Genomic DNA, 55,748 nt, shown 5'->3' with positions numbered 1-55,748 from the left:
GAAGGTGTAGGCATCACGGTCGAACTTGCCGTCGACCCCCCGAAAGGCAGCGATGCCCTGCAACTGCTTGGCCAGCGTTTCATCCCCGACAGACAGGCCGATCCGGGCGGCCTCGTTGTCGATGGCGGCGTCGGAGATCAACCGGCTCAGCACCTGCCGGTCCAGACCGAGTGCCTCCGCCTGTTCAAAGGAGATCGACTGACCGGATTGGGCCTCCAGCGCGCGCAGCTCGTTCTGCAGGGCGCGGCCGTATTCCGCGGTGGTAATGTCCTGGTCCCCGACAGAACCGACGCTGCGAACGGAGCTGGAGAAACTGGTGGCACCGAAGCCGCCCAGCCCGAGGATGAGCAGACCCATCAGGATCCAGACTGCGGTCCTTGCCCCGGTTTTTTTCTTTGCCATGACTGCACCGTCTCCTTCATCCGCGCAGAGCGCGGGTAATGTGTCGGCCCTGTCTAGTGTGCCGCGGGATAGGGGGCAAGGGGCCGCGCTACTCCGCGACCCGTGCCAGCCGGTCGATCAGGGTGCCGATCCCCGCAGTGTCCAGATTGGCAAAGGCGATGCGCATCTGGCGCTGGCCCTCCGCATCTCCCTCGGGCGTGAACATCGTGCCCGGCAGCATCAGCACACCCGCCTCCGACACCAGCCGCCGCGCGATCACATCCGAGGGCGCCGCGAAGGGATGATCGACATAGGCGAAATAGGCACCGGCCCCGCGCAGCCGCCAGCCCCGCGCCTCCAGCGGCGCGAAGCCTGACCGAACCGCCGCCCCCCGCGCCAGTATCTCCGCCCGCTCGCCCGCCAGCCACTGGCCCAGGTTGCGCATCCCCCAAAGCGCCGCAAACTGGCCCAGTTGCGCCGGGCAGATCGTCACGGTGTCGAGGTATTTCTCCACCTCCGCCAGTCGCGCGGCAGAGGTGACCATGGCGCCGACCCGGTGCCCGGTCAGCCGGTAGGCCTTTGAAAAGGAATAGAGCTGGACCAAAGTCCGTCCCCAATCCGGGCGCGCGAACAGATCATGCGGCGCGGCGGAGGAGGAATGGAAATCGCGGTAGGTCTCATCCAGGATCAGCACCAGACCATGCGCCTCGCAGAGGTCATAGAAGGCCCCGATCAGCTCCGGCGGATACTCCACCCCCGCCGGGTTGTTCGGGCTGACCAGCGCAATCGCCCGGGTCCGCTCAGTGATCAGAGCCTTCGCCGCCTCGATCTGCGGCAGCAGCGCCGCATCCGTGGGCAGCGGAATGGCCCGCGCCCCCGCCATATCCAGCGCCATCTTGTGGTTGAAGTACCAGGGCACCGGCAGCAGAACTTCGTCCCCCTCGGCCAGCAGCGTGGCGATGGTGGCGCAGAAAGCCTCGTTACATCCGGAGGTTATGGCAACCTGATCCGCAGCGGTCTCGCCGCCATACGCCGTAAGCCACTGCTGCGCGACCTCCTCCCGCAGCGCGGGCAGGCCAAGGACGGGGCCGTAAAGATGCGCCTGCGGTTCCTCCAACGCGAGGCGGGCAATTTCCCGGCGCATGGCTTCGGGCGGCGGATCGACCGGCGCGGCCTGGCTGACGTTGATCAGCGGCAGGTCGGCGGGCATCTCTGCCTCCGCCAGCCAGCGGCGCGCCTCCATCACCGGGGGCGAAAACGTCGTGGCGGTGCGGGGCAGGGCCATGGTCAGCGTTCCGGGATCAGGCCGCGCGGCGAGAAGCGCAGCACCACCAGCATCAGAACCCCCATTGTAAACAGGCGCATATAGGCCGCGCTGTCCACCAGATGGTCCTTGAAATTGCCCTCTGGGAGGCCGGAGGTGAGGATCCCGATGGCCCATTGCCCGACTGGTTCGACCTGCACCCAGAGGAACCAGATCAGGAAGCCGCCCAGCACCGCGCCAAAGTTGTTGCCGGACCCGCCGACAATCACCATCACCCAGATCAGGAAGGTAAAGCGCAGCGGCTGATAGGTGCCCGGCACCAGCTGCCCGTCCAGCGTCGTCATCATCGCGCCCGCAATCCCGCAGATTGCCGAGCCAAGGACGAAGATCTGCAGATGCCGCCGCGTGACGTCCTTGCCCATGGCCGCCGCCGCCGTTTCGTTATCCCGGATCGCCCGCATCATCCGCCCCCAGGGGGAGTTCAGCGCAAGCTGCATCAGCAGCAGGATCAGGACGAGGACAATGGTGAACAGGACCGCATAGCCCAGTTTGACCGTGATCGTCGAGGCCGTCACCGGATCGGCAAAACGTGAGGCGAATTCAGCACTTTGCTGGAGCTCGAAAGCCGTCGGAAGCGGCGAGGGGACGCCAATGACGTTCTTCACGCCGCGCGCCATCCAGTCCTCGTTCTTCATCACCGCCAGGATGATCTCGGCAATTCCGAGCGTGGCAATCGCCAGATAGTCGGACCGCAGGCCAAGTGCCGTCTTGCCGATCGCCCAGGCGGCCCCGGCGGCCAGCAGCCCCCCGACCGGCCAGGCCAGCAGCACGGGCAGACCCAGCCCGCCCAGGTTGCCCTGAAGCGCGGGGTTGACGCTTTCCACCGCGTCACGCGCGGGATCGAACAGCATGCGGAAGAGGATGAATCCGATGGTCAGCATCGCCGCCACGATCCAGCCCCGCCGCGGCAGTTTCGCGGTCCAGGCATAGACCGCCGCCGCCGCCGTCGCGGCCCCCACGGCCAGCGCCAGCAGGATGCGCCAACCGCCCACGGCCCAGGCCTCTGCCACCGGCGGCATCGCGGTCAGCGCCACCGCCAGCCCGCCAAGTGCGACAAAGCCCATGACACCGACGTTGAAGAGCCCGGCAAAGCCCCATTGCAGGTTCACGCCCAGGGCCATGATCGCGGAAATCAGCCCCATATTAAGAACTTGCAGGGCGAGGTTCCAGCTCTGCATAAATCCCGTTAGCAGGATGAGGGCCCCCACGAGGGCGAAGAGAGAGGCGTCGCGCAGGGTCATACGGATTTCCCCTTGAACAGGCCCGTAGGCCGGAAGAGCAGAACCACGATCAGGATCACGAAGGAGACCGCGAACTTGTAGTCGGTCGACAGAAGCTGAACCAATCCGTCAGGCGCCCAGGTCTCCGGTACGACATAGGTCAGCACCTTTTTCCAGGCGTAGGTGATGATCACCTCGGAAAAGGCGATGACGAAACCGCCGACGATCGCGCCGATCGGACTGCCCAGCCCGCCGACGATAGCCGCCGCGAAGAACGGCAGGAGCAGCTGGAAATAGGTGAAGGGTTTGAATGACTTGTCCAAACCGTAAAGCGTGCCTGCCAGGGTGGCGAGCGCCGCCACGATCAGCCAGGTCACGGTCACCACACGCTCCGGGTTGATGCCCGAGAGCAGGGCCAGGTCCTCGTTGTCGGAATAGGCGCGCATGGATTTGCCCGTGCGTGTCCGGTTGAGGAACCAGAAGAGCCAGACCACCGCGATCACCGCGATCACCACGGTCAGCGCCTGCCCGGTCTTGATGGCGAGGCCTTCTTCAAGCCCTGTCATCTCCTTGAAATCACGTGCGGAAATCAGAAACCGCTCGCCATCGGCAAAGCGTTGGTCGTCCGGCCCGATGATGAACCGGACCAGCCCGTTGGTCACGAACATCACCCCCATGGAGACGATGACCAAAACCACCGGTTTCACCTTCTGCGCGCGGTAGAAGCGATAGACCACCCGGTCCGTGCCCAGGACCAGCGCCATGCAGAGCAGGATCCCGAAAGGCAGCGCCAACAGGGCCGTGGGCAAGGGCCCCAGGCTGAGGCCCCAGGATTGAAAGGCCCAGGTCACCAGCACCACGCACATGGTGCCAAAGGCCATGGTATCGCCATGGGCAAAGTTGGAGAACCGGAGGATCCCGTAGATCAATGTCACCCCAAGCGCGCCGAGCGCCAGTTGCGCGCCATAGGCGAGCGCCGGGACAAACACGAAATTTGACAGGGCAACCAGTGCGTTGAGCCAATCCATCATCCGACCTTTTCGCAGAGACCGAGGTAAGTAAGCGACTGCGGACCGTCGGTGATATGCACCGTCAATCGCGCCGCGCGAGGTCCTGCAGACAGCAGGTAGACCGCCCCGTCCGTGCGAACGAAGACCGTCAGAATGCTCTCCGTATCCCGCTTTGCGAGGATCGGAAAGGTGCCGAAATCGGTGACGAACTTGTCCTCCCCACCCCTCACGGCGACGGTGAAGTTGCTTTCAGCACAGGCTTCGGACTCATAGCATTCAGTTTTGAAATTGCAGGAATAATCCGAGGCCTGGGCCAGACCGGGCAGGGCAGACAAAACCACAGCAACCAGATAGCGGATCATGGCGTCACCCCGCGCGCCAGGGGCATCCCCCCGACATACGCCGTAAGGCGTGGCGACATCAGCAAGTCAAGTGCGAACCAGCCCATCCCTTACCCTCCAAGGAAGCTGGCCCGGACCTCCGGGTCGGCCAGCAGGTCCTTGCCCGTTCCGGTATGGGCATTGGCTCCCTGCACAAGGACATAGCCCCGATCCGCGATCTCCAGCGCCTGCCGCGCGTTCTGCTCTACCATGAGCACCGGCAGACCGGTCCGCGCGATCTCGATGATCCGGTCAAACAGCTCGTCCATGACAATCGGGCTGACCCCGGCCGTCGGCTCGTCCAGCATCAGAACCTTCGGCTTCGTCATCAGCGCGCGGCCCACGGCCACCTGTTGCCTCTGCCCGCCGGAGAGTTCCCCCGCCGCCTGATGCCGCTTGTCCTTCAGGATTGGGAACAGATCGTAAACCGTTGCCATCGTTCCGGAAATGTCATCGTCCCGGATAAAGGCGCCCATCTCCAGGTTCTCTTCCACAGTCATCGAGGGAAAGATATTGTTCACCTGCGGGACAAATCCCATGCCCTGACGCACCCGGTCCTGCGGGCTCAGCCCGGTGATGTCCTGACCTTCCAGCAAGACCTGACCCGACCGCACGTCCAGCATGCCGAACAGCGCCTTCATTGCGGTGGATTTGCCCGCGCCATTGGGCCCGACAATCACCGCGATCTCCCCGGGGTTCACCGCGATCGTGCAGCCGTGCAGGATATCCGGCCCGCGGCCATAGCCGCCGGTCATGGCCTCGCCGATCAGGAAGGGGCGCGTGTCGTCTGCGAGGCTCACTGCGCCATCTCCTTGTTTTTGAGACCGGTGCCCAGATAGGCCTCGATCACATGTTCATTCGCCTTGATCTCGGCCAGCGTGCCCTCGGCCAGCACCTTGCCTTCGGCCATGCAGATCACGGGATCGCAAAGTTTCTCAATGAAATCCATGTCATGCTCGATCACGACAAAGGTATAGCCGCGCTCGCGGTTCAGCCGCAGGATCGCATCCGCGATGGTCATCAGCAGTGTCCGGTTCACCCCGGCGCCGACCTCGTCCAGGAAGACGATCTTGGCGTCGACCATCATCGTGCGGCCCAGCTCCAGCAGCTTTTTCTGCCCGCCCGAGAGGTTCCCGGCCTTTTCATCCGCGAGGTGGGAAATCGTGAGGAACTCCAGAACTTCGTCCGCCTTACGTTGTAAGTCCCGCTCCTCCGCCGCGATCTGACCGCGACCGAACCAGGCATTCCACAGCGTCTCGCCGGATTGGCCGCCGGGCACCATCATCAGGTTTTCCCGCACGGTCATCGAATGGAACTCATGCGCGATCTGGAACGTCCGCAAGAGCCCCTTGTGAAACAGGTCATGCGGCGGCAGGCCGGTGATATCCTCCCCGCCCATGGTCACCCGACCGGAGGTGGGCGGGAGAAGCCCTGCGATCACATTGAAAAGCGTGGTCTTTCCTGCGCCGTTCGGCCCGATCAGCCCGGTGATCGACCCGTCCCGGATCGTCAGGCTGGCGCCGTCCACGGCGTGGAAGCCGCCGAAATGTTTGTGGATGTCCTCGACGACGATCATCTCTGTCCCCTGTGGCGCGGGCGTTTGCCGCCTCTTGCCTGAATATGCGAAGCGGCCCGGTTCTGGGCCGGGCCGCTTCAAAGGTCAACCTAGTCTTAGCGGTAGCCGACCGTGGTCATCTTGCCGTCTTCGAACTTGATCTCGCGGTAGGAGCCGGAAGCCTCGCCGGGGCCGATCAGTTCGACCGCCGTCGCGCCGACATAGTCGATGTCGGTGCCAGCTGCGAGCAGCTCCAACGCCTTGCCCAGCTCGCCCGGATAGATCGGCTCGCCCGGGGCATTGGCGACTTCCATGATCTTGCCCTTGTACTCGTTCGGATCAGTGGACCCGGCGGCCTGCATGGCCAGCATGATGAGCGCGGCCGCGTCATAGCTTTCCCCGGTGTACGGGCCGGAGACGTCGAAGGCATCGCCCACAACTTCGGCGAACTTGGCCGCACCCGGGCTGTCGGTGCCCGGAACCTGACCGGTGGAGCCGTCCAGTTCGGTGCCGAAGTTCTCTTCCAGCGCGGAGCCGATCATGCCGTCCGGCAGGTGGAACTTGTCAAACGCGCCGGTGTCGAGCGCGCCGCGGATGATGCCCGCGCCACCCTGATCGACATAGCCCGCGACGACCAGCAGATCACCACCGGCGGAGGCCAGGGCCGCAACTTCGGAGGAATAGTCCGCCTTGCCGTCTTCGTGTGCGGCGGAGATCGTCACCGAGCCGCCCGCGGCTTCGAAGGCCTGCTGGAAGCTGTCCGCCAGACCCTTGCCGTAGTCGTTGTTGGTGTAGGTCAGCGCGACCGATTTGACGCCCATGTCCATCAGCGCCTCGGTCATCACGACACCCTGACGTGCATCGGAGGGCGAGGTGCGGAAGAAGAGGCCGTTGTCCTCGGTCTCCGACAGGCCCGGCGAGGTTGCGGAGGGCGAAATCATCACCATGCCGTTCGGCACGGCCACGTTGGTCAGAACCGCGCCGGTCACGCCGGAACAGTCAGCCCCCATGATGCCCTTCACCCCGTCAGAGGTGATCAGGCGTTCGGCCGCGGCCGTTGCGGCGCCCGCGTCGACACAGGTCGAATCCGCACGCACCGGCGTGACGGAGGACCCGTCCATGAACTTGCCACTGTCGGTGACTTCCTTCATGGCGAATTCCGCACCGGCGGCCATGGCCGGCGTCAGCGATTCAATGGGTCCCGTAAAGCCGAGGATCACCCCCAGCTTGACGTCTTCGGCATGTGCCGCTGCGGTCATTGCCGTGATTGCGGCACCTGCGAGCAGAAGCTTTTTCATCGTTCATCTCCCTATTGGAACAATGGTCCGGGGATGATGCTATGCGCGCCAAAGCAAAAAGAAAAGCTCTCGTGATGTCAGGTTGTTTCTACGTCAACTTGGCCTAGCTCTGGGCCAAAGGAGATATCTCATGCTCAGATTCATTGCCGCCGCCTTCGGAGCCGTGCTTTTTGCCTTGCCCGCGAATGCTCTCGACACCTCCGCCGGATCGCTGCGCATCGAAGAGGTCGCCCGCGGCTTCGACACCCCCTGGGCGATCGGGTTTCTGCCGGACGGCGGGCTGCTGATCACCGAAAAGGCCGGGCGCCTGACCCTACTGCGCGATGGAGAGGCCCGGCGGGTCTCCGGTGTTCCGCCCGTGGTCGATGCCGGGCAGGGTGGCCTGCTGGACGTGATGATACCCCGCGATTTCGCGCAAAGCCGCGAGATTTTCCTGACCCATGCCACGAGCCAGGGCAGCGGCAGCGGCACCGCGCTGACCCGGGGCGTGTTGTCTGAGGATGGCACGCAGCTGACCGGGGTGAAGACCCTCTTCGAAATGGAGCGGGGCAGCACCGGCGGTCGCCATTTCGGCTCACGCGTGGTCGAGGGGCCGCAGGGCCGCCTCTTCATGACCATCGGCGAACGGGGGGATCGCCCGTCGGCGCAGGATCTGTCGCGTCACAATGGCTCGGTCATCCGGCTGAACCGCGATGGATCGGTGCCGGACGACAACCCCTTTGTCGGGGTTGAGGGCGCGCAGCCGGAGATCTGGTCCTACGGCCATCGCAACCCGCAGGGCGCGGCCCTGGACGCGAACGGTCAGCTCTGGGTGAGTGAGCACGGCGCACGCGGCGGGGACGAGGTCAACCGGATCAAGAAGGGCGCCAACTTCGGCTGGCCGGTCATTTCCTATGGTCGGCATTATTCCGGCATGAAGATCGGCGAGGGCACGCAGAAACCGGGGATGGAACAGCCTGTAAGCTACTGGGACCCGTCTATCGCCCCCTCCGGCATGACCTTCTATGACGGATCGATTCGCGAATGGCGCGGCGATGCTTTTGTCGGTTCGCTGAAGTTCGACTATATCGCCCGGCTCTCGGGCTCTCCCCTGCGCGAGGTGGAAAAGATCGAAGCGCCAGAGACCACCCGTGTCCGCGATGTTCGCACCGGACCGGATGGCGCGCTGTGGTTCCTGTCCGAGGGGAATGGGGCGGTGTATCGGATAGTAAAAGAATAGAGTCAGTGTGTTATGGGCGGATGCTAATGTGATCTATGAGCGGGTGTAACTCTATCAAGAGCAACTTGCGCTGTAAGTTAAAGTAGCGCGGAAACACCCCCTCCACCAGACGGGGCTCATGGCCCCGCCGCACCCGCCACCTCAGGCGAAAACCAAGCTTACACTATCAGCCGCGACGCCGCCGACCACCCCGGCTACGACCCGGCCCGGTGTCGTCGCCCGTGCCGTCCGAGGCCGACGAAAAGCCGCCCAGCTTTGCCGCGATCTGCTCCAGCGTCGGGCGTTCGCCGCGCGGACGGGTGCTCAGCGCCTCAAGCATCTTTTCCAGATGTTCCGGCATCGTCCCGCAGCAGCCGCCGATGATCGTGGCACCGCAATCCCGCGCCATCGCCGCGTAATCGGCCATCAGGTCGGGCGTGCCATCGTAATGGATATGCCCGTCGTGATATTTGGGAATCCCCGCATTGCCCTTGGCGATGATCGGCCGTTCGGCCCCCTGCGCGGCAAAGCCCAGCACCGTCCGCAACAGGTCCGACGCACCGACCCCGCAATTCGCCCCATAGGCAATCGGGGGATTCGGCAGTTTCTCGACCATGGCGACCATGGCTTCGGAGGTCACGCCCATCATGGTGCGCCCGGCAGTGTCAAAGCTCATCGTGCCGCACCAGGGCATGTCGGCCAGGGCAAAGGCCTCCGCCGCGGCCTTGTATTCTTCGGGGGCGGAGATCGTCTCCAGCCACAGCACATCCGCGCCGCCGGCCTTCAGCCCCTCGGCCTGTTCGTGGAACATCTCCACCGCCAGCTCGTGCGTCAGCGATCCCATGGGGGCCATGATCTCGCCCGTCGGCCCGACCGACCCCGCGACGATCACCTGACGCCCGGAGGCATCCGCCACCTCGCGCCCCAGCTCCGCCGCCAGCCGGTTCAGCTCCGCCACCCGGCCCTCGGCCCCGTGCAGTTTCAACCGCGAGGCATTGCCGCCGAAGGAATTGGTCAGGAAGATATCGCTGCCCGCGTTCACCGCCCCGGAATAGAGGGCGCGGATCTTCTCCGGTTCGTCCACATTCCACAGCTCCGGCGGCTCGCCCGAGGCCAGCCCCATGTTGAACAGGTTCGTGCCCGTCGCGCCATCGGCCATCAGCCAGTCGCGGGTTTCAAGCAGCTTGGTCAGGGCGTCGGTCATCGAATCCTCCGGTCAGGTCGGGGCGCGTTCCGTCCCACATAGCGCGCGTGCCGACCGCTGGAAAGCCCGGCTAGCAACGCTTTTCCCAGATGGTCCGGGCAATATCCGCCGCCGAAAGGGCCAGTGTCACCATATCCGGGGCGGCCATGTAGAGCGGCTGTCGCCTCGGGCCGAAGCTTTCCTTAAACCGCGTGAGGCCAGCCCCGCCCGTGCCATCCGCGATCCGGTGGCGCAGGGCGGCCAGCATCCTGTGTTCGCAACCCGGGCGGGCGGGCATGGCGGCCAGTGTCATCCGGGTCCGACCCTCCTCCCGTGCGCTCCGGATGGCGGTGGCGATCAGCAGATGCATCGTGCCGTCGGGCGGCTGCGCGGCATGGCGGACCAGATCCAGCGCCAGGTCATGCCGCGTTTCATGCAGGGTGACAAAGGCGATGGCCCGCCCCTCCTGCCGCGCGACAAAGATCTGCTGCGGGTCCAGATAGTCGCGACAGAACCGCCCCATAGAAAACCCGCGCGCTCCCCGATGGTCCGAGACCCACTGCCGGTCGATCTCCGCCAGCTCATCCAGCATCGCCGGGGCAGGGCGCTCGCGCGTCACCTGCACCCCCGCCTTATCCGCCTGCCGCAACTTCCGGCGCAGTTGCCGAAACTGCGGCCCGTCGGTGTCAAAGCCCGCCGGGTCGATCACCGCATCATCGGCAATCCGCAGAACCGCCCAACCGGCCCGACGCGCCCGCGCCGCCAGCCGCCCGGTGCATTTGTAAACCACCGGGATCAGCATCCTGTCCCGTGCCGCGGCGGAGAGCGCGCTCAGCACGCCGCCGGGACGGCCGGAGATCGGATCGAACAGCAGCGTCAGCGTCTGCCCGGTTTCCGCAACCACCGCCGTGCCCTGTTCTGTGGACAGCACCCGCCCGCCGTTCTGCCGGGCGACCCCGCATTCCGCCCGCGTGGCCTGGGGCAACAGGCCGGAGCTGACCGGGCAAGGCAGCGGCGCGGCCTCTCGGATGCGGAACGGCACGGCCAGCGGGATCAAGGCGATCATCGCGGGAACGGCGTAATAGATCACCCGCCAGGCCAGCACGGCGCCAAGCAGCGGCGCCTCCGCCACATGCGGCAGCAGGGCCAGCAGCGTCAGCTCGAACGGTCCCGCCCCGCCGGGGGTGGAGCTGAACAGCCCCGCCCCAAGCGCCAGCGCAAAGACCGGAAGCAGGACCTCGAAGGTCAGCGCCATATCGGCGGGCATCAGCACAAACAGCGCCGCCGCCGCCGCCACGATGTCCAGCCCCGTCAGCAGGACCATCGCCGCAAGGGCGCGCAGGCTGGGCAGGCGCAGCGTCAGCGGGCCAAGGCGGAGGACCGGACAGAGGAAGGCCAGCGTCACCGCCGCTAGGGTCACGCCCCCAGTACCCAGAACGATCCAGCCCGGCACCGTCACCCCCGGCAGCAACCAGGCCATCAGCACCGCGATCAAGGCCCAGGCGGCCATGAAGCTCAGCGCCACGGTACCTGTGACCGCCGCAGCCATCCCGGGCTGGGCCCCTGACAGCATCCGCCAACGCGCCAGCGCCCCGGTCACCATCCCCATTCCCAGCACCTGCGCCAGCGCGATGGACCCCGCCCCGGAGACCTGCGCCACCCGCGATGGCACCCCGGTGCGCAGATGTCGGTGCATGACCAGATCGTAGCTGCCGATGGCCCAGAAGGAGACCGCCGTCGCCCCCGCCGCCGCGATCCACTGCCCCAGGGAGGTCGCTTCGACCACCGCCGCAACTGCCTGAAAATCCAGCCCCTCCAGCCGGTCGCGCAGCAGCCACAGACAGGCCGCCCCGATCAGCAGCGGCAGGCCGGAACGCAACAGGATCCGAGAGGCGGCCGCGCGTGCCACGGCAGCCCGCTGGCGGGCGTTTTGGGTCATAGGTCTCTCCACTCACTCCGCGGTGAGGCATAGGCAGGAAGTCCTACCGAGGTCTTAACCCATGCCATCATCTGGCCGTCTGTCTCGAAGGACTGCTCGATCCGGTCTGCGCCGGTTTTCAAGGCGATTAGCGGTGTGGCGAGGGGATGAAAACCGACAATCTGAAGCAGATCGCTCAGCTTTAACCTGTGTGTGGCCGCGATGCCGCACGTTTAACGAGAAAGGGGCGCTGACCCGTCCGGCCGCGCCCCTTCTTGCGACCCGAAGGTCGGCTTATTCTTCCAGCAGCTGGCTCTTGGCGACCTTCAGCAGCTGATCCATCTTGGCGCGCACCTCGTCGGCGCTGGCCTTGTCGCCCAGATCGCCCGCGACCTTGCGCACAACGTCCTCATGTCCGGCTTCCTCGAAATCGGACTTGATGACTTCGCGGGCATAGGCATTTGCGTCCTCGCCGGTTTTGCCCAGCAACTCGGCCGCCCAGAGCCCCAGAAGCTTGTTCCGGCGCGATTCAGCGCGGAACTGCATTTCCTGGTCGTGGGCGTATTTGTTTTCGAATGCGTTTTCGCGATCGTCGAAGGTGCTCATGGCCGCTCCCCTGCGTGAAATTCCCTCAGCCCCGATATGCCCCCCTGCGCGAAGGCGTGCAAGCCCCGTGGGGCGCTTGCGACAAAGCCGCCCATGATCTAAGAGGGCGCAACACTCGACAGGGCCATCCGGAGGCCCGAACGAAAGGTCATCCATGGCACGTCGCAAGAAAATCTACGAAGGCAAGGCAAAGATCCTCTACGAAGGTCCCGAACCGGGCACCATCGTGCAGTATTTCAAGGACGATGCCACCGCCTTCAACGCGGAAAAGAAGGCCACGATCGACGGCAAGGGCGTGCTGAACAACCGGCTGAGCGAGTTCTTCATGACCGGGCTGAACAATATCGGCGTGCCGACTCATTTCCTGAAACGGCTGAACATGCGCGAACAGCTGGTGCGCAGCTGTGAAATCATTCCGCTGGAAATCATCGTGCGCAACTTTGCCGCCGGATCGCTCTCCAAGCGTCTCGGCATCGAGGAGGGCACCCCGATGCCCCGCCCGATCGTCGAATACTGCTACAAGGACGACAAGCTGGGTGATCCGCTGGTGACCGAGGAACATATCGCCGCCTTTGGCTGGGCCAGCCAGCAGGACATGGACGACATCCTCAGCCTCGCGCTGCGCGTCAACGACTATCTCTCGGGCGTGATGTATGCGGTCGGGATCAAGCTGGTCGATTTCAAGATCGAGATCGGCCGCGTCTACGACGGCGACTTCCAGCGCCTGATCGTGGCGGATGAGATCAGCCCCGACAGCTGCCGCCTCTGGGACATGGAAACCGGTCAGAAGCTCGACAAGGACGTGTTCCGGCGCGATCTAGGCAACCTCACCGACGCCTATACCGAGGTCGCCCGCCGCCTGGGCGTCATGCCCAAAACCAACGGCCACACCAAGCCGACGCTGATCAACTGAGAAAGGTTCACCGATGAAAGCCCGCGTTCATGTCATGCTGAAAAACGGTGTTCTGGACCCCCAGGGCGAGGCGGTACGCCACGCGCTCGGGTCGCTCGGGTTCGACGGCGTCACCGGGGTGCGTCAGGGCAAGGTGATCGACCTCGATCTGGCCGACGGCACGACCGAGGACACCGTGCGCGAGATGTGCGAAAAGCTGCTCGCCAACACGGTGATCGAAAGCTACTCCGTCGAAATGGTCTGACCCGTGGCGGCCGGCCCGATCCGCGTGGACTGGCCGACGTTCTGGGGCGCGGTCTTCTTCCTCTTGATCGGAGGCGGCTTCGCCATCTTCGGCGGCTACCAGGTCGTCACCACCTATGCCTTCATGGGCACGGCGGAGGAACGGCCCGCCACCGTTCTGGAAAACCCCGACAGATGCGACGACGACGGCTGCACCTGGTGGCCAACGCTCCAGGTGCAGGAGGCCGACGGGACGGAACGCGTCACCCGCACCCGGTTCGGCGCTTCGAACTATGGCTGGGGCGAGGGGGCGGAGATCACCGTACTCAGCAATCGCGCCTATGACTACGTCCGCATCCCGGGGGCGGATAACCTCTATCTGCTTGGCGGGGCGTTCTTCTGTATTGGCATGCTGCCCGTCGTGATCGCCTTCTGGCTGCTGGCGAAGTTGGTGTTCACGCGGGCGAAAGTCGACTAGCGGGCCCAGTCCCGACAGGCGCGGGGCAGGGTATAATCCTTTGCGATCATAGGTTGTTTCAGCACCGGGTCAGCCTTACCCAGGCCACTATGGCCTAAGTCAAGGGAGTCAACGCAGACTCTTGTGAAGACGGACGTCTCTCGGTCTGATTTTCGAAGTCTTTCATAGAACATCTATGAATGTCCCGCCCGGCGGAACCGCCGGGCAGCGCCGACCCGCCCCCCAGGGCGGCGCTATTGCGCCCCCCTCGGGTCGGCGCTGCCCTCTGCAGGGACCTGATCCCGTCAAGAACGAAGCGACACAGAATGGCTGGCCAGCCGTCCCCAGGACCCCGGCGCCAAATGCACCTCCGCACATCGCGCCAGATGCCAGGCCAGCACCTGGTTTGACGACAGCACCGGCAGGCCGGTCCGCGCCTCCAGCTCCTCGATCAGATCCAGCGTCCGCAGGTTGGTGCAGGAGAGGAACAGCGCCTCGATCCCGCCCTCCTGCGCCAGGCTGACCGCCGCGTCCCGGATCGAGGCCGGGGCGATCCGCACCACCCGGGCCTCCTCCGCCACGTTGAAACTGCCGAAAACCGGTGTCGCGATCCCCGCCTCCGCCAGCACAGTCCTGATCCTGTCCGACACCTCCGCCACATAGGGCGACAACAGGCCAAGCCGTGTCACCCCAAGCGCGGAACAGGCGGCGGTCAGCGCTGACACAGGATCGGTGATCTGCGCCACCCCGGTCTCCGCCCTCAGGATCTCTGCCACCCGGGCCGGGCCGATCTGCGCCGCGCCGGAGGTGCAGGCGTAGGCCAGGGCTGAAAACCGCGCCCCGCCCGGCAGCAGTGAGGCCGACTGGCCCAGGTGCGTCTCCATCGCCGCCAGCGTCTCCGGCGTGACCTCCTCGCCCGAGGCGATGCGGGTGACCAGCACCTCCGCCTCGCGCCCGAAGAGGCGCCGCATGTCCGGCTCGATCGTCTCATCCGCCTGCAGCACCACAAGGCCTAATTGCACGGGTTGGTCGGCGGAGAGGCTATGGGGAAACAGATGCGCGCTCATCCGATCACCCGGATCTCAGGCCCCTGCGGGGCAGAGAGCCATTCGGCCCCGCCCTCCCGCAGGACGATGTTTTCCTCATGCACCATGATCCGACCATCCCCCAGGTCGATCCCCGGCTCCAGCGTCAGCACCATGCCCGGCTCCAGCACCGTGTCATCCGCCGGGATCAGCGAGGGCGGCTCGGTCAACTGCATGCCCAGCCCATGCCCCAGACGCCCCGCGTCGCCGCCCCCTGTGCCGCCGCTGACGATCCTGTCCATGGCGTGAAAGACCTCCGCCGCCGTCGCACCGACCCGGGCACAGTTGAACCCGGCCCACGTCGCCTCGATCAGCCGGGCATGCGCCTCGGCCACCTCGGGCGAGGGCGGGCCGATGGACCAGTTGCGGTCGAAGTCGCAGAAATAGCCATCCCGCACCAACCCGGTGTCCAGCATCATCACGTCACCCGCCGCCAAAGGTCGGTCATCGGCGGGCGAGATCACGTCGCCGTAGCCCCCCGGCGCCGCGCCCCCGGCCAGATAGGGCACCCAATCCGCGCCCTCCTCCAGACACAGGATCTGGAACCGGCGAAAGACTGTCGACAGCGGCGTGCCCTCCGCCGCGATCTCCGGCACGCGGTCAAAGGCGCGGTAGGCGATCTCGCAGGCGCGGCGGATCAGGGCGATCTCCGCCTCGGATTTCACCATGCGCAGGCGGCGCATGATCCCCGCATCCGGGCCAAACACCCGGTCCGGCAGCTGATCCTGCAGCGTCTGCCAGTCTGACAGGGGCATCCGCAGATGTGTTTCACCACCGCTTGGCAGCCCGATCCGGCCCCCCGACGGCACAAGATCCCTCAGAACCCCGGCCAGCAGGCTCACCCCGTCATCCGCATAATCCGGCGACCGCCAGGTCCGGATATCCGTGATCCAGCCCCGGGCCATCAGGTGCGCCCCGATGGAGGGGATGACCGCCACCGGGTCGCCATGTGCTGGCAGGACCAGGAACCAGGGCCGCGTCGGGCTTTCCCAGAACCGCGTCAGGAAGCCGGTGAAATAGAAAATCTCCGGCGCCGTGGTCAGCAGCAGCGCATCCAGCCCCGCCGTGTGCATCGCGGATTGCGCCCGCGCGACCCGGGCGCGGAATTCGTCGGTCGGAAAGAGCGGGGCATGGGTCATGGGCGATCCTTCGGGCTCCGGGTCAGGCTGCACGGGCAGGGGCGCGGGATCAATGGGGTCTTTGCGCCGCGCCTTGCTCGGAATGGCCCAGCCTCACCAACAGGCCCCTTGGCCCCGACACCCTGGCCGCCTAGGGTGACGCCAACAGGAGGCAGCGATGATCACACTGGCATTCTACAAGGGACGCGGCAGCAGCTTCTGGAACCGGGTGCAGGACTGGGCGATCCGCTTTGCCACCCGCTCGCCCTACAGCCATGTCGAACTGATCCAGGGCTCCGCCGACCTGGGGCGGGAGGCCACCTGCCTGTCCTCCTCAGGCCGCGACGGCGGTGTGCGAGAAACCACGATACTGCTCAAGCCCACCCATTGGGATCTAGTCGACCTGCCCGATCAACCCGAAGAGATCGGGACCTTCATCCGCGACCGCATCGGCGCACGCTATGACTACGTCGGCATCATCTTCAGCCAGATCCTGTCGCTCGGTCGGCACAACCCCGACAAATGGTTCTGTTCCGAGATCTGCGCCGCCGCCCTCGGCATGCCCAATGCGCAACGGATGAGCCCACAATCGCTCTATGACGTGGTCACCTGGGCACAGTTGCAACGGCTGACCGACCCGGCACCCGCGCTGCACGAACCGCTCGCGCCGCAAGGGATCGCAGGCGCAGGCCCCAAGCGCCCTTGAGATTCGCCGACACCCGGCGTAACAGCGGCAAAAGAACCCCAGATCGGAGTGCCCGCCCATGAAGGCCGCCATCCTCGTCTTTCCCGGATCGAACTGTGACCGCGACCTGAAGGTCGCCTTCGAACAGGCCGGGGCCGATGTCACCATGGTCTGGCACAAGGACGACGCGCTGCCCGAGGGCACCGATATCGTCGGCGTTCCGGGCGGCTTCTCCTACGGCGATTACCTGCGCTGCGGGGCCATCGCGGCCAACTCTCCGATCACCCGCTCGCTAAAGACGCACGTCGACCGGGGCGGCTATGCCCTGGGCATCTGCAACGGCTTCCAGATCCTGACGGAAACCCGCATCCTGCCCGGCGCGCTGCTGCGCAATGCCGGTCTGAAATACATCTGCCGCACCGTGCCGCTGACCGTGCGCACCTCCGACAGCGACTTCACCCGCGCCTGGAACGCGGGGACCGAGTTGCAGATCCCGATCGCCCACCATGATGGCAACTATCAGGCGGACGAGGCACTGCTGCATCAGCTGCAGGCAGAGGACCGCATTGCCTTCACCTACACCGACAATCCGAACGGCTCCGCCGGGGATGTCGCCGGCGTGCTGAGCGAGAACCGCCGCGTGCTGGGCATGATGCCGCATCCCGAACGCGCCGCGGACGAGGCGCTTGGCGGCAGTGACGGCCGGGCCATGTTCCAGACGCTGATGAGCGCGCTGGTTTCCGCCTGATCCCGGAGGCCCTCACGCGCCCGTGCTTGAGCGGCACCCCGTGCTGACGTATCGTATGGCATGACCGACCGGCCGCAATTTTTCGAAACATCGCGGGCCCGCTTCAGCGGGGGGCGGACCTTTTCATGGCAAAGCCGCGTGGCCCTGGGCCTCTTCATCGCCATTGCCATCCTGACGGTCTGGATCACCAACTCCGCCCTGACCGACCGTTTCACCCAGAACACCCGCAACCGGGCCGAACTGCGCCTGGCGCTCTACGGCGGCAACCTGGTGTCGGAACTGCGCCGGAATTCCATCGTGCCGCAGTTGCTGTCGCGCGACCCGACACTGATCGGCGCGCTCAACTCCGCCGATTATTCGCAGTCCACGCAGCGCCTGATCTCCTTCGTCGATGAAATCGGGGCGGCCTCGCTCATGCTGCTGGACAAGGACGGGCGCACGGTGGCGGCGACCGACCGCAACCGCCTGGGCGAACTGCATGCGGGAACGCAGCATTTCGTCGGCGCGCAGGAAAGCTCCGGCACGATCTTCACCGTGGCCGAACGCGAAGGCGTCGGATACCGCTTCACCTATTCCCGCAGGATGGAGAGCACCGGCTCCGTCATCGGCGTCATCGTGGTGGAGGTCGACCTGCAGAAATTCGAACGCGCCTGGGCCGGGATCTCCGACGCCGTTCTGGTTACTGACAGCACCGGAAAGATCATCCTAGCGACCGAACCGCGCTGGCGCAGCCTGACCGAAGGCGTCGCCCTGCAACGCGAACCGCCCGAAACCGCCATCCAGCGCGCCATTCAGGCGACCACCGACTGGTCCGCCCTGCCGCCCGATGCCTATGTGAAGGGCGAGGCGGTGATGCGCGTCTCCTCCCGGCTACCGTTCCGGGGCTGGCAGATCGCCAGCTTCACCACCTATGCCTCGGTGCGCGAAAAAGTGAACGGAGTTCTGGCGTTGGAAATCATGGGCTTCGCGATCCTGCTCGCGCTTGCCTTCTATGCGCTGTCCCGCAAGAACGCGGTGCGCATGGCCTTCTTCCAGAATGAATCGGCGGACCTCCGCGCGTTAAACGCAAGGCTCCAGCGGGAAATCGCCGAGAGGGAAAGGATGCAGAAGTCGCTCCGCGTCGCCGAACAGACCCTCGCGCAGTCCTCGAAACTCGCCGCCCTGGGCGAGATGTCGGCGGCTGTCAGCCACGAATTGAACCAGCCCCTGGCGGCGATGAAGACCTACCTTGCCGGCGCCGCCCTACTGCTGCGCCGCAACCGCCCGGACGAGGCCCTGGCCAGCTTTCAACGCATCGACGATCTGATCGGCCGCATGGGCGCGATCACCCGTCAGCTGAAATCCTACGCCCGCAAGGGAGGGGAGCAGTTTGCCCCTGTAAACGTTGGCGATGCGTTCAATTCCGCCCTCTCCATGATGGAGCCGCAACTGCGCCAGCGCCACATCCGGATCACACGGGCGATCCCCGAAAAACCGGTCATGGTCATGGCCGATCGGGTGCGGCTGGAACAGGTGCTGATCAACCTGCTGCGCAACGCCGTGGACGCGACTTCCGCTGTCGACCAGCCCGCCATCGACGTCATCCTGTCGGCCGGGGAAACCGCCACGATCACCGTGCGCGACAACGGCTCCGGGATCGAAAATCTCAAGGATCTGTTCGAGCCGTTCTACACCACAAAACAACCTGGTGATGGCGTCGGTCTGGGTCTTGCCATCTCCTCTGGTATCGTGAACGACCTTGGCGGACGCCTCACCGCACGGAACGCCGAGGGGGGTGGGGCTGTTTTCGAGATACAACTGCCTATCTTGTCCGATACGGCCGAGATTGAAGCCGCAGAATAGCGCGCCTGTGTAACCACCGGAGTACGAATATGCAGAAGGCCATGAAAATCGCGATCGTCGATGACGAGACGGATATGCGTCAGTCGATCAGCCAGTGGCTTGCCCTGTCGGGCTATGACACCGAAACCTTCGCCAGCGCCGAGGATGCGCTGAAGAAGCTGGGGCCGGATTATCCCGGCATCGTGATTTCCGACATCAAGATGCCCGGCATGGACGGGATGCAGTTCCTGCGCAAGCTCATGGGGTCCGACAGCGCCCTCCCGGTCATCATGATCACTGGCCATGGCGACGTGCCCATGGCGGTGGAGGCCATGCGCATCGGAGCCTTCGATTTCCTCGAAAAGCCCTTTGATCCTGACCGGATGAACCAGCTGGCCAAGAAGGCCGCCAATGCCCGCCGCCTGGTGATGGATAACCGCCAGCTGCGGCGCGAGCTTTCCGACGGCGGCGAGATCATGAAGAAACTGATCGGCACCTCCCCGGCGGTGGAACGACTGCGCGAGGACATTCTCGACCTGGGCCAGGCCGACGGTCACGTGCTGATCGACGGCGAAACCGGCACCGGCAAGACCCTGGTCGCCCATGCCCTGCACGCCGTCGGCGCGCGGGCGGGCAAACGGTTCGTCCTGGTCAGCTGTGCCGCCATGGATGAAGCGGCCCTGACCAAGCGCCTCTTCGGCCCGATGAAACCCGAGGACAGCCAGCTTCCCGCGATGGAAGAGGCCCGCGGCGGCACCCTGGTGCTCGAAGATATCGAGGGCATGACCGATGCGGTGCAGGGCAAGCTCTTGAACGCGATCAACGAACAGGGCACCCCGGCGGAGACCCGGATCGTCGCCATCTGCAACATGCAGGAGGCCGAGCGCACCTGCGAGGATGCCATGCGCTCCGACCTCTTCTACCGCCTGGCGGCGCTGCGCATCACCGTGCCGCCCCTGCGCCAGCGGGGCGAGGACGTGCTGACCCTCTTCACCCAGTTCTCCGAACAGTTTGCCGAGGAATACGGCTGCGACGCCCCCAAGGTCGCCGCGCAGGAGGCCGCGCAACTCTTGCAGGCCCCCTGGCCGGGCAACGTCCGCCAGTTGATCAACGTGGCCGAACGCGCGGTGCTGCAATCGCGCCGCGGCTCCGGTACCATCGCCTCGCTACTGATGACCGAACATGACGACATGCAGGCCGTGGTCACGACCGAGGGCAAGCCGCTCAAGGAATATGTCGAGGCCTTCGAGCGGATGCTGATCGACAACACCATGCGCCGCCACAAGGGTTCCATCGCCAGCGTGATGGACGAACTCTGCCTGCCGCGCCGGACCCTGAACGAGAAGATGGCGAAATACGGGTTGCAGCGGTCGGATTACCTGAACTGAAGAGCCACTCCGGACGGGCCGCCCACCAATAACGCGCCCCGTCATCCCCGGGCTTGACCCGGGGATCTCCCGCCATTCGCCGCACTGGTCGGCACAAAATCCTCGGGTCAAGCCCGAGGATGACCCGCGCCCCGCGGGTAGGTCCACCTTTGCGACGCTCATCCGGGTGGCAGCCCCTCGCCATTTTGGATTCTGTCGAAGGATTCTACGCAAGCTCTTGAGCTCTTGTGCAGGCGGACGTCTTGTCGGTTTTGTCTTCTTGGACTTACTCGGGACACCGATCAAACGCACCGCCCGGCGGCACCGCCGGGCAGCGCCGACCCGCCCCGTCGCACCGAAGGTGCGCCAGAATAGACTGGCACGCCTCTGGCGTGACGGGCGGCGCTATTGCGCCACCCGCGGGTCGGCGCAGCCCTATGCAAGGACCGGCCCCCCTTTACGACCCGCCCCCCTTTACACTGGCCATCGCCGCCGCCGCGGGTTTACCCTCGTCCCGACCACACCAGCGGAGGGACATAAGATGGACGCAGGCACCAGAACGACCACCGGTCGCGGCAAGACCTATGACAGCATCGTCGAGACCATCGGGGATACCCCGGTCATCCGGCTGAACACCCTCGCCCCCGACGGCGTCGAGGTCTATGTGAAGGCCGAATTCTTTAACCCCGCCGCCTCGGTCAAGGACCGGCTGGCGATCAACATCATCGAGGCTGCAGAACGCAGCGGCGCGCTCAAGCCCGGCATGACCGTGGTGGAGGCGACCTCCGGCAATACCGGCATCGGCCTCGCCATGGTCTGCGCCGCCAAGGGCTATCCGCTGGTCGTCACCATGGCCGAAAGCTTCTCGGTCGAGCGGCGCAAGCTGATGCGGATGCTGGGGGCCAAGGTCGTGCTGACGCCCAAGGCGCTCAAGGGCTTCGGCATGTACCAGAAGGCCACCGAGCTGGCCGAAAAGAACGGCTGGTTCCTCGCGCGTCAGTTCGAAACCGAGGCCAATGCCGACATTCACGAGGCCACCACCGCGCGCGAGATCCTGGCCGATTTCGCCGACCAGCGCCTCGACGTGATCGTCAGCGGCTATGGCACCGGCGGCACGATCACGGGCCTGTCCCGCGTGATGCGCAAGGAACGCCCCGAGACGCGCCTCGTGCTGACCGAACCCGCCAACGCCCAACTCGTCGGCTCCGGCACGGCGCAGGAGCGGACCGCCGATGGCAGCCCCGCCGCCTCCCACCCCGCGTTCGAACCCCATCCCATCCAGGGCTGGACCCCGGATTTCATCCCCTCCGTGCTGCAGGAATTCCTCGACAGCGACAGCTTTGACGAGCTGATCCCCGTTGCCGGACCCGACGGCATCGACTGGGCCCGCAAACTGGCCATGAAGGAAGGCATCCTCACCGGCATCTCCGGTGGCTCCACCCTGGCCGTGGCCATGAAGATCGCGGAAACCGCCGAACCGGGCACGGTGATCCTCGCCATGCTGCCGGACACGGGCGAACGCTACATGACAACGCCGCTTTTCGAGGGAATCGCCGAAGGCATGACGGAGGAGGAGCAGGCCATTTCCCGCTCCACCCCCGGCGCGCAGATGGAATGAGGCGACAGACCATATGCCCTTGCACAGGCGCTTTCGCCGCGCCGACCCCCAAATTGGACATTGTCTTTTCACCTGTAGGGGCTTTATGATGAAGAATGGCTCGGTGCCTCTGGTGCCGACCTTCATGAGTTTCTCTGTTCCACCCGCCTCTGGGACCGTCCGAATGACGGGTCCCGGGCAGATGGACAGACCGAATGGATCCTGCAAAGGGTCACGCAAACGCCAAGCTGTCCCGAGGGACTGACGAGGCACCGAACGGGCGGACACCGCGCAAGTCGTGGAAAAACCGCCGGAGAAGAACCGCGATGAGGCGCGACGGGACAAGTGAGAGCAGGGGCAGGGCGCAATCGCGCCGTCCCGCGCCCATTGCCCGGGACGCCCGCTCAATCGCCCTTATCAGACACGCTGTATTCCCCCTGGGCCCACCCGGCCGTCAGGGGGCGTCGTCGTGCAATTGGAAAACATGGCCAAGAAAATGCTCATCGATGCCACCCACGCGGAAGAGACCCGCGTTGTGGTGGTCGACGGAAACAAGGTCGAGGAATTCGACTTTGAATCTGAAAACAAACGCCAGCTAGCCGGAAACATCTATCTCGCCAAGGTCACGCGGGTGGAGCCCTCGCTCCAGGCCGCATTCGTGGACTATGGCGGGAACCGGCACGGCTTCCTCGCCTTTTCGGAAATCCACCCGGATTACTACCAGATCCCCGTCGCGGACCGCGAGGCCCTGATGGAGGAAGAGCGCGCCTACGCCGAGGCGATGAAGGCGCGCGAAGAGGAAGAGGAGGCGCCCAAGAAACGCACCCGCCGCCGTCGGCCCGCCAAGGCTGCCAAGGTGGAATCCGATGCCGAGGATGCGGTCCTGAAGGATCAGATCTCCGGGATGGAGACGATTGATCTGGAAACCGACGACGAGCTCGAGGGGCTGTCGCCGATGGAAACGGTCGACGAAACGCCCGTCGAGGATCCGGACGAGGCCGAGGACAACGATACCGCCGCCTCCGGTGATGACGAGGGCGACGCCCCTGACGAGGCGCAATCCGACGAGGACACCTCCGACGAGGGTGACGAGGAAGACTCCGTCCGCGACGCCACCGCCCACGATGACGAGATCGAATCCGTCGCCGACGAGGACGATCAGGAAGACCTCCGCCCGATCCGCAAGCCGCGCCCGCGCCGCTACAAGATCCAGGAGGTCGTCAAGGTCCGCCAGATCCTGCTGGTCCAGGTCGTGAAAGAGGAACGCGGCAACAAGGGCGCCGCCCTGACCACCTATCTCTCCCTCGCCGGCCGCTACTGCGTGCTGATGCCCAACACCGCCCGGGGCGGCGGCATCTCCCGCAAGATCACCAACGCCGCCGACCGAAAGAAGCTCAAGGAAACCGCGTCCGAGATCGACCTGCCGAAGGGCGCGGGCCTGATCGTCCGCACCGCGGGCGCCAAACGGACCAAGACCGAGATCAAGCGCGACTACGAATACCTCCAGCGGACCTGGGAACAGATCCGCGAACTGACGCTGAAATCCATCGCGCCGGCCAAGATCTATGAAGAAGGCGACCTGATCAAACGCTCGATCCGCGATCTCTATTCGCGCGACATCGACGAGGTTCTGGTCGAAGGCGAACGCGGCTACCGCAACGCCAAGGACTTCATGAAAATGATCATGCCGTCCCACGCCAAGAACGTGAAGCACTACGCCGACGCCATGCCGCTCTTTGCGCGCTACCAGGTAGAATCCTACCTCGGCGGCATGTTCAACCCGACCGTGCAGCTGAAATCCGGCGGCTACATCGTGATCGGCGTGACCGAGGCGCTGGTCGCCATCGACGTCAACTCCGGCCGCGCCACCAAGGAAGGCTCGATCGAGGAGACGGCGACCAAGACCAACCTGGAGGCCGCCGAAGAGGTCGCCCGCCAGTTGCGCCTGCGAGACCTTGCCGGTCTGATCGTCATCGACTTCATCGACATGGACGAGCGCAAGAACAACAACGCCGTCGAAAAGCGCCTGAAGGACAAGCTCAAGACGGACCGCGCTCGCATTCAGGTCGGCCGCATCTCCGGCTTCGGCCTGCTGGAAATGTCGCGTCAGCGTCTCCGCCCCGGCATGCTGGAGGCCACGACCCAGCCGTGCCCGTCCTGCCACGGCACCGGCCTGATCCGGTCCGACGACAGCATGGCGCTGAACATCCTGCGCCAGATCGAGGAAGAGGGCGTGCGCCGCCGCTCCCGCGAGGTATTGGTGAAATGCCCGGTCGGCATCGCCAACTACCTGATGAACCAGAAGCGCGAACATGTCGCGGACGTGGAGGCCCGCTATGGTCTCTCCGTCCGGATCGAGGGCGACCCCCATCTGGTCAGCCCCGACTTCACGCTCGAAAAGTTCAAGACGGCTACCCGCTCGGTCCCCGAACCGACCGCCTTTGTCTCCGCCAGCGCCTCGCTGATGGATGAGGTCGATGACGAGATCGTCGAGGAGCCGGTGGAGGAGGCCGCGGAAACGCCCGAGGCCGACGCGGAGGAACAGAAGCCCAAGAAGCGTCGCCGTCGTCGGCGGCGGCGTCGCGGTGGCGGCAACGGCGAGGGCGAGGACAGCGGCTCCGGCGACGATCAGTCGGCGGGCAGCGACAGCGCCGACGAGGCCGGAACCGAGGCGCCCGCTGCTCCGGAGAACGCCGAGGCACCCGCCGAAGTGGCAGCCGAGGCCGAGGCCAAATCCGACAGCCCCGAGGCTGAGGAAGAGGCCAAGCCCAAGAAGCGGACCCGCTCGCGCAGCCGCAAGAAGAAGGTCGAGGACACCCCGGCGGAGACCCCCGAAGCGGCCCCGGAAGAGGCGGCAGAGCCTGCCGCCGAAACCGCGCCAGAGCCGACCTCGGAGCCTGCACCGGAGGCCGTGGAGCCGCCCGCCGAGGAGGCCCCCGCCGCCGCCGAAACTCCGACAGCGGAGCCCGAAGCGGACCCCGTTGCCGAGGCGGAGCCCGAACCTGCCAAGGACGAGGCCCCGGAGCCTGCCGCGGAACCGGCCCCCGAGCCGGAGAAGCAACTGGAACCGGCCGAGGCCACGGATGAGCCGGACAAGCCCAAGCGCCGCGGCTGGTGGTCGCTCGGCAAAGGCTGATCAGGACGTATCGAAAAGGAAAAAGCCGCCCCGAAAGGAGCGGCTTTTTCATGCGCGACGGTCAGCTCCGCCCCATGTCCCGGCCCCCACGCCGAGCCCCCTTTGCCAATCCTATCACATCAACGTCCCGGCCCACGCGCCGGGACCTCGCCGCCGATCGCGCCATAAAGAGGCCCCGCCTCAAGTCCGGAACAAACCTCAAACCCTACGGTCTAAAGGCACCGCCTTTGCGCCACGCCGGAAACGGAACACAGGACGTCTACACCTCCAACGGCCAGCCCCGTAGGATGGGTGCTCCGCACCCATCTCTCCCCGGGCCTCACCGCGCGCCACTCCCCCGACGCACGCGAAAGAACCGCGCGCTATCCACCTCCCGCGCCTCGACCACCTCTTGCCCCACGCCGGAAACAGAACACAGGACGTCAACAACTCCAACGAACAGCCCCGTAGGATGGGTGCTCCGCACCCATCTCTTCCCCGGCCTCACCACGCGCCACTCCCCCGACGCACCCGGAAGAACCGCGCACCCTCCACCTCCCGCGCCTCGACCACCTCGTGCCCCGCTTCGGAACAGAAAAACGGCACGTCGATCACCGCCACCGGATCATCCGTCAGCATCGTCAGCTCTCCACCCTCCGCCACACCCTGCAGCCGCTTGCGCAGCCGCAGAACGGGCAGGGGGCAAAGCAACCCGCGGGCATCTATGTCGACCTCGTCCATGCTCCTCCGCTACCCGCTCCACGCCTTTGTGACAACACGCCACGTGACGCCACCGGCGGAACCGTTTAATCGGAACCCATGTTCGGGATAGACATCTTTGACGCGGGCCTGTTGCCCGCCATGTTCGTGGCGCTGCTGGCCGGGGGAATTTCCTTCCTCAGCCCCTGCGTCCTGCCCATTGTGCCGCCCTATATCGCCTATATGTCCGGCGTCACGCTCAACGACCTGGGCGAGGGGCAGCGGCGCGGGCGCGCGCTGACCACCGCCACGATGTTCGTGCTGGGCCTCTCGACCGTCTTCCTGCTGTTAGGCTTCGCGGCGTCGGTCGTTGGCACGATGTTCCTGAGATACCAGGAATATTTCAACACCATCGCCGGCATCCTCGTGATGATCTTCGGCGCGCATTTCCTCGGCATCTACCGCATCGGCTTCCTCGACCGCGAGGCGCGGCTGGATGCGGGCGACCGGGGCGGATCGGCCTTCGGCGCCTATGTCCTCGGTCTCGCCTTCGCCTTCGGCTGGACCCCCTGCATCGGCCCGCAGCTCGGCGCGATCCTGTCGCTTGCCGCCTCGGAGGCCTCCGTCACCCGGGGCACGACGCTTTTAGCGGTCTATGCGGCGGGGCTTGGCATCCCCTTCCTGCTGGTCGCGGCCTTCCTGCCGCGCCTGACCGGCACGATGAACTGGATGAAACGCAACATGGAGCGGATCGAACGCATCATGGGCCTGCTGCTCTGGACCATCGGTCTGTTGATGCTGACGGGGGGCTTCTCCTCCATGTCCTTCTGGCTGCTGGAGACTTTCCCGGGCCTCGCGACACTCGGCTAACCTCCTGTACCTGAATGTCAAATGAAGCGTCCGGACCACCGTACGCTTTATTCACACTTTCGCCCCCAACATGGTTTATATTGCCTCAAAACAAAAAAGAGGCCGATATGAGCAGCCCAACCCACATCCGCAAACGCCGGGTCTTTTACATCCCCGGTTACGACCCGATTCACCCGCGCCGCTACCGCGAGCTCTACCGCAAGGAAGGCGCCGCGCAGGCGGAAATTTCGGGCTACGACATCGCCCTGCGCCCCAAGGCGACACAGGGCCCCTACGGCTGGCATGTCAGCGCCACGCAGGACGGCACGTCGGTCGAGACGGACATAGAGGTGCTCTATTGGTCCGACATCGTGCGCAACAGCATGGATGGCTCGATCCCCGCGACCTACCTCGCGCTGATACGTACAGCGTCAGTCTACATCGGCACGGGCGCGCTCTTCCGCCTGATGCGCCTGCGCAAGGGGCCGGTCATCGCCGCCCTCTATCCGGTCCTTTTCCTTTTGGTTCAACTGCTTATCGCCGTAGCTCTCGGCATGGCCGCAGCGCACCTGACCTTCGAGATCATCAGCTTCATCCGCGGCCGCATCTTCCCGGGCGAGGCCGTCACTCCCTTGCTGTACCCGGGCATCCTGCTGTCCTGGGCGGCCGGACTGGCCCTCGGCATTGGCCTGCTGCGCTGGTTCAAGGCCAGGGACGGCAAGTTCTTCGCCTATTACCTGATGCATGACTATTCCTTCTCAGCCAGGTACTTGGGGGGCAATCCTCAACCACTGGAAGAGCGTATTTCAGACTTTGCCAACACAATTGACGACGCCCTGCACAGCGACACGGACGAGGTCCTCGTGGTCGGCCATTCCTCCGGCGCGCATCTCGCCGTCTCCATCCTCTCCGACCTGCTCCGCCAGGGACGGGTTCCGCAGGACGGCCCGACGCTCAGCTTCCTCTCGCTCGGCCAGGTGGTGCCCATGGTCTCCTTCCTGCCCCGGGCGCACAGGTTGCGCGCTGATCTGGCCTATCTCTCGCAACAACCCGGGCTGACCTGGGTCGATGTGACCGCTCCCGGCGACGGCTGCGCCTTCGCGCTGTGCGATCCCGTCAGCGTCACCGGCGTCGCGCCAGAGGGCAAACGCTGGCCGCTGGTCCTGTCGGCCGCCTTCACGCAAACTCTCAGCCCGGCGCGCTGGAAATCCCTGCGCTGGCGGTTTTTCCGATTGCATTTCCAGTACTTGTGCGCTTTCGATCAGCCCGGCCATTACGATTATTTCCGCATCACCGCAGGCCCACTTACACTGTACGACCGCTACCGCGACAAAGCCCCGTCAAATTCCCGCATCGAGACCCCGGTCAACCGGTTCCGGAGCACCGCATGACCCGCCCGCCAAAACCCGCGGCCCGGCCCGACAAGGTCTCCCTGCGCCGCTATGTTAGGCTTTTTCGGCAGGACATCCTCTCCGCCCAACCCGCGCGCCTCTACCGCGCCTGGATGGCCGAATTCCGCACGCCCTTCTTCCGATCCTACCTCGTGAACCAGCCCGACCTGGTGAAAACCGTACTCAAGGACCGTCCCGACGCCTTCCCCAAGTCCAACCGCATCTCCGAAGGGCTGCGGCCGCTGCTTGGCAATTCGGTCTTCCTGACCAATGGCGAGAGCTGGAAACGCCAGCGCCGCATCATCGACCCGGCCTTCGAGGGCGGGCGCCTCAAGGACACATTCCCGGCGATGTGGCAGGCGGCAGAGGCCACCGTCGCCCGCCTCTCGTCCAAAACCGACAGGCCGGTGGAGATCGAGGCCGAAACTTCCCACGCGGCGGCGGATGTGATCTTTCGCACGCTCTTTTCCATCCCGATCGACCATGAGATCGCCGCCCAGGTCTTCACCCGGTTCCGCGACTACCAGCGCTCCGCGCCGATCCTGAACATCGCCGCCTTCGTTCCGCTGCCGAAATGGCTGCCCCGCTTCCACAGCCGCCGCACCCGCAGCGCCGCCCGCGACATCCGTGCTCTCATCACCCGCCTGACGACGGAGCGGCAGGACCAGATACGTCAGGGCACCGCTCCGCAGGATCTGGCGACCAAGATCATGACGACCAGGGACCCCCAGACCGGCGAGGGGTTCGACACGGACGAAATGGTGGATCAGGTGGCGATCTTCTTTCTCGCCGGGCATGAAACCTCCGCCTCCGCTCTGGCCTGGACGCTCTACCTCGTCGCGACCCACCCCGACTGGCAGGAGAACCTGGCGCAGGAGGCACAGGCGCTGGACGACGGGCCCGACTTTTCCGTCATGTCCCGCCTGCGCCTCAGCCGCGATACCTTCCGCGAGGCGCTGCGCCTCTATCCGCCGGTGCCGATGATGGTGCGCGAAACCACCTGTCCGGAACGCTTCCGCGACCGCGACATCACCCCCGGCGCGCAGATCGTGCTCAGTCCCTGGCACCTGCATCGCCACGAAAGACTGTGGGAGGCGCCCGATGATTTCGACCCCGAACGCTGGCAGACCGAAAACGGCAAGACCTGCCTGCGCGACGCCTGGATCCCCTTTTCCGCCGGGCCGCGCGTCTGCACCGGGGCCGGGTTCGCCATGGTCGAGGGGCCGCTGATCCTGTCGATGATCCTGCGCCATTTCCGGGTCGAAGCGGTCGGCGAGGCCCCCGTTCCGGTCGCCCATCTCACCGTCCGCTCCCGCGACGGCATCCACCTGCGGCTCACCCGCCGCTGAGCCAGGTCCCGCAGCTTCATCTTTCCCAAAATACTCCCGCCGGAGGCCCGCGCGCAGCGCGTCACCCGGCCACGGCCCGCGCCAGGGCGCAGAACTGTTCCAACCCGACGGTCTCTGCCCGGTCGGTCGGTTTGATACCGGCGGCGATCAGGCGATCCTCGATGTCGGGTGCCAGCCCCTTGAGCGCCGAGCGCAACATCTTGCGCCGCTGGTTGAAGGCCATAGCCACCACGCGCTCCAATACCTTGGGATCGGCGGGGTAACGCGGTTCAGGCAGGGCGGTCAGGTGCACAACTGCGGAGGACACCTTGGGCGGCGGGGTGAAGGCCTCGGGCGGCAGCGACAGGACGATCCGCGCCTCCGCCCGCCAGGAGGCGAGCAGCGCCAGCCGCCCGTAGGCCTTGCTGCCGGGGCGGGCCACGATCCGTTCGGCCACCTCGCGCTGGAACATCAACGTCAGGCTCTGCCAGAAGGGCGGCCAGTCCGGCGGTGTCAGCCAGCGGACCAGCAGTTCCGTCCCCACGTTGTAAGGCAGGTTGGCGGCAACCCGGATCGGCGGGGTCAGCCGCGCGAGCGGGTCCACCTCCAGCGCATCACCGTTCATCACCTCCAGCCGGTCGGGGTAGGCGGCGGAGATTTCCTCCAGCGCGGGCAGGCAGCGGGCGTCCTTCTCGATCGCCAGAACCCGCCGCGCGCCCTCGGCCAGAAGGCCCCGGGTCAGCCCGCCGGGGCCGGGCCCGATCTCCAGCACGTCGCAGGTACTCAGATCCCCGGCCTGACGCGCGATCTTGGCGGTCAGGTTGAGATCCAGCAGAAAGTTCTGCCCGAGGGATTTCTTCGCGGCCAGCCCATGTGTCGCGATGACCTCGCGCAGGGGTGGCAGCCCGTCGATCGCGGCCATCAGTAGCGGGTGATCCGCGCCTCGGACCGAAGCTGCTGCAGATAGCCCTGCGCAAAGGAGGTGAGCCGCCGGTTCTGGATGTCCAGCGCCACGCCCTCGCGCGAGACCGCGCCCGAAAGGTCAAAGCTGCGCCCGCAAAGCATCAGGAAGACCAGCGTCTGCCCGTTGGACCGTGTCAGCGCGGTGGACACCTCTCCGGCGTCCAGCTTCTCCAGCTCCGCCGCGATATCCGAGGGGATTTCGCCAGGGGCCTTGGTGCCGCGTTCCAGCACCTCTTCGGGCTGGCCCTTGGCCACGCCATAGAGGTCGTCACAGGTGTCCACGCGGTTGCGCACTTTTTCCGCCTGGGCCAGGGCCTGGCTGCTGCGGCCGCCGGGAATGTAGTAGGCGGCATATTCGATGGCGCTGTAGTTCGACGGCGCGCGGCTGTCGGATTGTTCGATCGCGCGCAGCAGGAAGAGGGCAATCTGGCCGTTGACCTCCACCGGGGCGCTGATCTGACCGGGGCGCAGTCCCAGGATGGCCCCGCGCAGCTGCGGCGAGAGGTTGGAGGCCGGAACCCAGTTCACGCGGCCCCCCTGACCGGCAGAGGGGGCGGAGGAATATTCCCGCGCCGCCTGCGCAAAGCCCGTCGCGTTCGTCCGGCGAATCCGGTTGGCCAGGGCGCGGGTTTCATCGGGGTTCTCGGCGTTGATCGGCAGAAAGATCTCGGACATCAGCACCTGGACCGAGGCGCCGGAAGCCCCGCCGGAGGCGATGGCGCGGTCGATTTCCTGTTCCGAGACCTGCACCTTGGGGCCGAATCTGGCCTGGACCACGGTGCGCCATGCCAGACCGGCACGGACGAAATCGCGGAAGGATTCGGGCGCGACGCCGCCCTGTTGCAGTGCCTGGAGGAATTGTTCGGCGGAAAGATTGGCCCGGCCGGCGAATTCGGTCATGCCTTCGAGGATTTCCTCTTCCGACGGTGAAATGCCCAGCTGCCGCGCGGCCTGCATCCGCAGCCGGTCGTCGATCATCTGCTCCGCCGCCTGTTCGGGGATATCGCCAGGGGTGCGGAACAGACGCAGCATCCGCTCCCGCTGCTCAAGCTCGAATTCGGTCACCACCTGTTCGTTGACCTTGATCGCCGGGCTGAAGCTCTGGGCCTGCACGCTCAGGGCCGGGCCGACGACGATCAGTGTCAGGGTCAGGCAGAGGCGGATGAGGATATGCATAGTCATGTCCGTTTGCTGGTCTTGTCTCTGGGGCTCTAGCGGCAGGATCGGGACGCGCCCCCGCCCGATGTCCGGGCGGAAAAGCCGCGCAGCCCGATCGTGAAGCTGAAGTCCGTGGCTGGCGTGACGATAGTGGAAGAGGTGAAGCGGCGCGAGGCCGAAAGCGTCACATCCACGCATTCGTTTGAATAGACGAGGCCAAGCCCCGCCGAAATCGGTTCATCCGCGACGATGTCGTAGCGCCCGTAAAGCGTGCCACGCCAGTTGGGATTGAGGTCGACACTGGTGTCGAAGGCCCATTCTGAAATCGAGGTCGGTCGATCCTCCGCCAGATCCGCGGTCAGCCAGACATAGCTGGCCGAGAGGTCGTAGCGCCCCGCGACCCAGCTTGCCTTGGCCTCGGCCTTGTTCACCTTCAGCGAATGATCGAAGAGCCCCCGCGCGGTCACGGTCAGACCGGCGGCGGTGCGGATCTGTCCGGCCACCAGCAGATCGGAGGTCGTGCCGCTGAGCCCGGAGGAATTGGTGAAGGTCAGCGCCGACTGCTTGCGCAGCACCGTGCCAAGCGTCAGGCGGGAGTCCCATCCCGTGGGGTCGATGCGTGTCCAGTTGATCCCGACCGCCGCCCGCAGTCCGCGTTCCCGGCGGTCCGGCGCGGGAAAGCGCGACAGGCTCAGCAGGTTGCCCTCGTCAAACTCGACCCGGGTGCTTTCGTCATTGGCCACGGCCAGGCCGTCCCCGCCGGTCCAGGCGACCATGGCAATGGGTTCGATCACCTCGCTTACGCCGTTCAGGCTGTGCCGGACCCAGGGCCAGCGCAGGGTCAACGCGGCGGAGGGGCTGATTTCGCTGTCGCTGGCGGGCAGGGCGGCGTCCTGGGCGGTGCGGAAGCTGTCGGCCACCACCCCGATCATGCCATCGGCGCGCAGCCCGAACGGCAGGGTCCAGCCGTTGCGCAGGCTGGCCCCGACCGACAGCCGCGTGACATCGCGTCCGTCGGTGATCAGATCCGCATCCGGCCCGTCTACGTTGAGGTTGGAATAGCGCAGGTGGCTGTGCTGGTCGGCGGTCAGCCGCAACTCGCCGCCAAAGCGGGGGAAAATCCGCCGCTCATAGGTCATGTCGGCGACGATGGAGGGGATCGTCGCATTGTCCTCGGTCACGCGGAGCGAATGGAAATTGGCCAGCCCGGCGGAGAAATACTCATCCCGCCGAACGCGCGAGAGGGTCACCTCGCTTTCCAGCCGGTCGGCATCGGAATAGCCGTAGTCGGTGACATAGGCATCGTCGCTCACCGCGGCGAGGCGGAAATCCAGCTTGAAATCGCGGCGCAGATCGAAATGGCCCTCGCCCTCGACATAGGCGCGGGTGATGGCGGGCTTCAGCTCGTCCTTGCTGATCGCGCCGGAGAAGGAGATGCCGCCGTTGACGAAGGCCTGCCGGTAGCGCCATTCCAGCGTCGTGGTGCGAGTCGCGACATATGGTGTAAGGGTCAGGTCGCGGTGGTCGCCGATCCGGATGAAATAGGGCAGCTTGATCCCGGTGCCGAGCTGCGAGTTGCGGCGGATCGAGGGGATGAGGAACCCGGTCGCCCGTGTCTGGCTGGGATCGGGCAGGCGGAGCCGGGGTAACCAGAAGATCGGTGTGCCCATGACCTCCAGCCGCGCATCATCGAAATAGAGCTGCTTTTCCTCCTGGTCATGGATCACCCGCCGCGCCTTGATCTGCCACAGCGGCGGCCGGGTGCCGCAGACCTTGCAGGAGGAGACGGTCGCACGGGTCAGTTGCGAATAGCGCCCCTCCACCCGGTCCAGTCGCGCGGCGGCCAGCTGCAACTGCTGGTCCAGCACCATCCGCGCGCCCCGGATCATCCCGTTGCGCAGGTCGCGGTCCAGTTCCGCTGCATCCGCGATGACGACCTGATCTGTCCCCCGGGTCAGCACGATCGGCCCTTCGATCAACAGTTGCTCGCTCTCCCGGTCATAGCTGACCCGGGAGGCGCGCAGACGGGCGTCGCCGTGCAGCACCTCCACCGACCCCTGTGCGACGACGCGGTCGCGCCCTTCCAGCCAGACGCGGTCGGCGACCAGCATGGCCGGATCGTCACCGTCCTGCGCGCGGGCCAGGGCGGGCAGGGTCATCAGCGTCAGCATCAGCACAAGGATCAGATGTCGTATCATCCGTCCTCCTTGTGCAGCAGCAATCCGATGGCCAGGAGGAGCGAGGCGATCGGCGGTGCCCAGGCGGCGAGGGCGACGGGCACCTGGCCATTCTCGCCCATGATCTGAATGAAGTTGCGCAGATAATAGAGCGCGAAGCCCAGCATCACGGCGGTCAGCACGGCGACCCCGGTATTGCCGAACCGCACATGCCGCATGGTGAAGGCGGCGGAGACCAGCACGAGGGCGACCAGGAAGAGCGGCCGCGCCAGTTCCATCTGGAACCAGACGGCATGGCGGCGCGCGGAGAAGCCGGATTCGGTCAGCAGATGAATATAGGTCGGCAGGTCCCAGATCGGGATGGCCGAGGGTTCGCCGAAGGTGTCGCGGATACGGGCCTCCGTCAGGGTCGAAGGCACCTCGATCCGTTCCAGCTGCTCGGTCCGGGCCTGCGGGTTCAACCCCTGGTCCAGCGGCCAGGTCCGCACATCGGTCAGCTCCCACGCGCCGTCGATCAGCCGGGCCTTGCGCGCCTCGATCCGCTGTGTCGGACCGGCATTGGGCGCATATTGCACCATGGTCACGTCATAGAGTTCCGTCGCCTGCGGGTTGGAGCGTGCGGCGCGGATGACCGTCTGCCCCTCGGCCCCGCCCTGACGCAGCCAGAGCCCCTCCGCCGAGAGCGAGATCACGTCGCGCCCGCCGGAACGATAGTCCTCCAGCAGCACGGAATAGCGTTTCGATGTCGCAGCCACGATCGGGTTCATCACCGCCACCGCCAGCACCCCGACCAGAAAGGCCGTCACCGCCGGAGAGATCACCGCGCGCAGGGCCGAGCGCCCCGCCGCCCGCACCACCACCAGTTCGGAGGACCGCGCGAGCCCCAGGAACAGCGCCACCGTGGCCAGGATCAGCACCAGCGGCAGGATCGTGTAGATCCCCTGCGGCGCGTTGAGCAGGGCCAGCTGCGCCACCTGACCGAAGGTGGCCGAGGTCGAGGCAAGCCGCCGCAGGTGTTCCACCACGTCGATCAGCAGGGACATCAGGAGGAAGACGAGGAGCAATCCGCCGAAGGTCCGCAGGAAACGTTTCGCGAGGTAGAGGTTGAGGATCATGCCGCCACCTCCGCGTCGCGTGGTTTGCGGGGGCGGCGCGCCCGCGATGCCCACCACAACATGGCGCTGCCGATGAGAAGCCCGGCCACCGGCGCGGCATAGACCAGCGGCCAGAGCGTCGGATCGCGCCGCACCGGGTCAAAGGCCGCGCCCTCGATCCCCTTGATCACCAAAAGCAGCACGATGGCCAGCACGATCTGACGCCAGACGCCGAAACGGGAAAACCCCCCGACCAGTAGCGCGGCAAAGCCGATCAGCGCAGCGGCCATGCACATCAGCGGCTGTTCGAACCGCTCGTGCCGTTCCACCACCACATCGCCAAGCGACGCGCCGGTGAGTTTCATCACCGCGTCTTCCTGGGTGAAGAGCTGCCAGGTGGAAAGATACCGCACATGGACGAAACTCGCCGTTCGGGCCCCGAAGAGCCGTTCGATGTCGTAGGTGAAGTCCTGAAAATGCGTTGTGAACAGCCGCTGACTGTCCGTCCGCAGCGTCTGCGCCAGACCATCCACCATGACCAGTTTCGCCGATCCCTCTGCCGAGGCGCGATCAGCCACCAGATAGGCCTTGGCGGCGGTGAAGGTTTGCGGCGACTCCGGGTTGCGCCGGTCCGACAGGAAGACATCCGTCAGCGCGCCATCCGGTTCGATCGACCGGATGTAGAACGTCACCCCGGCCGCCGGATGCAGGAAGGTGCCCTCGGTCAGCAGACGGGCGGTGAAGTTCCGCTCCAGATCGTCCTGGCGGTGCTGCAGCTGCGTCATTGAGGCGGGCACCAGCAGATGCGTCATCACCGACATGAAAAGCCCGACGAAAAGCCCGAACCACAGCACTGGCCGCGCCAACCGCCAGGGGGAGAACCCGGTGGACTGCATCACCACCAGTTCGCTTTCCGACGACAGGCGGTTGGTGACATAGACCACCGCCGCGAAACTGGCCATCGGCAGGGTGATGCGGATCACGTTCGGCAGGGTCAGCGCGGTGAATTCCAGAAACACCCAGGCCGATTGCCCGTCGCCGATCAGACTGTCGAACAGGCGCACCGCCTGGTTGATCCAGTAGATCGACACCAGGACGAGCGAAAAGAACCCGAACAGCACCATGAATTGCGACAGGATATATCTGTCGAATCGTGACAAGGCTGTCCCCCAAATTCCTTCGCCCCGGCAGCGGGCTGGCCCGAACCCTAGCGGATTTGGAAGGGGGGGAAAACTGCTATCTGGCCAAATTGGCGGGTGGACGCTAGCCTCGCGCGAAACCCGTCTCGCGCCCCGCGCGGACCCCGGAAAACCCCATGCAGGAGATGCTTTTGACCCAGACCGCCGCCGTCAGCTTTACCGCCCATGACCTCGATGCCATTGCCGAGGCCACGGGCCGCACCGCCCTGATCGTTCCGCCCGAAGGCACGCTGAGTCGCGCCGGGCGGCGGATCAACCGGCTGACCCGTGGCGCCCTGGCCCGTCTGGTGGAGAGCGAAGCCTTCGGGAAGGCCGAGCCGGGGACGGTGATTTCGCTGAACTGGCCCACGGGCATGGCGGCCGAGGCGCTGGACATCGTCATCCTGCCCCGCCGTCCGGAGATGGAGGCGCTGCGCGAGGCGGGCGCGACCCTTGGCAAAGCCCTGGGCGACAAACCCCTGCTGATCCTTGGCCCGTCGCAGCGCCTGCCCGAACTGATCGAGGCCTGCGTGCTGCGCGCCTATGCCTATACCGATCAGAAGACCGACACCCCCAAGACCCCCGGCGCGATCACCGCCCAGGTCAGCAATCCGGAGGAGATGCAGGCCCGGACCGCCGATCTTCTGTCGGTCGCCGAGGGCGTCTTCTTTACCCGCGATCTGGTCAATGCGCCCGCCAATGTGCTGACGACCACGACATTCGCCGATCAGCTGAAAGACCTGGAGAGCATCGGCCTCAAGGTCGAGGTGCTGGAAGAGGCGGAGCTGGAAAAGCTGGGCATGGGCGCGCTTCTGGCGGTCGGGCAGGGGTCCGACAGCCCCTCCAAGGTCGTGGTGATGCAGTGGACCGGCGGCGGGGACGAGGCCCCCCTAGCGCTGGTCGGCAAGGGGGTGGTCTTTGACACCGGCGGCATATCGCTCAAGCCGGCGGGCGGCATGGAAGACATGACCATGGATATGGGCGGCGCGGGCACGGTGGCCGGCGCGATGAAGGCGCTGGCGCTGCGCAAGGCCAGGGCCAATGTCGTGGGCCTGGTCGGTCTGGTCGAGAATATGCCCTCGGGCAACGCGATGCGGCCCGGGGATGTCGTGACCTCCATGAAGGGGGACACGATCGAGGTGACGAACACCGATGCCGAAGGCCGCCTCGTCCTGTGTGACGTGATGTGGTACGCGCAGGACCGGTTCAAACCGGCGGGCCTGATCGACCTGGCCACCCTGACCGGCGCGATCATCATCGGGCTGGGGCATCACAATGCCGGGGTCTTCTCCACCGATGATGCGCTGTGCAACGGGCTGATCAAATCCGCCGAGGCCGTGGGCGAGGGCGCCTGGCGCATGCCGCTTGGCAAGGCCTATGCCAAGCAGCTGAAATCCCGCATCGCAGACACCAACAATATCGGCGGCCGCCCCGCCGGGTCGATCACCGCCGCCGAATTCCTGCGCCGCTTCGTCAAGGAGGAGACACCCTGGGCCCATATCGACATCGCCGGCGTCGCCAGCGTGAAGGCCGACACCACCTTTGCCCCTACAGGCGCGACGGGCTGGGGCGTGCGGGCGCTGGACCGTCTGGTCCGGGACAGGTTCGAGGCGGAGTGACATGGGCGAGGCCTATTTCTACCACCTGACCCATACCCCGCTGGAACAGACCCTGCCCATGCTTCTGGGCAAGGCGCGCGGGGCCGGGTGGCGGATCGCGGTGCGGGGCACCTCGCCCGACAGGCTGGACTGGCTGGACCAGAAGCTCTGGCTCGGCCCGGAGGAGGGGTTTCTGCCGCATGGCCTTGCGGGGGGCGAGCATGACGCCCTGCAGCCAATCCTGCTGACCACGGGGGAAGCCGGGAACAGCCCGGCCTGCCTCATGACCATCGACGGGGCGGGGGTCCTGCCGGAGGAGGTCAGGGCGATGGAGCGGACCTGCGTTCTGTTCGACGGGACCGATGACGAGGCGGTGCAACATGCCCGCGTCCAGTGGAAAAGCCTGATCGACGCGGGCTGCGGCGCGAAATACTGGTCCGAAGCCTCGGGCAGTTGGGAAATGAAGGCGGAGAATGCGGCGCAGGGCTGACCCCGGCCTTACGGCGTAAGCAGAAGCGCCCCGTCGCCGATCTCGATCTTCGAGAACTGCTGCAGATAGCGCATGCCCAATAGCGATTGCTGCATGTCGCCCGCGTTCACCATGGCCCGCACGCCATCCATCCGGACCGGGCCAAGCGCCACACTGTCCAGCACCACCGGCGCGATGCCGACCTCGCCATTGGCGCTGAAGGCGCGGGCGGAATAATGTAGCGCCTTCGGGTCCAACCCGATCCGTTCCGCATCCTCCTGCGTCAGAACGATATCGCTGGCGCCGGTGTCGACCATGAAGCGCAGCGCGGTGCCGTTGACCTCCGCCGTCAGGTAATAGTGCCCGTCCGGCGCGCGCGGCACGTTGATCGCGCCGCCCTGCAGGACGGTCTGGCTGGGCACGACGGTCTGGCGGATGTCGCCCCACAGCCCGACGGCGGCAAGGACCCCGACAAAGATCAGCACCCAGGCGGCGAATTGCTGTGCCAGGCGGCCCCAGTGCTTGCGGCCCTGGGTGAACATCCATCCGCCGACCGCGAGCAGCAGCAGGATGAGATAGGCGAGGTGCATGGTCGAATTTGTATCCATGGCACGGATATAGGCACAGCGACGCGCGCCGTCACCCTGCGAAGCCGAAATCCTTCAGACCGTCCAGCACGAACTGGACCGACAGCGCCGCCAGAAGCATCCCCATGACCCGCGTCACCACGTTGATCCCGGTCCGCCCCAGCAGGCGTTCCAGCATCCCGGCGGTCAGGAAGAAGGCAAAGACCAGCACCAGCACCGCCGCGGCCACGCCGACGACCGACAGCGCGCCCAGAAGGCCCGGTTGCCGTCCGGCCAGCAGGATCACCGTGGCAATCGCCCCGGGCCCCGCAATCAGCGGCATGGCCAGCGGAAAGACAGACGGATCGGGTTGGTCCTCGGCATGTTCCGACTGGTCCTCGCGCCGTTTGGTCCGGCGTTCAAAGAGCATTTCAAGCGCCGTCAGGAACAGCAGGATGCCCCCGGCGATGCGGAAGGCGGGCATGGTGATCCCGACAAAGCCCATGACCGCCTCGCCAAAGATGGCGAAGAGCGTGAGCAACCCGAGCGAGATCAGACAGGAGCGCAGCGCCAGCGCGCGCCGCCGCTCTGCTCCCTGGCCCTGGGTCAGCGCGGTAAAGACGGGGGTCAATCCGATCGGGTCGATGATCACGAAGAGCGTGACGAAGGCGGTGATATAGAAGGCGCTGTCCATCAGCGGACTGTCCCGGTCTCAAGCGGCATTGGATCCCTCCGCCTTTTCCAGCTTCTCCAGCGCGGTCATCCACAGCGCCTCCGCCCGGTCCGTCGCCTCGTTCACCTCGGCGTATTTGCGGTTCCAGACCTCCAGCTCGCCGACCTTCTCGTCCTCGTAAAGCGCGGGGTCAGCCAGTTTTTGCGAAAGCTTGGTCGCCATGTCCTGCAGCTTCACCACCCGCTCTTCGCATTTGCGGACCTCGGCCCGCAGCGCAAGGATCGTGTCCCTCGACGCGCGTTTCGGTTTCTCTTTCTTTTCCGCCTTCTGCGGGCCGGAGTTGGCGCTGAGCAGGAGGGTTCTGTAGGCTTCCAGATCCTCTTCATAGGGCGTCACCCGGCCGTCCTTGACCAGCCACAGCCGGTCCGCCACTAGGCTAAGCAAGTGCATGTCATGCGACACCAGAATGACCGCGCCGGTATACGCCGTAAGTGCCTCCACCAGCGCCTCGCGGCTTTCGATGTCCAGGTGGTTGGTCGGTTCGTCGAGGATCAGCAGATGCGGCGCGTCCAGCGTTGCCAGCAGCAGGGTCAGCCGTGCCTTCTGCCCGCCCGACAGCCGTCCGACCTCCGTCTCCGCCTGATCCGCGCCCAGACCGAACCCGGCCAGCCGCGCGCGCAGTTTCGCCGGGGCTTCGTCGGGTCGTTCGCGCCGCAGGTGGTCGATCGGGGTTTCATCCAGGTGCAACTCGTCCACCTGATGCTGGGCAAAGAACCCGATGCGCAGCTTGGACGAACGGGTCATCCGCCCGTCCTGCAGCGCCAACCGATCCGAGAGCAGCTTGGCCAGGGTCGACTTGCCCTCGCCATTGCGGCCCAGCAGGGCGATCCGGTCGTCCTGGTCGATGCGCAGATCCAGCTTGCCCAGCACCGTGCGCTCGCCATAGCCGGTCGCGCCGTTTTCGATCCGGATGATCGGTGGTGACAGCTCCTCCGGCGAGGGGAAGGTAAAGACGGTGCGCGCCGCATCCTCGGGCGCGGTGATCTTCTCCATCTTCTCCAGCATCTTCACGCGGGACTGCGCCTGTTTCGCCTTGGATGCCTTGGCCTTGAAGCGGTCGACGAAGCTTTGCAGATGCGCGCGCCGCGCCTCCTGCTTCTTGGCCGCTGCGGCCTGCAATGCGCGCTGTTCGGCGCGCTGGCGGGCGAAATTGTCGTAGCCGCCTGTATATAGAGTGAGCTTTTTGCCCTCGAGATGCAGGATCGACCCGACAGCGCGGTTCAGCAAGCCGCGGTCGTGGCTGATGATGATCACGGTATGCGGATAGCGCTGCAGGTAGCTTTCCAGCCAGAGCGCCCCTTCGAGGTCCAGATAGTTGGTCGGTTCATCGAGCAGCAGGATGTCGGGCCGCGAAAACAGCACCCCGGCCAGCGCCACCCGCATCCGCCAGCCGCCGGAGAAGGCAGAGCAGGGCATGCGTTGTTCGGCATCGGTGAACCCGAGGCCGCGCAGGATGGAGGAGGCCCGTCCCTCCGCCGACCAGGCGTCGATGTCGGCCAGCCGCGTCTGGATATCAGCGATCCGCCCCGCCTCCGTCGCGGTTTCGGATTCCGCCAGCAACTCCGCCCGTTCGGTATCCGCCGCCAGCACCGTATCCAGCAGCGAGACCTCGTTGCCCGGCACCTCCTGCGCCACGCCGCCGATCCGCGCGCGCTCGGGAAGGGAGATCGTGCCGCCGTCCAGCGTCAGTTCGCCCCGGATCAGGCGAAAGAGCGTCGTCTTGCCCGCGCCGTTGCGCCCGACAATGCCGACCTTGTGCCCCTCGGGAATGGTGACAGAGGCGCCCTCCAGCAGGGGGCGGCCGGCGATGGAATAAGAGATGTCGTTGATACGCAGCATGAAGCGCGCATAGCAGAGGTCTGCGGAGGGGGCCAGAGGCGGATGCGGGCTGTTTAAGAAGAGGCGGACAGGGGGGCACTGCCCCCTATTGCGCCGTGATGCGATCGCCCGAAGCAATTTTGACCGGAAGTCGCCGGGGCGGGGCCATGCAGGCGACCGTGGTGGCTTTTCAAACCCGCATCCCCATGCTAGGCGGGCGCCGATCCATCACCCGGAGCGCCGCTCCGTATTATATAGAGAGATGACAATGGCCACCGAACGCACGCTTTCCATCATCAAGCCCGACGCCACCCGCCGCAACCTGACCGGCAAGATCAACGCCAAGTTCGAAGAGGCCGGGCTGCGGATCGTCGCGCAGAAGCGGATCAAACTGTCGAAGGAGCAGGCCGGTGTCTTCTACGCCGTGCACGCCGAGCGCCCCTTCTATGACGAGCTGTGCGAATTCATGGCCTCCGAGCCGGTCGTCGTTCAGGTGCTGGAAGGCGAAGGCGCCATTGCCAAGAACCGCGAAGTCATGGGCGCGACCAACCCCGCCGATGCGGCCCCCGGCACCATCCGCGCCGAGTTCGCCGAATCCGTTGGCGAGAACTCCGTGCACGGCTCCGACGCGCCGGAAACCGCGGCTGTCGAAATCGCCTACTTCTTCTCCGGTCTCGAACTGGTCGGCTGACCCGACCTGAGTGACCGTGAATCACGGACAGGCCGCGCCCCCGGGTGCGGCCTTTTCCATTGGGTCAGCGGGGCCGGACGCCGATCTGGTCGAGGAAGCGGCTCAATTCGGCTGGCAGCCCCGCGATCTCCGGCGGCGGCGCGGCGGCGCAGATGGCGTCGAACCTCTTGCGCAGCTCCGCCTTCTCCTTGCCTTTGCAATCGTTCCAGGGGCGGCCCTGCAATCCCATGACCAGTGCGTAGTAGCCGATGAAATGCGGCCGGGTGCCCGTGGCGATCAGCCGGGCATAGGTCTGGTCAGGCCCCAGGGCGCGCACCGCCTCGGCCGTGGTCAGACCGGCGCGGGCGAAGGGTAAGACCGAAGCCGGGCCGATATTGCGGATGGCGGTGACGGATTCGGCCATCGCTAGCGGCGGGTCATCGCATCCAGCCCGTCCAGGATCAGGTCGAGCCCGAAATCGAAATCATCCACCTCCGGCGTGGTGGCATTGGCCAGGTCTTCGGTCCGGCGGTAGAGGCTGGGGTAGGCGGATTTCGAAATCTCCTTAAGCTCCTTCTTGGCCAGCCGCGCAATCTCCCGCGTGCGGGTCGGGCGGGTCAGCCGCTGCAGCGTGAAGCCATAGACGTGGTTGTCGATCGTATTGCGCGCGTGATCCGCCTGCGCGGGGGTGAAGCCCACGGCGATCAGGCAACCGAGCGTCGCATCCAGGTAGGTCATCATGTTCGGCCCCGGCAGGCCCGGCTGCTGAAACTGCGCCGCCGCCCAGGAATGACGCATCAGGACGCGATGCGCCGACAGCGACCGCGCCTTCATCTGCCCCTTCCAGTCGAAATCCGGTGTCGGCAGTTCAATCTCGCCCGCGACAAGATCGGTGATCCCCGACAGGATGTCTGCCTTGTTGCCGATATGATTGTAGAGCGACATCGCCTCCACCGACAGGCGCGCGGCCACTTTGCGCATCGACAGGGCGGCGAGCCCCTCTTCATCGGCCAGGGTCAGGGCAGCGGTCAGAATGCGGTCGCGGGAAAGGGGGAGGCGTGTCTCGGTCATGGCGGTCTTTGCTGTGATGTCACGCTTACGCTGTAAATCCGCGGAGCCGAAGTCAAGGGTGCCCCCGCGACGCCGCCACAATTGCGTCAGGAGATTCGGCCAAAATGGGGCAGGTTTGCCTCAAATACGAATCGGAATATGGCGCTTTTGACCGCGTTTCGGCGACAGTTTTCAGCAAACCCCTGTGACTGTCTTCGATCTGGAGGGGGCAAAACGGCAAATTACCGAAAATCAGCCCCTTTTTGGCCTTAGTTCACCACACGCTGCCCGAATTGTGTATATCAGTCTGCGGGGGCCTTGAAGATTGCATGAGCAAGACGAGAGGCAGGACGATGTCGAAGTTTGAAGCATACGAACCGAAGGGTGTTAACGGTCAGGTCGAAGGTGCGGAAACGCGCCGTGTGGGCAAGCGTGGTGCGATCGCCTGCTTTGTCGCCGGATCCCGTATCCTGACAGTGGAAGGCCAGCGGCCCGTGGAACAGCTTGTTCCCGGTGATCGTGTCATGACCCGTGATCACGGGCTCCAGACGCTGCGCTGGATCGGCTGCCGTCACGTTGACGCCTCCGAGGTTGCTGAATTCGACAGCGTCCGTCCGATCCGCATCGCCAAGGGGGCCCTGGGCAATGGCATGCCGGACCGCGATCTTCTGGTTTCTCCTGAACATCGTGTGATGGTCTCCGGTGCCGCGGTTGCGGAACTGGTCGGTGAGGAAGAAGCCCTGATCGCTGCCAAGTATCTTGTAGGCCGGAAGGGAATCACCGTCGAAGAGGTCGAGGCGGTCATTTACTACCACCTGATGTTCGACGATCACGAACTGGTGCTGAGCGAAGGCACCTGGACCGAAAGCTTCCTGCCGGGTCTCGGCGCGATGAACGGTCTGGATGTCGAAGCGGTGGAAGAGCTGTATGCGATCTACCCCGAACTGCGTCTCCTGCCGACCCCGTTCAAGGCGGCGCGCACTTCGATCGACCCCACGATTGCCCGGATGCTCAGCGCCGACGCCGGTCTGCTTGTCAAAAGCGACGCCTGATTTACCTACCTGTTTGTGTCGAGTTCACATCTTTCTTCATGTGTTTGTTACCAGTTCCTTGCATGCAGTTATTTCAGTAACCTTTTCAGTACCTAGTTGGACGCTCGGCCTCAGGCCGGGCGTCTTTTTCTTTTTGGGGGCGGTGCATGCATGCGTCCCGACTTGTGGCCCCGTATGAGACGTGATCGGCCGGGTCGGGAACGCAGGTCGGGGCAATGGAAGGTGGTGTTGTAAGGAAAATCCCTGAGGCGCCGGAGGTTCCAGCGACTGAAGGGCGACCTGTTCAGGTAAAAGTGGCGGAGAGACAGGGATTCGAATGCGACAATCTGCATCCTGAAAAAGCCATGATTTCAAGATAGTTGCGACACATCACGATGCGAGACATGCCGGGCATTGTGTAGCAAAATGTGGAGCAAACCCGGCCGAATCTGTGGAATCGGGTCCGGCTCGGATACGGGGTAAATCATGGCGGGATTGCACAAGCGAAACGGCATCTGGCATCTCCGGATGCGGGTGCCGCGGAGATATCTCGATGTCGCCGGTCGCAGTGAGATTCATCGCAGTCTACGAACGGACAGCGAGCGACGCGCGCGCGAGCTTCTGCCCGCTGCTGAAGCTCAGATTCTCAAGGATCTTGAAGCGATGCGGGCACTCACACCGGAAATGTCAGGCACCGTAGATCAACTGGCCGCTGCATCGCATATCGCGGCCAATGAAGGATTTCCCTATCGCCCGGTCGCGGATCTCGTGACAGCGCCTCTGGATGAGTTGTTGGGTCGGTTCGCCGCCGTGGAAAGGCATGGAAGCGATCCAAAGGTCGCGACGGCCTTGCTTGGCGGCGTGGAGCAGACGGGCCTGCGACTATCCCAGTTCGCGGCTGCTGATGAGCAGCTTGCTGCATTCGACAATCGGTTCAAAAATCCCAACCAGATGCGGGTCTGGCGCAATGCGAAAATCCGGGCTGCCAGCAACCTACGGGCGGCGTTGGACGGTGCCGACATCCTCGTGGAGGATATCGACCATGCGGTCGCGCTACGGCATCGAGCGTGGTGGAAGCGCAGGGTGGCTGCCGAAGGCCTCGCGATTGAGAGCGCAAACAAAGAGTTCGCCAACCTCGCAGGAATGCTTAGGCGTTACTACGAGAACATCGCGCGACCGAACCCTCCCGAGCCGTATCGGAGGGTCAGTCTGCGTGATCGGCACAATGATGAAAACCGGAAGCTGGAGATTCCGACCGACTGGATCGTCGAGAAATGGTTCGCACCTGGGGCGTTCGACAATCTCAATGCCGAAGCGCGGGACATCCTTCTGATCTCCATTGAGACTGGGTGTCGACAATCTGAAATCCACGATCTCCCGCCTGAGGCGATCGTGCTGGATGCAGCCATTCCCCACATCCTCGTCGCGAATAGCGGCGGCGAGCACCGGCGCGAAATCAAGAACCATGCGTCGAAGCGGCAGGTGCCATTGGTGGGCGTCGCCTTGGCGGCGGCACGGCGAAACCCGGATGGGTTCCCCAGGTATCGCGGTAGGGGTGGGTATTCCGGCAATGTGAATGGCCGTCTTAGGACAAGTGGTCTCTTTCCTTCGCCAGAGCACACGATCGGAGGTCTGCGGCATTCCTGGGAGAGCAGGATGGAGGCGTTCCGGGTGAGCGAAACGGAGAAGGGCCACATGATGGGCCACAGCATCAAAAAGATCCGGGGGCGGCCGGTCTACGGTGACGATGTGACGCTCGAAAAGCGGCACGAGATTGCCCAGCAGCTGTCCTTGCCGGTGCCCGATCATCTCGCATGATCGTGGCAAAACCGGGTGCTGCGGCAAAATCTACGAGAGGTGGTCCTCATGATGCGCAAGGGCTCTGCGCCAACCAGCAACCAATCGGGCGCTGTCGGGGCCAGCTCGATGCGGCACAACCTTTCTCTCGATCGTTTCGTATAGCAAATCGAGGGCAAGGCCGCTGAAGTTCGCGAATGAAACCCGGTGGAAATCGAGCACCGGTCCTTTGGCCGGCTGGTCAGCGGCCTCGGTCATTCTCGTTAACCAGTGTGTTTCAAAGACCGGCGCGTCGGAGACCAACTGGCGCGTTCCGAGGACTTCGAAGAAACGGGCCGCGACTACATCGACGCATGGCGCAGCGTGGACGATTTCTATGGGGATCCGGTGAACTGCTGCGCTCTCATCAGACCAGTCATCGAGGCTCCATGATCTGGATGGCCGCATAAGAGATGACCAGGTCCTAACCTGTCCTTCGTCGAGCCATGACAAACCGATCTCGATCGGCCAGCTGTCAGACGAAAGGCTGCTGGCTTCGAAGTCGATGACCGCATAGTGTGACATAGCAGCCTTTTTTCAGTGTTTTCTGTGTTGTCGGACATATCTCTCTCGACGATAGCACCATACGACATGCACGCCATGTTAAGCTGCACGCGCTGATCACTCCGTTTCCGGTAGATGTGAAAGCATTACGCCGCCCTGCGAGGGGCGGCGTTGGCGATTTCTTGGGCTTGAAGGAGAAGGTCTTGGTCGTCTTCGAGCCGGTCAAGTTCGGCCTTGAGCCTTTTCAGGTATGGGAGCATCCAGGTTTCGCCCTGGGTGATCAGCCTCGCTGCCTGACTGAGGGTAGTTCTGACCTGTTCGATCCGCGCGGTCGAGGAGGTCAGGGAGACTTGGGCTCTTGCGTTCGCCGCGGCCCGCGCGGTTGTCTTTTTCGACATAGCACTCCATGCCCGACCACCGCAGGGATGCGGCTGGTTTCGAGGGCATGGAAGGTGTTCGCTACATGAAGTGGCTCCGTTCGTGCTGAGGCTGAAAGTAGCCGACAGATTTCGCGGGATAAACATCTGTATAGGAAACAGTTCGTTCTGACCTGTGATCGGTCTTTCCGGGAACGATGATCACTTCCTGGTATTCATTGCCGGTAAAGGCGGTGGTGTCAGGACGGGCGCGCCAACTTGAGCAAAAGAAAGGTGAGTGGGGCCAGCGCGCCCTGGCGCCGGGGGATCCAGCCCCGGCGATCTCGGCGTCAGTTACGGTTTCCGCGGTGCTTGGCGATGGCTTGCTCCGCTGCGAGCAAGTCGCAGACCCGGTAGGACGCCTCCAGAGCATCGCGCAAAAATCGCATGGCATCGTCTATCAGACCGGGGGCCAGCTCCGGCTCCAGCTTCGCCATTTCGCGAAGCGCCGAACGAGTAGCGTGGCGGAAATCCTCAGTGAGCAGTGAGTTTTGTTCGAGATGCTTGTCGAGATCGCCAGACCACCGCTGGAGTGGTTTGAACGCCTCGTAGGGAAGCTGGCTGATCTCTTCGCACGCCGCTCGGGTATGGCGTGACGCGTCAGCGAGGATGTCCTCCATCCTCTCGAAATCTCCGTGCATTTTCTGATCGAAGAAATGCACCATGCGATGGTTGTTGCCGTTGGCGTATGTGGTGGGTTTCGGAAACATGTTTCTCTCCAAGTCTGCGAGCCGGAGTGCGACCGGCCCTCACCATGGAGGGGCCGATCATACTGCCGGTGGTTAGACTGCCGATTGGCGTCCCGATTTCATCGTTCGCCGCATGCGATGCTCAACGGCGACGGAGGTTGAGCTGCGTTCCCTCTGGTGCTCGACGGCTATACCGTGCTCGGCATGGAGACGCGCGCGCACCCATTGCATCCTTTCCCAAGGGGCATCTGCCAGACGACCTGTAACCGGTGTGCCGGTCATTCCAATGGGGAAGCCATCATGGTTCGGACTGACCGACAACAGACGAGCGCCGATGAAGCGAGTGGGCCGTTTCAAACCTGCACTTTTTAGGTCGGACAAGCGTGTGAGGCGAATGTCGTAGCCGGTGTGTGAAATCGATGTCGCAGTTGTCCCATAGGCAAGCACGAGTTTGCGGGAAGCTCCTTCGCCATCGACTTCGAGCACGAGGCAGGGGCGGGCCGTCGGCAATCCGTCTTTCGTTTGCGGATAGCGAACGGGGAAGCGAAACAGCACGACATGACCTGGCTGGACATATTCGGCCCAGTTGGCTGCGACATGGGTTGTGTGATCGAACATCAATATCTCCTGGCTTCGATGATCGACGCGGTCCAACATTGCCTCTCTCGGGTATCGGCCACCGGATGCGCGTCACAACGCGCGTGCAGCCGGTGCAGATATCCCTCTCGGTGGAAGTGCAGCAGGATCGCCGCTTAACCTCGTTTCGGCGCTAATGGAGGCGGGCGGGCATACAGTCGGTAGGAGAAATGCGGAGTGCCTCAGCAACAAACCGTCGCCTGTGCCGCGCCTCTATCCCCGTGTGCGCTGCCGCGGAGAGCGGCGCTTCACCGCGACCGGCCGCATGATCGGTTCGGGTTCCGGAGCATGGGGCAGATTGCAGTTCTCGGGATCTATCGTTTCGTCGTTCTCGAAACCTTCGGCGAAGGGACCGCGTCCGGCCATTGCGTCGCTGATAGCCTGGGCCCAGCCGCATCCAGCTCGAGTGCTCTCGACGGAGTGTGACTGTTCGACCGCGGCCCTTATTGCTTCATCAGTATCGGCCGAACGGATCCTGTCAGCATGAGCCGTGGCTTCCTGTCGGCGCTCAGCCTCCCGCTTGTTCGCGATATGCTGCGACTCTCCGGATCTCCGAGCTTCTTCCCGTTGCCTTGCGCGCTTCAGATCCCACGCCTGCCACAGAGCCTCATTCCTTGAGCGCACGGTCGCGCGGTCCCGTTGTCTGGCCCCCGTTGGTGCTGCTTTTGCCTGCCGCCGTTTTCTTTTGATCGCTGCCGTCTTCGGTCCCTCGTGCCTCTGGGGCTCAAGCCCTTCCGGCGCGTCGCCAGCCGCTGCTTGATCGGCATAGGAACGCAGGTCGATACGAGCGGATGATCCACAGCGTTTGAGCGCGGCGTTTGTTCGGTTTTCCCATTCTTGGCGCATGAGAAGGACGCAGGCGGCACCGGTGTCCCGTGCGTCGAGCACACGCGTTTTCTCTCCGAAAACGCCACTATCGCGCTCGACTTCCCGGGTCGTGAACCGGATGTGCGCATGAAAGTTGATATTGCTCTTTGTTGGGTCATTTAGAGCGGTAAAATAGTCCTGTTCGCCGACCTCCGTCCCACGGTTTTTCCAGAGCGCCTTCCCCCATTCTTCGTCGAAGAATCTGGGGGCGTGGGTCACATAATGGACGGCAACACCGAACGAGTCTCGCAGCCAGCACGCAAACCCGTGAACCAGACGGATCTGCTCGTTGTGCGGCAGCTCAGCGGGCAGGGCCGGCCTCAGTTCCCTCGCGACACGCGCGTTGCTTCGCACCTCGGATTTCTCGGCGGCGTTCCAAAGTTCCTCGGCAGAGGATTTCCAGCCCACGAGGCCCTCGTGCAGGAGACCCGGAACATTGCGATAGTTGAAAATCAGACCAGTCCGATGATCGGTCATCCGGCTCCGAGAGGCGTAAGCGGCCGCGGCGACGGATGACCGTCCGTCCGACCGGGAAATGACCAGGAGTGGGCAATGGCTGGCTGGATGTGGGCGCAAGTGTTTCATAGAAATGAAATCGTGCCCGGGGCGGGTATCCGCTCCTCAATGCTCGCGGCAGCGCGCGGCAAAGTTTCAACTTTGCGTAACTGCGCCCTTGCCTCTCGGCGGCGGGGACGGGTGCCGTGCACAGCTGTTCCCGCGTCGTCGTTCCGATTTTTGGGTGCGCGAAGCAAGGCCGGGCAACATCTCCCTTTCGGAGATGAGAAATCAGGAGGTGTTCCCATGACAGATCGCAGCAAACGGGTAGAGATGCTCAGGGAAAAGCTGGAGCAGGCGCAGGCGCGCTTGAAATCTGCGGAGGGCGAGGAGAAGAAGCGTCAGCGCAAGGAAGACGATCGGCGTAAATACATCCACGGTGGTGCGTTTCTGGCGGCGATGGCCAAGGCCAGCCCGGAGGATCGCAAGAGGTTGGAACGGTTCATCGACAAACACATCAATCGACCGACAGATCGGAAGTTTCTCGGTCTTGAGCCTATGCCCGCGTCGCCCGGAGAGAAGCAATAGCCAGCATCGACCGTTAGTCGCGATCAGCAGCTACCGGGTGATTCCATGAAGAACTGAATCGGAGCGGTTGAGACCTGAGAGATTGGCAATCTGACTGCCGTCTCCGAAGGTTTTCCCGCTTATCCACCAAAGAAAGCCGCGACATTAGCAACCATTCCTTTTGTCCTGAATGTCATCAAGGCGACTTTCCTTACTTTCGCTGCGAGCGCGCGGTGTGAGATATGTGCAGTGACCTCACGGCGATCCAAATGCCCTCAGCCAGCATCGTAGCTTGAGAAGATACCTGTGGTGCCATCCTTATGGATCAGGAACACATCGTAGGCTTCCCGCTCATCCTCTGGACCCATGCCAGGTGATCCATAAGGCATGTCGGGCACGGCGAGACCGACGGCATCAGGGCGCTCTGAGAGGAGCCTTCGGATGTCGGTCGTCGGCACATGTCCCTCGATCATGTAGCCCTCGATCTCGCCGGTGTGACAGGAGGTCATGTTCTGGGGGATGCCCTTCTCGAGCTTGTGCCGGATCAGGAGGGTGCCGAAGCTGCGCTCGGTGGTGACTTTGAAGCCGTCCTCCTCCAGGATCTTGATCCAGGCGGAGCAGCAGCCGCAATTTGGATCTTTCAGAACGTGGATCGCGGGGGAGCTTTGAGACAGTCCGGCGGTTGGCGCTGTCGCGGCGAAGCACGCGGCGGAAGCCATCATGGCGCGGCGGGTCAGGATCATCGGTGTCTCCATTTCAGGTCGTTGCAGTTGCGTGATCGGGGCGTGTCTCAGCGGTCAGACCGACGTGCCCCGCAGGTTCAGGTGTGCCTGTGGGCCGGAAGAACAGCAGCCGGAGGGCGTTCATCGTGACCAGCACTGTGGCACCGGTATCCGCGAGGATCGCGATCCAGAGGCCGGTGATCCCGAGCACGGTAGTTACGAGGAAGACCGCCTTGAGCCCGAGGGCGATCGCGATGTTCTGGCGGATGTTCGACATGGTGGCCCGGGCGAGGCGGATCTTCCCCGGCACATCGGTCACGCGGTTGCGCAGGATCGCGGCGTCGGCCGTCTCCAGGGCGACATCGGTGCCCGAGCCCATGGCAACGCCGACATGCGCAGCGGCGAGCGCAGGAGCGTCGTTGATCCCATCGCCGATCATCATCACACGGGCGTCCGTTGTCAGATCGCGGATCGCCGTCACCTTGTCTTCGGGCATCAGCTCCGACCGATGCTCGATTCCGAGCCCCTCGGCGACGGCCTGCGCTGTGCGTGGGTTGTCCCCGGTCAGCATGACCGAGGAGATGCCGAGTCCGCGCAGCTGCGCGACCGCGTCCGCCGCATCGGCGCGCGGCTCGTCCCTGAGCGCGATGAGGCCCTGAGGCACGTCTTCGCGTAACACAATGACCACCGTCTTGCCCTGGGCTTCGAGTTTCGTGACCCGGGTCCGCACGTCGTCCGTGAGTGCGCCGCGCTCGTTCGCCAGCCCTGGGGAGCCCACGCTGATGGTCACGCCGTCGATGGAGGCTTCCGCCCCCTTGCCAGGAAGCGCTCGGCCTCCGGTCGTTGCCGCCGCCTCCACGCCCCTCCTTTCGGCCTCGGCGCAGATCGCTTGTCCGAGCGGATGGCTCGCGCCGCTCTCGACCCCGGCGGCAAGCGCCATGAGGTCGTCGGCGCTTCCACTCAACACCGAGACATCTGTCACGCGGGGCCTGCCATGCGTAAGCGTCCCGGTCTTGTCGAAGGCGACATGGGTCGTGCGGGCCGCCGCCTCGATCACTGCGCCGCCCTTCATCAGCAGGCCGTTGCGCGCCCCCGTGGAGAGCGCCGAAGTGATCGAAGCCGGCACCGAAATGACCAGCGCGCAGGGGCAGCCGATCAGCAGCAGCGCCAGCGCCCGGTAGACCCATTCGCCCCAGGCCAGGCCGAAGGCCAGCGGAGGGACGACGGCGACGAGGACAGCGGCCCCGACCACGGCGGGCATGTAGATCCGGCTGAACCGGTCGATGAAGCGCTCGGTTGGCGCGCGGGCGATCTCTGCCTCTTCCACGAGGCGGACGATGCGGGCGATGGTATTGTCCTCGGCCGACCTCAACACCCGCACGCGCAGAAGCGCCTCGGCGTTGATCGACCCGGCGAAGACCTCCGCGCCCGGCTCCTTGAGACTCGGGACGCTCTCGCCGGTCACCGGGCTTTCGTCGACCCCCGACGTGCCGTCGATCACCTCGCCGTCGCAGGGCACGCGGTCGCCGGGGCGGACCTGCACGACCTGGCCGACCTGGAGCTTTTCGGCCGCGACCTCACGTGTCTTGCCACCCACCTCGAGCCGCGCCGTCTTCGGCACGAGCTTCGAGAGCGCCCGGATGCTGTCGCGCGCCTTGCCGGCCGAGACGCCTTCCAGGAGTTCGCCCACGGCGAAGAGGAAGACGACGAGCGCCGCCTCTTCCGGCTCACCGATCATCAGCGCGCCGCCAGCGGCGATGGTCATCAGCATCTCGATGGTGAAGGGCATGCCGGCCCGCACCATGGCGAAGGCGCGCTGTGCCACGGGCACGATCCCGACCAGTGTCGCCAAAACGAACGCCCAATGCACGATCTCAGCCGGCAGGACGAGCCGTGACGCCCAGGCTGCCGCCAGCAGTGCGCCGGTTCCGAGAACGAGGCGACCCTTGGAAGTCTTCAACCAGGAGGTCGGCGCATCATCGTCGGGCCCAGTGATCTCCTCCGGCTCGATGTCGATTTCCACAGCCTCCGCCGTATCCGGAAAGGCGCCATCCGGCAGCACAAAGCCGCCCTTGGGCTTTTCTGGCCGTGCGCCCTTGGGCGCGATCCCGAAGCCGACGCCGCGCACTGCCTGCTCGATGCGCTCGGGCGGTGTCTGTGTCTCATCGAGCGTCAGTCGCAACCGCTCGGCCATCAGGGCGACATCGACACGCTCGACGCCAGGCAGACGCTCAACCGCGCCGCGCACCTTGGCGGCGCATGACCCGCAATCCATGCCTGTAACACGCCATTCGCGTTGTTGTCCGCTTCCGTCTGCCATGAAGGCTCTCCGTCGTGATTCTTCGACCGAACCTTGATATACGACCTACAGCAACTGTAGGTTCAAGACCCGCGCGGGCGTTTTTCCCAATGTCGGTGCTTGGGCTTTCCATGCGATTTCACCAACGGAAGGAGGCGTCACATGCTGTCTATCGGCACGCTTGCCAAGCGGACCGGCACCAAGGTGCAGACGATCCGCTATTACGAACAGATCGGTTTGATGCCCGAGCCCGGGCGGAGCGAGGGTGGCCAGCGCCGCTACGGAGCATTGGAACTCGACCGCCTCGCGTTTATCCGGCACTCTCGACAGCTCGGCTTTTCGCTGGAGGCGATACGAGAACTTCTGGACCTCTCGGACAGCCCAGAAAGGTCCTGCGCGCAGGTCGATGCAGTCGCTCAAAAACAGCTTCGCGAGGTCGAGGCGCGTATCGCCCGGCTTGAGGCGCTCCGGGTCGAACTGCGACGGATGATCGGCGAGTGCAGGGCCGATCGTGTTGCGAACTGCCGCATCCTTGAGGTGCTACGCGACCACGAAGAGTGCCTCTCCGATCACGACCGGCCCGACTCCTGATGCCGACCATATTGATCTATCCGTCCGCTGCGCTGGCCGAGATCGCCGGCTGCTTTGCAATCTGGGCCTGGTGGCGGGGCGCGTCGATCTTCTGGCTGCTGCCAGGGATTGCGAGCCTTTTGCTGTTCGGCTGGCTTCTGGCACAGGTCGATGCAGGTTTCGCCGGGCGAGCCTATGCCGCCTACGGCGGAGTCTATATCGCCGCATCGCTTCTCTGGATGTGGAGCGCAGAGGGGCAGCGGCCTGATGTATGGGACATCGCCGGTGCCTGCCTGTGCCTGATCGGCGCCGCAGTGATCCTTCTCGCACCACGCGCAGGTTGATAAGGACTCGAAGCCGCCATTGCGCTTCGGTCTCTGAAACGCTCAACTGCACCATAAGTGTATAGGGCGGCCATCAAGGCCAGCATAGCCCGTATTCCTTCGAGCGCCGCAGCTGCTTTCCGACCGCCCCCTGAAGCAAGACGCGCAGTTGGTCGACCACTGGGATCGGCTTCCAGATCGTCGTCGTTTTCTCCCGCTCTACACCGGCTTTCGTGGTCCATTGCTTGACCACTTCCCGAACCGGAGCGCGATGGTTCCACCGCCAGACGATCTCGTCGAGGTATCGCTGGAGGTGCTGTCGACCGAGGTTGTGGTAGACGCCGACCAGAGCGCGTTGCACCTGGGCGATCACTGCCTCGGCCGTGTTCACGTGAGCGCCGGTCTCCGGGTTGGCATACTCCTTCTGGCTGTGGATCACATACTGGTGGTCGGCCATGGTTTTCCCCAGACCCCTGTAGCTCTTGCTTCCATCGGTCATCAGGCTCGTCGTCTCGGGATCGATCCATTCCAGAAGAACCGGCTCGAGCGTCGCCCTCTTGTCATCGGCAACAACCCTGGCGCGCGCCTGTCCGGCGCGAGAGGCCGCCACGAATATCATTGGCTTTCCGGTCCCTTTGCCCCTCGGGTTATAGGCTCCTGACAGGGATTTCGGGGCTCCCCCGACATATGCCTCGTCCACCTCGACGATGTCCTCCAGAGGCCGCAACTCGCCGTTCCGGTCGTCCATCATTTCCCTGATGGCGTGCCCCAACTTCCATGCGGTCTTCTGGTTCACGCCGAGCAGCCGTGCCATCACGAGCGAAGAGATGCCCTTGCTCGATGTGAGCACAAGGAACATCGCGCAAATCCAGATACGCAAGTCGAGCTTGGTGCCGTGCATCGGGGTCAGCGTAGTGACCGTGAACTGGAGACGACAGTCCCTGCACTGGTAGAGCCCCGGGCGGCAGGTCCTTCCGCGCAACTCCGACGAGGTCACCGACCCGCAATGCGGACAGTGCCTGCCGGTCGACCATATGATACCCTCCAGGAAGCGTCGCGCGTGCATCTCGCTCGGCATCCGCTTCCAGATGTCAGGGATAGACTTCAGTTCGGTGATCATCAGGGCTCTCCGCTCGTTCCGCGAACCGAGCAATGTTGGCCCGGCGGGTGTTCGGCGAAGAAGAAACCAGGAAAATCGCGCAAAATGCGGCGAGATGGCGGAAAAGCTAAGCCACGTCAGGGCGTTTGGCCATTGGCTGCTTTTTCTCGTGGATAAGCGGGAAGGTTTTTCCTTGGGGACCTGCGATCTTCCACCGGGGCGATATCCGCATCTTCAACGCAAGGATCACAGAGTTCGGGCCGGAGATCCAGGTCCCTCTACCGCCTACCCGGCGGCTAACTGGTGGGACCCGGCGCACTCTTGTATCAAGAGCGTTGTTTCTCAGCCGCCTACGCGGCGGCTCACACCGGGTCCCTGGTAAGGAGATAGGTTGGCGCCGATTCAGACGGAAACACCTTTTTCTCCTCTACCGCCTACGCGGCGGCTAACTGGTGGGACCCGGCGCACCCTTGTAACAAGAGCGTTGTTTCTCAGCCGCCTATGCGGCGGCTCACGCCGGGTCCCTGACAAGGAGATAGGGTGGAGCCGTTGCACACGGAAACACCTTTTTCTCCTCTACCGCCTACGCGGCGGCTAACTGGTGGGACCCGGCGCACTCTTGTATCAAGAGCGTTGTTTCTCAGCCGCCTATGCGGCGGCTCACGCCGGGTCCCTGACAAGGAGATAGGGTGGAGCCGTTGCACACGGAAACACCTTTTTCTCCTCTACCGCCTACGCGGCGGCTAACTGGT

52 protein-coding genes (1 of these 52 running past the window's edge) are annotated in these 55,748 nt (G+C 64.7%); 21 read left to right on the top strand and 31 right to left on the bottom strand.

The features are described 5' to 3' along the window. The 8 genes from ACFC2Y_RS00260 to ACFC2Y_RS00225 all read right to left on the bottom strand — a co-directional run. On the bottom strand, positions 1–402 hold the 5' end (the start) of the coding sequence (locus ACFC2Y_RS00260) for a SurA N-terminal domain-containing protein (protein ID WP_375173049.1). The gene continues 1,443 nt to the left of window position 1, outside the view; only the first 402 of its 1,845 coding nucleotides appear in the window; it begins with the start codon at positions 400–402; the stop codon falls past the left edge of the window. 88 nt (positions 403–490) lie between these two features. Beyond that, positions 491–1,672 carry an aminotransferase gene (locus ACFC2Y_RS00255; RefSeq protein WP_375173727.1) on the bottom strand — a complete coding sequence of 394 codons (1,182 nt, stop codon included), beginning with the start codon at positions 1,670–1,672 and terminating at the stop codon, positions 491–493. Next, positions 1,669–2,946 carry a branched-chain amino acid ABC transporter permease gene (locus tag ACFC2Y_RS00250; RefSeq protein ID WP_375173048.1) on the bottom strand — a complete coding sequence of 426 codons (1,278 nt, stop codon included), beginning with the start codon at positions 2,944–2,946 and terminating at the stop codon, positions 1,669–1,671. The genes ACFC2Y_RS00255 and ACFC2Y_RS00250 overlap by 4 nt, the downstream gene beginning before the upstream one ends. After that, entirely contained in the window at positions 2,943–3,953 is a 1,011-nt protein-coding gene (locus ACFC2Y_RS00245) for a branched-chain amino acid ABC transporter permease (protein WP_375173047.1), read from the bottom strand. Before ACFC2Y_RS00245 ends, ACFC2Y_RS00250 begins: the two co-directional genes overlap by 4 nt. After that, positions 3,953–4,297 (bottom strand): hypothetical protein, encoded by a 345-nt coding sequence (locus ACFC2Y_RS00240; protein WP_375173046.1) that lies wholly within the window; start codon positions 4,295–4,297, stop codon positions 3,953–3,955. Before ACFC2Y_RS00240 ends, ACFC2Y_RS00245 begins: the two co-directional genes overlap by 1 nt. Before the next feature lie 89 nt (positions 4,298–4,386). Then, a complete protein-coding gene (locus tag ACFC2Y_RS00235; protein ID WP_375173726.1) occupies positions 4,387–5,070 on the bottom strand; it encodes an ABC transporter ATP-binding protein in 684 nt (227 codons plus the stop codon). A 41-nt stretch (positions 5,071–5,111) separates the two neighbouring features. Next, a complete protein-coding gene (locus ACFC2Y_RS00230) occupies positions 5,112–5,891 on the bottom strand; it encodes an ABC transporter ATP-binding protein (RefSeq protein ID WP_375173045.1) in 780 nt (259 codons plus the stop codon). 95 nt (positions 5,892–5,986) lie between these two features. Further along, on the bottom strand, positions 5,987–7,168 hold the full coding sequence (locus tag ACFC2Y_RS00225) for an ABC transporter substrate-binding protein (protein WP_375173044.1): 1,182 nt from the start codon (positions 7,166–7,168) through the stop codon (positions 5,987–5,989). A gap of 130 nt (positions 7,169–7,298) precedes the next feature. On the opposite strand from ACFC2Y_RS00225, the gene ACFC2Y_RS00220 reads away from it, so the two are divergent. Beyond that, the gene (locus ACFC2Y_RS00220) at positions 7,299–8,387 is read left to right on the top strand and encodes a PQQ-dependent sugar dehydrogenase (protein WP_375173043.1); all 1,089 of its coding nucleotides are present in this window, start codon (positions 7,299–7,301) and stop codon (positions 8,385–8,387) included. A 166-nt stretch (positions 8,388–8,553) separates the two neighbouring features. On the opposite strand, the gene bmt is transcribed toward ACFC2Y_RS00220, so the two are convergent. The 3 genes from bmt to ACFC2Y_RS00205 form a co-directional block, all read right to left on the bottom strand. Next, on the bottom strand, positions 8,554–9,570 hold the full coding sequence (bmt, locus tag ACFC2Y_RS00215) for a betaine--homocysteine S-methyltransferase (RefSeq protein WP_375173042.1): 1,017 nt from the start codon (positions 9,568–9,570) through the stop codon (positions 8,554–8,556). Between the two features lie 70 nt (positions 9,571–9,640). Next, the gene (locus tag ACFC2Y_RS00210; RefSeq protein ID WP_375173041.1) at positions 9,641–11,488 is read right to left on the bottom strand and encodes a phosphatidylglycerol lysyltransferase domain-containing protein; all 1,848 of its coding nucleotides are present in this window, start codon (positions 11,486–11,488) and stop codon (positions 9,641–9,643) included. 273 nt (positions 11,489–11,761) lie between these two features. Continuing rightward, the gene (locus ACFC2Y_RS00205; RefSeq protein ID WP_375173040.1) at positions 11,762–12,073 is read right to left on the bottom strand and encodes a DUF1476 domain-containing protein; all 312 of its coding nucleotides are present in this window, start codon (positions 12,071–12,073) and stop codon (positions 11,762–11,764) included. A gap of 154 nt (positions 12,074–12,227) precedes the next feature. On the opposite strand from ACFC2Y_RS00205, the gene purC reads away from it, so the two are divergent. The 3 genes from purC to ACFC2Y_RS00190 are packed head-to-tail and all read left to right on the top strand — an operon-like array spanning position 12,228 to position 13,686. Then, the gene (purC, locus tag ACFC2Y_RS00200) at positions 12,228–12,986 is read left to right on the top strand and encodes a phosphoribosylaminoimidazolesuccinocarboxamide synthase (RefSeq protein ID WP_375173039.1); all 759 of its coding nucleotides are present in this window, start codon (positions 12,228–12,230) and stop codon (positions 12,984–12,986) included. Between the two features lie 13 nt (positions 12,987–12,999). Then, complete coding sequence (gene purS, locus ACFC2Y_RS00195) at positions 13,000–13,230, top strand: phosphoribosylformylglycinamidine synthase subunit PurS (RefSeq protein WP_375173038.1); 231 nt, start codon at positions 13,000–13,002, stop codon at positions 13,228–13,230. A gap of 24 nt (positions 13,231–13,254) precedes the next feature. Further along, positions 13,255–13,686: a hypothetical protein gene (locus tag ACFC2Y_RS00190; protein WP_375173037.1), complete on the top strand. Its 432-nt coding sequence runs from the start codon at positions 13,255–13,257 to the stop codon at positions 13,684–13,686. Between the two features lie 284 nt (positions 13,687–13,970). Here the strand turns inward: ACFC2Y_RS00190 and ACFC2Y_RS00185 are convergent, their stop codons facing one another. Both ACFC2Y_RS00185 and ACFC2Y_RS00180 read right to left on the bottom strand, forming a co-directional pair. Next, entirely contained in the window at positions 13,971–14,732 is a 762-nt protein-coding gene (locus ACFC2Y_RS00185) for an aspartate/glutamate racemase family protein (RefSeq protein ID WP_375173036.1), read from the bottom strand. Beyond that, a complete protein-coding gene (locus tag ACFC2Y_RS00180; protein ID WP_375173035.1) occupies positions 14,729–15,889 on the bottom strand; it encodes a M24 family metallopeptidase in 1,161 nt (386 codons plus the stop codon). The genes ACFC2Y_RS00185 and ACFC2Y_RS00180 overlap by 4 nt, the downstream gene beginning before the upstream one ends. Positions 15,890–16,046: 157 nt before the next feature. Here ACFC2Y_RS00180 and ACFC2Y_RS00175 point away from each other — a divergent pair, with 157 nt between their 5' ends. The 6 genes from ACFC2Y_RS00175 (at position 16,047) to ACFC2Y_RS00150 (ending at position 25,222) form a co-directional block, all read left to right on the top strand. Then, positions 16,047–16,574 carry a hypothetical protein gene (locus tag ACFC2Y_RS00175; protein WP_375173034.1) on the top strand — a complete coding sequence of 176 codons (528 nt, stop codon included), beginning with the start codon at positions 16,047–16,049 and terminating at the stop codon, positions 16,572–16,574. Between the two features lie 58 nt (positions 16,575–16,632). After that, positions 16,633–17,301 (top strand): phosphoribosylformylglycinamidine synthase subunit PurQ, encoded by a 669-nt coding sequence (gene purQ / locus ACFC2Y_RS00170; protein WP_375173033.1) that lies wholly within the window; start codon positions 16,633–16,635, stop codon positions 17,299–17,301. 60 nt (positions 17,302–17,361) lie between these two features. Beyond that, positions 17,362–19,143, top strand: coding sequence for an ATP-binding protein (locus ACFC2Y_RS00165; RefSeq protein WP_375173032.1), 1,782 nt, complete (start codon positions 17,362–17,364; stop codon positions 19,141–19,143). Between the two features lie 29 nt (positions 19,144–19,172). Then, positions 19,173–20,510 (top strand): sigma-54-dependent transcriptional regulator, encoded by a 1,338-nt coding sequence (locus ACFC2Y_RS00160; protein ID WP_375173031.1) that lies wholly within the window; start codon positions 19,173–19,175, stop codon positions 20,508–20,510. A gap of 520 nt (positions 20,511–21,030) precedes the next feature. Further along, a complete protein-coding gene (gene cysK / locus ACFC2Y_RS00155; RefSeq protein WP_375173030.1) occupies positions 21,031–22,107 on the top strand; it encodes a cysteine synthase A in 1,077 nt (358 codons plus the stop codon). A gap of 463 nt (positions 22,108–22,570) precedes the next feature. After that, positions 22,571–25,222, top strand: a complete 2,652-nt coding sequence (locus tag ACFC2Y_RS00150) for an Rne/Rng family ribonuclease (protein WP_375173725.1) — start codon at positions 22,571–22,573, stop codon at positions 25,220–25,222. Between the two features lie 483 nt (positions 25,223–25,705). On the opposite strand, the gene ACFC2Y_RS00145 is transcribed toward ACFC2Y_RS00150, so the two are convergent. Further along, positions 25,706–25,942 (bottom strand): sulfurtransferase TusA family protein, encoded by a 237-nt coding sequence (locus tag ACFC2Y_RS00145; RefSeq protein ID WP_375173029.1) that lies wholly within the window; start codon positions 25,940–25,942, stop codon positions 25,706–25,708. A 78-nt stretch (positions 25,943–26,020) separates the two neighbouring features. On the opposite strand from ACFC2Y_RS00145, the gene ACFC2Y_RS00140 reads away from it, so the two are divergent. The 3 genes from ACFC2Y_RS00140 (at position 26,021) to ACFC2Y_RS00130 (ending at position 29,489) form a co-directional block, all read left to right on the top strand. Then, on the top strand, positions 26,021–26,770 hold the full coding sequence (locus ACFC2Y_RS00140) for a cytochrome c biogenesis CcdA family protein (RefSeq protein WP_375173028.1): 750 nt from the start codon (positions 26,021–26,023) through the stop codon (positions 26,768–26,770). A 107-nt stretch (positions 26,771–26,877) separates the two neighbouring features. Next, entirely contained in the window at positions 26,878–28,140 is a 1,263-nt protein-coding gene (locus ACFC2Y_RS00135; protein ID WP_375173027.1) for a hypothetical protein, read from the top strand. Then, a complete protein-coding gene (locus ACFC2Y_RS00130) occupies positions 28,137–29,489 on the top strand; it encodes a cytochrome P450 (protein WP_375173026.1) in 1,353 nt (450 codons plus the stop codon). The genes ACFC2Y_RS00135 and ACFC2Y_RS00130 overlap by 4 nt, the downstream gene beginning before the upstream one ends. 61 nt (positions 29,490–29,550) lie before the next feature. On the opposite strand, the gene rsmA is transcribed toward ACFC2Y_RS00130, so the two are convergent. From rsmA to lptF, 5 genes are read right to left on the bottom strand one after another with little or no spacing between them, the layout of a single operon-like run. After that, on the bottom strand, positions 29,551–30,390 hold the full coding sequence (gene rsmA / locus ACFC2Y_RS00125) for a 16S rRNA (adenine(1518)-N(6)/adenine(1519)-N(6))-dimethyltransferase RsmA (RefSeq protein WP_375173025.1): 840 nt from the start codon (positions 30,388–30,390) through the stop codon (positions 29,551–29,553). Then, complete coding sequence (locus ACFC2Y_RS00120) at positions 30,390–31,613, bottom strand: peptidylprolyl isomerase (RefSeq protein ID WP_375173024.1); 1,224 nt, start codon at positions 31,611–31,613, stop codon at positions 30,390–30,392. Before ACFC2Y_RS00120 ends, rsmA begins: the two co-directional genes overlap by 1 nt. A 29-nt stretch (positions 31,614–31,642) precedes the next feature. Next, positions 31,643–33,787: an LPS-assembly protein LptD gene (locus ACFC2Y_RS00115; RefSeq protein WP_375173023.1), complete on the bottom strand. Its 2,145-nt coding sequence runs from the start codon at positions 33,785–33,787 to the stop codon at positions 31,643–31,645. After that, complete coding sequence (lptG, locus tag ACFC2Y_RS00110) at positions 33,784–34,881, bottom strand: LPS export ABC transporter permease LptG (protein WP_375173022.1); 1,098 nt, start codon at positions 34,879–34,881, stop codon at positions 33,784–33,786. Before lptG ends, ACFC2Y_RS00115 begins: the two co-directional genes overlap by 4 nt. Further along, on the bottom strand, positions 34,878–36,020 hold the full coding sequence (gene lptF, locus ACFC2Y_RS00105) for an LPS export ABC transporter permease LptF (RefSeq protein ID WP_375173021.1): 1,143 nt from the start codon (positions 36,018–36,020) through the stop codon (positions 34,878–34,880). The genes lptG and lptF overlap by 4 nt, the downstream gene beginning before the upstream one ends. A 170-nt stretch (positions 36,021–36,190) precedes the next feature. Here lptF and ACFC2Y_RS00100 point away from each other — a divergent pair, with 170 nt between their 5' ends. Beyond that, the gene (locus ACFC2Y_RS00100) at positions 36,191–37,657 is read left to right on the top strand and encodes a leucyl aminopeptidase (RefSeq protein WP_375173724.1); all 1,467 of its coding nucleotides are present in this window, start codon (positions 36,191–36,193) and stop codon (positions 37,655–37,657) included. A gap of 1 nt (position 37,658) precedes the next feature. Further along, entirely contained in the window at positions 37,659–38,126 is a 468-nt protein-coding gene (locus ACFC2Y_RS00095; protein WP_375173020.1) for a DNA polymerase III subunit chi, read from the top strand. Positions 38,127–38,134: 8 nt separating this feature from the next. Here ACFC2Y_RS00095 and ACFC2Y_RS00090 read toward each other — a convergent pair whose 3' ends face one another. Genes ACFC2Y_RS00090 through ACFC2Y_RS00080 form a run of 3 tightly spaced genes read right to left on the bottom strand, consistent with a single transcriptional unit; the run spans position 38,135 to position 41,243 of the window. Beyond that, positions 38,135–38,713: a TIGR02281 family clan AA aspartic protease gene (locus ACFC2Y_RS00090; protein ID WP_375186114.1), complete on the bottom strand. Its 579-nt coding sequence runs from the start codon at positions 38,711–38,713 to the stop codon at positions 38,135–38,137. A gap of 31 nt (positions 38,714–38,744) precedes the next feature. Next, entirely contained in the window at positions 38,745–39,365 is a 621-nt protein-coding gene (locus tag ACFC2Y_RS00085) for a MarC family protein (RefSeq protein WP_375173018.1), read from the bottom strand. An 18-nt stretch (positions 39,366–39,383) separates the two neighbouring features. Beyond that, the gene (locus ACFC2Y_RS00080) at positions 39,384–41,243 is read right to left on the bottom strand and encodes an ABC-F family ATP-binding cassette domain-containing protein (RefSeq protein WP_375173017.1); all 1,860 of its coding nucleotides are present in this window, start codon (positions 41,241–41,243) and stop codon (positions 39,384–39,386) included. Positions 41,244–41,490: 247 nt separating this feature from the next. Between ACFC2Y_RS00080 and ndk the strand changes: the two genes are divergently transcribed. Continuing rightward, positions 41,491–41,913 (top strand): nucleoside-diphosphate kinase, encoded by a 423-nt coding sequence (gene ndk, locus ACFC2Y_RS00075; RefSeq protein WP_375173016.1) that lies wholly within the window; start codon positions 41,491–41,493, stop codon positions 41,911–41,913. Positions 41,914–41,977: 64 nt separating this feature from the next. On the opposite strand, the gene ACFC2Y_RS00070 is transcribed toward ndk, so the two are convergent. Continuing rightward, a complete protein-coding gene (locus ACFC2Y_RS00070) occupies positions 41,978–42,316 on the bottom strand; it encodes a TfoX/Sxy family DNA transformation protein (protein ID WP_375173015.1) in 339 nt (112 codons plus the stop codon). A gap of 2 nt (positions 42,317–42,318) precedes the next feature. Beyond that, entirely contained in the window at positions 42,319–42,963 is a 645-nt protein-coding gene (locus ACFC2Y_RS00065) for a TetR/AcrR family transcriptional regulator (protein ID WP_375173014.1), read from the bottom strand. Positions 42,964–43,295: 332 nt separating this feature from the next. Here ACFC2Y_RS00065 and ACFC2Y_RS00060 point away from each other — a divergent pair, with 332 nt between their 5' ends. Further along, complete coding sequence (locus ACFC2Y_RS00060) at positions 43,296–43,994, top strand: Hint domain-containing protein (RefSeq protein WP_375173013.1); 699 nt, start codon at positions 43,296–43,298, stop codon at positions 43,992–43,994. 465 nt (positions 43,995–44,459) lie between these two features. Continuing rightward, positions 44,460–45,791, top strand: coding sequence for a DUF6538 domain-containing protein (locus tag ACFC2Y_RS00055; protein WP_043747442.1), 1,332 nt, complete (start codon positions 44,460–44,462; stop codon positions 45,789–45,791). A gap of 30 nt (positions 45,792–45,821) precedes the next feature. Here the strand turns inward: ACFC2Y_RS00055 and ACFC2Y_RS00050 are convergent, their stop codons facing one another. From ACFC2Y_RS00050 to ACFC2Y_RS00035, 4 genes are all read right to left on the bottom strand, one after another. Continuing rightward, positions 45,822–46,334 carry a hypothetical protein gene (locus ACFC2Y_RS00050; protein WP_373928166.1) on the bottom strand — a complete coding sequence of 171 codons (513 nt, stop codon included), beginning with the start codon at positions 46,332–46,334 and terminating at the stop codon, positions 45,822–45,824. Between the two features lie 685 nt (positions 46,335–47,019). Then, positions 47,020–47,439: a hypothetical protein gene (locus ACFC2Y_RS00045; protein WP_353337323.1), complete on the bottom strand. Its 420-nt coding sequence runs from the start codon at positions 47,437–47,439 to the stop codon at positions 47,020–47,022. Between the two features lie 72 nt (positions 47,440–47,511). Beyond that, positions 47,512–48,036 carry a hypothetical protein gene (locus tag ACFC2Y_RS00040; protein ID WP_375173012.1) on the bottom strand — a complete coding sequence of 175 codons (525 nt, stop codon included), beginning with the start codon at positions 48,034–48,036 and terminating at the stop codon, positions 47,512–47,514. A gap of 231 nt (positions 48,037–48,267) precedes the next feature. Further along, positions 48,268–49,506, bottom strand: a complete 1,239-nt coding sequence (locus ACFC2Y_RS00035) for a MobA/MobL family protein (RefSeq protein WP_375173011.1) — start codon at positions 49,504–49,506, stop codon at positions 48,268–48,270. A 216-nt stretch (positions 49,507–49,722) separates the two neighbouring features. On the opposite strand from ACFC2Y_RS00035, the gene ACFC2Y_RS00030 reads away from it, so the two are divergent. After that, a complete protein-coding gene (locus ACFC2Y_RS00030) occupies positions 49,723–50,004 on the top strand; it encodes a mobilization protein (protein ID WP_353337326.1) in 282 nt (93 codons plus the stop codon). 254 nt (positions 50,005–50,258) lie between these two features. Here the strand turns inward: ACFC2Y_RS00030 and ACFC2Y_RS00025 are convergent, their stop codons facing one another. Next, positions 50,259–50,726, bottom strand: coding sequence for a DUF411 domain-containing protein (locus ACFC2Y_RS00025; RefSeq protein ID WP_353337327.1), 468 nt, complete (start codon positions 50,724–50,726; stop codon positions 50,259–50,261). 13 nt (positions 50,727–50,739) lie between these two features. Then, positions 50,740–53,025, bottom strand: coding sequence for a heavy metal translocating P-type ATPase (locus ACFC2Y_RS00020; RefSeq protein ID WP_375173010.1), 2,286 nt, complete (start codon positions 53,023–53,025; stop codon positions 50,740–50,742). 141 nt (positions 53,026–53,166) lie between these two features. Here ACFC2Y_RS00020 and ACFC2Y_RS00015 point away from each other — a divergent pair, with 141 nt between their 5' ends. Next, positions 53,167–53,595, top strand: coding sequence for a helix-turn-helix domain-containing protein (locus ACFC2Y_RS00015; RefSeq protein ID WP_353337329.1), 429 nt, complete (start codon positions 53,167–53,169; stop codon positions 53,593–53,595). Next, positions 53,595–53,918, top strand: coding sequence for a YnfA family protein (locus ACFC2Y_RS00010; protein WP_353337330.1), 324 nt, complete (start codon positions 53,595–53,597; stop codon positions 53,916–53,918). The genes ACFC2Y_RS00015 and ACFC2Y_RS00010 overlap by 1 nt, the downstream gene beginning before the upstream one ends. 73 nt (positions 53,919–53,991) lie before the next feature. On the opposite strand, the gene ACFC2Y_RS00005 is transcribed toward ACFC2Y_RS00010, so the two are convergent. Continuing rightward, the gene (locus ACFC2Y_RS00005; RefSeq protein WP_375173009.1) at positions 53,992–55,017 is read right to left on the bottom strand and encodes an IS1595 family transposase; all 1,026 of its coding nucleotides are present in this window, start codon (positions 55,015–55,017) and stop codon (positions 53,992–53,994) included. Between the last annotated feature and the right edge of the window lie 731 nt (positions 55,018–55,748).

Source organism: Pseudooceanicola sp. (assembly GCF_041987405.1).
Taxonomy (GTDB): Bacteria; Pseudomonadota; Alphaproteobacteria; order Rhodobacterales; family Rhodobacteraceae; genus Pseudooceanicola.
The sequence above is the reverse complement of the archived record's forward strand: the minus strand, read 5'-3'. Positions and strand labels throughout refer to the sequence as shown.

Coding starts and splice junctions, on each gene's coding strand:
- ACFC2Y_RS00250 (WP_375173048.1), bottom strand. CDS start 2,946: ATGACCCTGCGCGACGCCTCTCTCTTCGCCCTCGTGGGGGCCCTCATC.
- ACFC2Y_RS00245 (WP_375173047.1), bottom strand. CDS start 3,953: ATGGATTGGCTCAACGCACTGGTTGCCCTGTCAAATTTCGTGTTTGTC.
- ACFC2Y_RS00240 (WP_375173046.1), bottom strand. CDS start 4,297: ATGATCCGCTATCTGGTTGCTGTGGTTTTGTCTGCCCTGCCCGGTCTG.
- ACFC2Y_RS00235 (WP_375173726.1), bottom strand. CDS start 5,070: ATGACCGGCGGCTATGGCCGCGGGCCGGATATCCTGCACGGCTGCACG.
- ACFC2Y_RS00230 (WP_375173045.1), bottom strand. CDS start 5,891: ATGATCGTCGTCGAGGACATCCACAAACATTTCGGCGGCTTCCACGCC.
- ACFC2Y_RS00225 (WP_375173044.1), bottom strand. CDS start 7,168: ATGAAAAAGCTTCTGCTCGCAGGTGCCGCAATCACGGCAATGACCGCA.
- ACFC2Y_RS00220 (WP_375173043.1), top strand. CDS start 7,299: ATGCTCAGATTCATTGCCGCCGCCTTCGGAGCCGTGCTTTTTGCCTTG.
- bmt (WP_375173042.1), bottom strand. CDS start 9,570: ATGACCGACGCCCTGACCAAGCTGCTTGAAACCCGCGACTGGCTGATG.
- ACFC2Y_RS00210 (WP_375173041.1), bottom strand. CDS start 11,488: ATGACCCAAAACGCCCGCCAGCGGGCTGCCGTGGCACGCGCGGCCGCC.
- ACFC2Y_RS00205 (WP_375173040.1), bottom strand. CDS start 12,073: ATGAGCACCTTCGACGATCGCGAAAACGCATTCGAAAACAAATACGCC.
- purC (WP_375173039.1), top strand. CDS start 12,228: ATGGCACGTCGCAAGAAAATCTACGAAGGCAAGGCAAAGATCCTCTAC.
- purS (WP_375173038.1), top strand. CDS start 13,000: ATGAAAGCCCGCGTTCATGTCATGCTGAAAAACGGTGTTCTGGACCCC.
- ACFC2Y_RS00185 (WP_375173036.1), bottom strand. CDS start 14,732: ATGAGCGCGCATCTGTTTCCCCATAGCCTCTCCGCCGACCAACCCGTG.
- ACFC2Y_RS00180 (WP_375173035.1), bottom strand. CDS start 15,889: ATGACCCATGCCCCGCTCTTTCCGACCGACGAATTCCGCGCCCGGGTC.
- ACFC2Y_RS00175 (WP_375173034.1), top strand. CDS start 16,047: ATGATCACACTGGCATTCTACAAGGGACGCGGCAGCAGCTTCTGGAAC.
- purQ (WP_375173033.1), top strand. CDS start 16,633: ATGAAGGCCGCCATCCTCGTCTTTCCCGGATCGAACTGTGACCGCGAC.
- ACFC2Y_RS00165 (WP_375173032.1), top strand. CDS start 17,362: ATGACCGACCGGCCGCAATTTTTCGAAACATCGCGGGCCCGCTTCAGC.
- ACFC2Y_RS00160 (WP_375173031.1), top strand. CDS start 19,173: ATGCAGAAGGCCATGAAAATCGCGATCGTCGATGACGAGACGGATATG.
- cysK (WP_375173030.1), top strand. CDS start 21,031: ATGGACGCAGGCACCAGAACGACCACCGGTCGCGGCAAGACCTATGAC.
- ACFC2Y_RS00150 (WP_375173725.1), top strand. CDS start 22,571: ATGGCCAAGAAAATGCTCATCGATGCCACCCACGCGGAAGAGACCCGC.
- ACFC2Y_RS00145 (WP_375173029.1), bottom strand. CDS start 25,942: ATGGACGAGGTCGACATAGATGCCCGCGGGTTGCTTTGCCCCCTGCCC.
- ACFC2Y_RS00140 (WP_375173028.1), top strand. CDS start 26,021: ATGTTCGGGATAGACATCTTTGACGCGGGCCTGTTGCCCGCCATGTTC.
- ACFC2Y_RS00135 (WP_375173027.1), top strand. CDS start 26,878: ATGAGCAGCCCAACCCACATCCGCAAACGCCGGGTCTTTTACATCCCC.
- ACFC2Y_RS00130 (WP_375173026.1), top strand. CDS start 28,137: ATGACCCGCCCGCCAAAACCCGCGGCCCGGCCCGACAAGGTCTCCCTG.
- rsmA (WP_375173025.1), bottom strand. CDS start 30,390: ATGGCCGCGATCGACGGGCTGCCACCCCTGCGCGAGGTCATCGCGACA.
- ACFC2Y_RS00120 (WP_375173024.1), bottom strand. CDS start 31,613: ATGACTATGCATATCCTCATCCGCCTCTGCCTGACCCTGACACTGATC.
- ACFC2Y_RS00115 (WP_375173023.1), bottom strand. CDS start 33,787: ATGATACGACATCTGATCCTTGTGCTGATGCTGACGCTGATGACCCTG.
- lptG (WP_375173022.1), bottom strand. CDS start 34,881: ATGATCCTCAACCTCTACCTCGCGAAACGTTTCCTGCGGACCTTCGGC.
- ACFC2Y_RS00095 (WP_375173020.1), top strand. CDS start 37,659: ATGGGCGAGGCCTATTTCTACCACCTGACCCATACCCCGCTGGAACAG.
- ACFC2Y_RS00090 (WP_375186114.1), bottom strand. CDS start 38,713: ATGGATACAAATTCGACCATGCACCTCGCCTATCTCATCCTGCTGCTG.
- ACFC2Y_RS00085 (WP_375173018.1), bottom strand. CDS start 39,365: ATGGACAGCGCCTTCTATATCACCGCCTTCGTCACGCTCTTCGTGATC.
- ACFC2Y_RS00080 (WP_375173017.1), bottom strand. CDS start 41,243: ATGCTGCGTATCAACGACATCTCTTATTCCATCGCCGGCCGCCCCCTG.
- ndk (WP_375173016.1), top strand. CDS start 41,491: ATGGCCACCGAACGCACGCTTTCCATCATCAAGCCCGACGCCACCCGC.
- ACFC2Y_RS00070 (WP_375173015.1), bottom strand. CDS start 42,316: ATGGCCGAATCCGTCACCGCCATCCGCAATATCGGCCCGGCTTCGGTC.
- ACFC2Y_RS00065 (WP_375173014.1), bottom strand. CDS start 42,963: ATGACCGAGACACGCCTCCCCCTTTCCCGCGACCGCATTCTGACCGCT.
- ACFC2Y_RS00060 (WP_375173013.1), top strand. CDS start 43,296: ATGTCGAAGTTTGAAGCATACGAACCGAAGGGTGTTAACGGTCAGGTC.
- ACFC2Y_RS00055 (WP_043747442.1), top strand. CDS start 44,460: ATGGCGGGATTGCACAAGCGAAACGGCATCTGGCATCTCCGGATGCGG.
- ACFC2Y_RS00050 (WP_373928166.1), bottom strand. CDS start 46,334: ATGTCACACTATGCGGTCATCGACTTCGAAGCCAGCAGCCTTTCGTCT.
- ACFC2Y_RS00045 (WP_353337323.1), bottom strand. CDS start 47,439: ATGTTTCCGAAACCCACCACATACGCCAACGGCAACAACCATCGCATG.
- ACFC2Y_RS00040 (WP_375173012.1), bottom strand. CDS start 48,036: ATGTTCGATCACACAACCCATGTCGCAGCCAACTGGGCCGAATATGTC.
- ACFC2Y_RS00035 (WP_375173011.1), bottom strand. CDS start 49,506: ATGAAACACTTGCGCCCACATCCAGCCAGCCATTGCCCACTCCTGGTC.
- ACFC2Y_RS00030 (WP_353337326.1), top strand. CDS start 49,723: ATGACAGATCGCAGCAAACGGGTAGAGATGCTCAGGGAAAAGCTGGAG.
- ACFC2Y_RS00025 (WP_353337327.1), bottom strand. CDS start 50,726: ATGATCCTGACCCGCCGCGCCATGATGGCTTCCGCCGCGTGCTTCGCC.
- ACFC2Y_RS00020 (WP_375173010.1), bottom strand. CDS start 53,025: ATGGCAGACGGAAGCGGACAACAACGCGAATGGCGTGTTACAGGCATG.
- ACFC2Y_RS00015 (WP_353337329.1), top strand. CDS start 53,167: ATGCTGTCTATCGGCACGCTTGCCAAGCGGACCGGCACCAAGGTGCAG.
- ACFC2Y_RS00010 (WP_353337330.1), top strand. CDS start 53,595: ATGCCGACCATATTGATCTATCCGTCCGCTGCGCTGGCCGAGATCGCC.
- ACFC2Y_RS00005 (WP_375173009.1), bottom strand. CDS start 55,017: ATGATCACCGAACTGAAGTCTATCCCTGACATCTGGAAGCGGATGCCG.